The sequence below is a fragment of the Nonomuraea sp. SYSU D8015 genome, from assembly GCF_008065375.1.
Taxonomy (GTDB): Bacteria; Actinomycetota; Actinomycetes; order Streptosporangiales; family Streptosporangiaceae; genus Nonomuraea.
This window is the reverse complement of record NZ_VJYI01000007.1, coordinates 1-53,709: the sequence shown is the minus strand read 5'-3', so window position 1 is coordinate 53,709 and position 53,709 is coordinate 1. Positions and strand designations below refer to the sequence as shown.

The window sequence follows — 53,709 nt, the reverse complement described above, 5'->3', positions numbered from 1 at the left end:
TGGCGGTACGTCGAGCTGGTCATCGCGATGAGCCTCGGCGTGCTGCTGATCACTCTGGTGTGGGGCCTGGGCTTGCCCAAGGTCACCCGGTTCGACGTCGCCATGCTGGTCATGGCCGCTGAGATGTCCATCGGCGTGGCCGTCTGGCTTCGGCTCCGCCGTCACAGCTGGGCCGGCATCGCCGAGATGAGCCTGGCGATGGTGGCGCCCTTCCTCGTCCTGCTCGTCCCGTTCTGGTTCGGCGTGTTACCGGGCGATCTGGTGTCGTCGATCGGACACGGGCTGATGTTCGTGCTCATGGCGCTGGTCATGGTGCGGCGGCACGAGGAGTACGCCCACCCGCTCCGGTTCCGTGTCCGAGCGAACTGGGTCAGGAGAGGGTCCGTGGTGCGGCCGGAGTCATGAACCGCTCGACGCCTCGAAACTCCACGGCGTCCGGCCCGTCCGGCGATCCGCGCCGGAGGCCCGCCAACCGCAGCGAACGAAGGGACCTCCCCATGGCATCCGTGTCGACCGACCCCGGCCGGCGCGCCGGCCCCAGGCTCTGGCTCAGCCTGGCCGTGCTGGCGCTGCCCGCGATGTTGCTGTTCATGATGCTCACGATCTTGTTCCTGGCCATCCCGCAGCTGGCCGCGGACCTGCAACCGACCAGCACCCAAACCTTGTGGATCATCGACATCTACGGCTTCCTCATGGCCGGGCTCCTGGTCACCATGGGCACGTTGGGCGACCGGATCGGCCACCGCCGGCTGCTGATGGCGGGCGCGGCCGTCTTCGCCGTCGTCTCGGTCGTCGCCGCCACCACCTCCGACCCCGGCCTCATGATCCTCTGGCGCGCCGTCCTCGGCGTCGCGGCGGCCACCCAGATGCCCGCCACGCTCGGCCTGATCTTCGCCACGTTCACCGACCCGCGGCAGCGCGGCGTCGCCGTCGGCGTCTGGGCAGGCGGCATCTCCGTCGGGACCGCCGTCGGCCCGCTGATCGGCGGCGCGCTGCTGGAGGCGTTCTCCTGGCGGGCGGCCTTCCTGGTCGCGGTGCCGGTCATGGTGGTGGTGCTGATCGGCGCGCCGCTGCTGCTGCCCGACAACCGCAACCCGGCGGCGGGGCGGCTGGACCTGTTCAGCGTGCTGCTGTCACTGGCGACCCTGCTGCCCATCGTCTACGGCGTCAAAGAGCTGGCCAAGGAGGGCGGGCTCGCGATGGCGCTGGTGAGCATCGCGATCGGGCTGGCGTTCGGGGCGTGGTTCGCCCTCCGCCAGCTGCGCCTGGCCGAGCCGCTGCTGGACGTGCGGCTGTTCGCCAACCGGACCATCAGCGGCGCGCTGGGCGTCTTCCTGCTCGCCGCGATCGCGCTCGGCGGCGTCTACCTGCTGTTCACCCAGCACCTGCAACTGGTGGAAGGGCTCTCGCCGCTGCAGGCAGGGCTGTGGGTCCTGCCGGCGGCGGCCCTGCTGGTGGTCGTCTCGACGTTCTCGCCGGTCCTGGTACGCCGCATCCGCCCAGGCGTTCTGATCGCGATCGGGCTCGCCGTCCAGGTGATCGGCTATCTGATGCTCACCCAGGTCGGCAGCACCGGTGGACTGCCACTGCTGGTCGCCGGCTTCCTGGTGCTCTATCCAGCCGTGGCCCCGTCCATGGCGCTGACCACCGACCTGGTCGTCGGCTCCGCACCGCCGGAGAAGGCCGGTGCGGCCTCCGGGCTCGCCACGACCTGCAGCGACCTGGGCATCTCGCTCGGCATCGCGATCATCGGCAGCATCGGCGTCGCCGTCTACCGCGCCCAGGCCGGTGGGACGCTACCGTCCGGCCTGCCGCCCGAGGCCGCCGCGGCCGGCCGCGACAGCCTCGGTCGCGCCGTGTCGGCCGCGCAGGGGTTGCCGGCCGACCTGGGCTCCGCGCTGCTCACGTCCGCCCGCGAGGCCTTCACCAGCGGGCTGAACGTCGCCGCGATCACCGCCGCGGTGATCGCCGCCGCGGCCGCGATCCTGGCGGTGGCCAGGCTCCGGCACGTCCCTCCGACCGGACGGCCGGCGCCAGAAAGCGCGCAGTCCGCCTCATGACCGCACCGAACGTCACGACCGGGAGAGGAAGATCCGCCATGACGACGGCCATCCGCCGCGCGACGGCCGACGACGCGTCCACCCTGCGCGCGCTGATGCGCGAGCTGGCCGACTACCAGAGCCAGGCCGCGGAGGTGACGGTGAGCGCCGGCCGGCTCGAAGAGCTGCTCGCCCGCCCCGACATCGGTTACCTGATCGCCGAACGGGACGGAGCGCCGATCGGGTACGTGTCCTGGGTCGAGCGGGTCAGCCTGTGGACCGGCCAGGACTATCTCGCTCTGGACGACCTGTACGTGTGCTCCGGCGAACGCGGCGCGGGAGTCGGCGAGCGGCTGATGCGCGCGGTCTCCGAGGCGGCCAAGGGCCGGGTGATCCGCTGGGAGGTCGCCGAGGCCAACGTCGCCGCCCAGCGCTTCTACCAGCGCATCGGCGCCACCGTCTCCACCAAGAAGATCTGCCGCTGGCACGTGCCTTAGGCGGCCGTTCGCCGGAACCGGTCTGGTGCGCACGTGCCGGGCCATCGGGGCCCCGGCGCTCAGGGAGGCGTGGCGGGGGGCTCACGGGAGAGCAGCGGGACCCGGGCGGACAGCCGGAAACGACCGCCGCCCTCGAATTCCGCAGTGAGCACCCCGCCGAGCGCCGCGACCCGGTCGGACATGTTGCGGATGCCGCTGCCCCAGTGATCCTCCTCTGGAGACTCGGTCACCCCGTCGTTGACGATGTGCAGGCGTACCTCGTCCCCGTACGTGCGGACGGTGATCTCGCAGAACGTGCCCTTGCTGTGCCGCAGGACGTTGGTGACGCCCTCGCGCAGCACCGTCGCCAGCACAGTGGCGACCTCGGGGGGCAGGTCGCCGTAACGCAGATCCATCCGCACGTCCAGCTCGGCGGTGGCCAGCAGCGACTGCGCGGTTCCGCACTCCTCCTCGAGGGACATCTCGTGATAGCCGCTGGCCACCGACCGGACGTCGGCGAGGGCCCGCCGGGATACGTCCCGCACCTTCTCCAGCTCGGCGCGCGCCCTGGCCGCGTCCCGGAGGATCAACCGGTGGGCCAGGTCGCACTTCAACGCGATGGCCGACAGGCTCAGGCCGAGCAGGTCGTGCAGGTCGCGGACGAAGCGCAGCCGCGTCTCGGCCAGCGCCGCCTGCGCCAGCTCCTGCCGAACGGCCCGCAGCTGACGCACCGTCCGCGCCATCCAGGTCAGGCCGTAGACGATCAGGCCCATGTCCAGAGTGATCAGAATGTTCTGGCCCAGGTGCCGGGGACGGATGTGAGGGGGAAGAACGTCGCCGTATCCGATCTGCACCCAGGCGACACTGGCCACGACCGCGACGAACACGCTCCAGCCGAGGGCCGGCCGCAGGACCAGCAGCGCGCTTCCGGCCACGAACCCTTGTAATCCCGTCCACGGCAGCTGGAGCTGCAGCAACGGCACGTACACCAGGAGCGCTTGCAGACCCAGCAGCAGGTATCCCACCGGCGAGCGCAACCGGGCACCCGGCCGGCTGAAGTAGGCCAGTTGCAGCACCAGCACGGGAATCACGTACGCGGTGCCCAGCGCGATGTCCCCCACGTTTTGGGTCTCATACCCCAGGCGTCCGGCCGCCTGGAGGGACAACCCGCAGAGGACCGCCACGACGAGCGCGCCGGCGAGCCTGGTCGCGACGTGTGGGGTGAACGCCCTGGGCCCCTCAGCGGGCTCGGCCGGACCCTGCGGCGACCGCGCCGCCACCGGGAGGGTCACGTGCAGGCGTACGCGCCCGTCGGTCTCCGCCTCGACGGACACCTCGCCCGCCAGCCTCGACACCGTCGCCGAGAGCTCATCGAAGCCGCGGCCCTCGCCGGTCGGCGCGGCACCGGCCCTCCCGTCGGCCGCTTCCTTGATGATGTCGACCGAGACCGTGTCCCCCTCCCGCCCCAGAACGATCTCACAGTGCTCCATCGGCCGATGCCGCAGCAGGTAGGCGACACCCTCGCGCAGGACGGCGGCGAGCGCGCTCCTCGTGCGCGGTGGGAGCCCGCGGAGGTCGAGATCCATCCGCAGCTCCACGTTGGATTCGGCGAGCATCGAGGCGAGGGCGCCGGTCTCGTCGCCCAGGGGGTTCTCCTGATACAGGCGGACCATCGACCGCACGTCCGCGAGCGCCCGACGGGAGACCCGCAGGATCTCGGACAGCTCCTGCCTGGCCCGCTCGGGATCGCGCCGCAGCCGTTGGAGGATGAGCTCCACCTTCGGGGCGATCGCCGACAGGCTCGACCCGAGCAGGTCGTGCAAATCACGGGCTAACCGCAGCCGCTCGTGCGCGACCGCGGTCTTCGCCAGTTCGCCGCGCGCCTCGTGTAAGGCGGTGACCAGCCGGGCCAGCCGCGTCAGGCCGTACACGAACAGGCCGGCCGTCGCCGAGTTCACGACGATGTAGCCGACATTGAGCCACGAGAAGTCGACGATCGACTGCGTGAATCCCGTGCTCGCCACGACGCCGGCGTACATGGGCCAGGCCACCCGCGGCGGAAGCACCAGCAGCACGCTGCCGGCCAGGAACGGGGGCTGGCTCACCCAGGCCTGACCGAACAGGGGCAGCGGAAGGTAGGCCAGGCACGCCTGGACCGCGAGCATGGCGTAGGCCGGCGGCGAGCGCAGGTTCGTGGCCGGGTTGCCGAAGTAGAAGTACTGCAGGCTCAGCAGACCGCACAGGCAGGCGGCGGCCAGGACGACCTCGCCAGGCCTTTTCCCCGACTCCAGCACCCACAGCAGCGCGGTCCCGCCGAAGCCGCAGAACACCACGGCGACGATGACCCTGGCCATTCTCAACGCGAGCAGCGGCCCGCGACCGTTGGAGGTGTCGTCGCTCCCGTCCGCGCGACCGGGAACCGCGGTCAGGTCCATCCGGCGTCCTCGACGCAGATCACCATGGTGTCCTCCGGCGAGGCGGCATAGAGGTCCACGATCCGGCTCCTTTGATCCGCATTCAACCAGTGCCCGAGCTTCATTTCGGCTTCATCTCGTCTTCACGGCGGAATGCGGAATGCGGCCGTGATGACCTGGGCGACGGGGCGCGTCACGGGTGTGTCACTGGGCCGCATCGCCGTGGGGCGGGACGTTCCGCGGTGCTCCAGCGATCGCCGCCGGCCTGCTCGCCCGTGCCCATGCCACCGACAGGACGATCACCATGACCGTTCCGATCGCTCCGGAGGCCGCGAACACCGTGGACGACATCGCGTTCTCGGCGGTGAGCCCGAATATCAGGATGGCGAGGCCCTGGGTGACCCGCATGGTCGTCGTGAGCAGTCCCACGGCCTGCCCGCGCATGTCGTCGGGGACGGTCTGGGTGAACTCGGCGGCGAGCGGGATCCAGAAGTACAGGGCCATTCCGGAGACCACGATCAGCACGGTCGCGACCACCACCCCGGGCACGGCGACGAACAGCACCAGCGGTGCGCAGCTGATGGCCGACAGGACCACGACGTGTGGTGTGCGCTGGTCGGGGATCAGCAGGGGCAGGAGCCAGAGTCCGATGACGATGCCGGCGGGGCCGGCGGCCATCAGCAGGCCGGCGACGGCCGTCCCGTGGCCGATCTGGGCCGCGTAGGGCGCCGCGAGCGTCTCGCACACGAGGCAGGCGGCGATGGGGAGGGTGAAAAGCATGATCGCCCGCAGTCGCGGGTGGGCGGCGATGTAGCGGGTCGCGGTGCGGAAGGAACCGAACCAGGACGGCGAGGAATCGGCGCTGGCGGTCGCGGGGCGGGCACGCACGCCGAGCAGGATCGCCAGGCCGGACAGGACGAAGGTGGCGGCGTTGAACACCAGGACCACGGACAGTCCGGTAAGCGAGACGATCACGCCCCCGAAGGCGTAGCCGACCGTGTAGGAGACGTGGTTGACCAGCTGCGTGACCGCGGATCCTTTCACGAGCCGCTTTCCCGGCAGCACCACGGACATGGTGGAGAGATAGGAGCTGCTGAACGGTGAGTCCAGCAGCCGGATCACGAAGAGCAATGCCCACAGTGCGGCCAGCGGCAGCCCGGGGATCGCCATGACCAGCAGGAGGAATGCCCGTCCGAGGTCAGCGGCCACCATGACGGCGCGCCGGGGGAACCGATCCGCCAGACCGGCCAGCACCGGGCCGCCGATGAGGTCCGGCAGGGTCGTCAGGGCGAAGGTGATGCCCATGAGAGCCTCTGACCCGGTGTCGGCGAAGACCGCGATGACCAGTGCCGCGCGCGCGACGTAGTCGCCGATGGTGGACAGCACACGGCTGGTGAACAGCGCGCGGAACTCACGCACGCCGAAGATCTCCGCGTAGGTGACGCGGCTGGGTGTCCCGTCCTCCGGCAACTCAGCACCCCTCTGCGGCTACTTCGAGGGTTCGATCGAGCTCAGCCGCGGTGAAGGGTCACGCCGAGCTTCCCCGTCCCGGGAATAGGCTCGATCCCCTTCTCTTGTTGAAGAGAGTCGGCTGCCGGCCGTAACAAATCCAGGTCAGCGATCGGACATTTGCCGGGCATTACCGGCCGTCGGGGATGCGACAGTCCCAGCACCAGGTGCTCCTGCCTGACAGCGTCGACCGTTCCGCCGCGTCAGGGGATGCTTCGGCGGCGTTGATAGGAGAGTGTGACGGCGGCGAGCAGCGGTGCCCACGCCACCAGTGGCAGGTAGACGAATCCGACGAGCAGCCTTCCGGCCGCCGTCATGTCGACGTGCGGCAGCGTCCACCAGAACAGGAACGGCGTCCACAGCAGGGCGAGAACCGCGACGCCGAGCCAGGCGGGCACGGTGACGGCCGGACGCGGGATCATGCGGCCGCCGAGCAGCGGGATCCAGCGCGGCACCACCTCGCCCCAGGGGCGCACCAGGCCGAGCGTGAGCAGGGCCGCGACCTCGGTCAGCAGGGAGAGAGCCGCGAGGTACAGCGGCCCCCACATGGTCGTGCCGACCAGGTCGCGCAGGCCCTGCTCGGTGTAGCCGAGCGGAAGCCCCACGGCCAGGCCGATCCGCCACAGGCTCGACGGCAGCACGAGCAGGGGCACAGCGTGCGCCACCCCGACGGCCCAGCGCGGGACCGGCCGCCGGGTGCCGGTCGAAGGTGGGAGCGCCACCGATCCCTCGATCACCGCTGGCCTACTTTCGAGACCATAGTTCCGAAACCACAGTCTCGTATCATGGCGGAATGGAGAGCAGCAGGCAACAGGCGGGGCGGCCCCGCGACGCCCGAGTCGATGCGGCCATTGCCGCGGCCGTCGCCGAGCTCCTGGATGAGGTCGGATACGCGGGCATGACGGTGGCCGCCGTGGCCGAGCGTGCGGGGATCGGCAAGGCGTCGATCTACCGGCGGTACGCCACCAAACACGAGATGGCCTTCGCCACGATCATCCACGGAAAGACGCTGGAGGCACCGCCCGACACGGGATCACTGCTGGGCGACCTGACCGCACTGGCGCGGGTGATCGTCGGCCATCTGAGCACTCCGGGTGCCGCCACCGCACTGATGAGCCTGCTCAGCGAGGCCGCAGCCGATCCGGCACTCGCCGCACGGTTCACCACGACATTCGTTGAACCGGAACGGGCCGGCAACGCCGAACTGCTGGAGCGCGCGGTGCGGCGCGGCGAGCTGGCGCGGCTGCCCGACGTCGATCTGTTCCACGCGATGTTCGGCGGCACCGTGATGTCGTGGCTGTTCATCTGCCACCATGACCCGCACGACCTGCCCGAACGACTGGCCCGGTTCGCCTGCGCCGCGCTGCGGTCCGCCGCCCACGCGCCCTGAGCCCCCGGCTGACGAACGCGCGTCCGCCACGCCGTACCCGCGCCAGGAGCCACTTCTTCTCGGGCAAGGCCGACTGTGAGGGGCTCCCGGCGTACTGATTCACCAGGTCACGGGCAGTGACTCCACCCCGTAGACGGACGACTGCAGGCGGAAGCGGAGGCTCTCGAACGGCGCCGCGAGCTTCAGCCCGGGGAACCGCTGCAGCAGCGCGGGGAAGGCCACCTGCATCTCCACCCTGGCCAACGGCGCACCCAGGCAGTGGTGGACGCCGTGCCCGAAGGCGATGTGCCCGCCGGCGTCGCGGGTGACGTCGAGTTCGTCGGGCTCCTTGACGAACGCCTCGTCGCGGTTGGCCGCCAGCAGCGAGGGGATCACCAGGTCACCGGCCTTGATCTGGCGGCCGCCGAGCGTGATGTCCTCGGTCGCGTGCCGGGCGGCCCGGCACGGTGGGCCACGGACAGGTAACGCAGCAGCTCCTCCACGGCCGGAGTGACGGCGTCGGGCTCGTCGCGGATGACGGCGGCCTGGTCCGGCCGGTGCAACAGCAGCAACGTGCCCAGGCCGAGCATGTTGGCGGTCGTCTCGTGCCCGGCCACCAGCAGCGTGTTGCCGATGCCGAGCAGCTCGTGGTCGGTCAGCTCGTCGCCGTGCTCACGCACGAGCAGACCGAGCAGCTCCTCCCCCGGCTCTGCGCGCTCGCGGCGGATCAGCTCCGACATGTACGCGTTCATCTCGGCGGTGTTCGCGGCGTGCGCCTCCCGGTCCAGCGTCATGTCCAGGAGCCGGTTGCTGCGCCGCTGGAAGTCCTCCCGGTCGGCGTACGGCACGCCGAGCAGCTCGCAGATCACCAGCGAGGGGATCGGCAACGAGAACGCCTGCACCAGGTCGGCGGGCGGCCCGGCGGCCTCCATGGCGTCCAGGTGCTCGGTCACGATCTGCTCGATGCGCGGCCGCAGGTGCCGCATCCTGGCCACGGTGAACTGGCCGGTCAGCAGGCGGCGCAGGCGGGTGTGCTCCGGAGGGTCGTACATCAGCGGGTTGCCGATGATGAAACCCTTCAACGACTCGTCGGAGCGGTCGGCCAGCCGGCCGCTCGGCCCGCGGGCGGCGTTGCTGAAGTGCGCCGGGTCGCTGAGCACCTTGCGGACTTCGGCGTACTGGGTGACGAGCCACACGTCCGGGCCGCCCGTGGCGATGGGCACGCGGACGACGGGCCCTTCGGTGCGCAGCCGCCGGTAGTCCTCGGCGTGGTACGGGGTGGGGTCGCTGTGCAGCGGCGGCAGTGGGTGAGGAGCACCGACGCGCCTCGCCGCCGGCGCGCCGACGCCGCCCGCAACGCGGAGCGGATCATGCGCGCGGCCCGGGCGGCGTTCGCCGAGACCGGCGGCGGCATCACGCTGGAGGAGATCGCCCAGCGGGCCGGGGTGGGGCTGGCCACCCTCTACCGCCACTTCCCGAGCAAGGACAAGCTGGTCCGCGAGGTCGTCGAGGAGTTGATGCGCGAGGAGATCGAGCCGGCGATCACCCGTGCGCTCGCCGAGCAGGACGCGCTGCGCGGCATGTCGGTCATGATGGAGACGGTGCTGACCCTGGCGTCGGGGCAACCGGGCGTCCTCGCCACGGCGCGGGACGCCGGGGCGCTCACCGCCGACCTGGCCCCCCGGTTCATCCAGCCGCTCACCCAGCTCATGCGGAACGCTCAGGCCACCGGTCAGGTCCGCGCCGACCTGGAGCCGGACGACCTGAAGCGGATGCTCGTGATGCTGCTCAGCACGCTGCGGCCGGCCGAGGGCCCCGATGAGGGCTGGCGCCGCTCTCTGGTGCTCCTGCTGGACGCCCTCCGCCCGGACGGCGCCACTCCCCTGCCTCCGGCGGCGCCGCCCGACCGCTGCTGATCGGGCCGAGAACGGCACGGTCAGCCCCGCGTGCCTGGCCACGGTGAGGTTCGCTTACTTGCTCTCCAGCTTCCCCAGCGGGCTGGGGTCTTCCTGCAGTGCGGTGGCCGCCGCCCGCCAACTGGTGTCCCCCGGGTAGAGGGCGCTGCGCAAGAAGGCCACGCTGAGCTGCTGGATCAGGGCGACGCGCGCGGGATTCTCGTCCGTCGTCTCGGCGACCTCGTACCCGGGGATGCCGCCCAGCGAGTGCTCCGCCCCGAACAGCGTGAGCAGGCTCTTGTTTGCCGGGCTGTAGGTGTAGGGGTCGGTGAACCAGTCCGGTCCCCGGGTGGACAGTGCGGACTGGTCCTGATCCCCGGCGACGATGAGAGCCGGCGTGGTCATGGTGGCGAAGGACGGCTTCATGAAGGGGAGGTTCTCGGCGGCGAACGGGGTCAGGTCGTCGCCCAGGCCGGTCAGGGCGAGCAGCACACCCGCCGTGACGCGGGGGTCGGACATGTCCTCGCCGGGAACGCCGTCGGAGTCGAGGACGCGCGCGCCCAGCAGCGTGCTCGCCGTCTGGGCTCCCCAGGAGTGGCCGGCCACAGCGATGCGGCTGCGGTCGAGGCGCCCGCCGAGGCCCGGCACGGAGGCTTCCACGACGTCGAGTCCGTCCAGCACGCGCTTGAGGTCCTCGATACGGAAGCGCCATATCCGCGGCGTACGGGGGTCCTCGGCGGGGAGGCCGAGCGTCCTGGAGTCGAGGTGGGTGGGCTGCAGGACCACGAAGCCGTGAGCGGCCCAGAAGTCCGCCAGCGGGGCGTAGCCGTTCATCGACCAGCCGAAGCCGTGCGAGAAAACAATGATGGGCAAATCGCCGCCGGTCGCGGGGGCGGACACGCGGACCTGCAGATCCTCACCGCGGCCCGGGGCCGGCAGCACTACCGGCTTCATCGAGACGACCGAAGTGGGCGCACTCGTGACCACGTCCGTCGCCACCATGGCTGATTGGCTCATAGGAAGAACTTCCTTGCTGATTCGTGGTTGATGTGGTCGGCGTCAACGGGCATCGCGCGACGACAACGCGCGGCTTGGTTGACGGGCCCCGGCTCTGGCATCATGAGCAAACGGAACCTTGTCCCGTTTGACGATACGGGACACTGTCCCGTTTAGCAATCCCGGGAACGGAGGGAACGGCGCGATGAACGACAGCGACGAGGGCGCAGGGCACGCGGCCCGGCCCAAACGGGCGGACGCCCGGCGTAACGAGAAGACTCTGCTCGACGCGGCCGCCGCGATCTTCGTCACGTCGGGCGTGGAGGCGCCGGTACGCGACATCGCGGCCAAGGCCGGCGTCGGGACGGCCACGATCTACCGCCACTTCCCGACGCGAGCGGATCTCATCATCGCCGTCTACCGGCATCAGGTCGAGGCCTGCGCCGAGGCCGGTCCAGCCCTGCTGGCGAGCAGCGCGAGTCCTCACGCCGCACTCGGACGATGGATCAACCTGTTCGTCGACTTCCTGGTCACCAAGCACGGACTCGCCGCCGTGCTGCAGTCCGACAACGCCGGCTTCGACACGCTGCACGCCTACTTCCTCGACCGGCTCGTGCCCGTCTGCGCCCAGCTGCTCGAAGCCGCGGCCGCCGCCGGCGAGATCCGCTCCGACATGGACGCCTACGAGCTCATGCGCGGCGTCGGGAACCTCTGCATCGGCGCCGACCACGATCCCCGCTACGACGCCCGCCGCATGGTCGAACTCCTCATCGCAGGACTGCGCCTCCACTAGGGAGGGTCCGTCGGCTCGCGCTGCAGGGCGGGGAGCCCGCTCGGTCAGGCCGTGGTGCCGGTGACCGCGGTTCCCGACTTGGTGACGAAGTAGGTCACGGTCGCACCGCTCCAGAAATGGAAGGTGAGCGTGGCCCGTGAGCCGTCATTGACCTCGGCGAAGAAGGCCGGTCTCAGCGTGATGGTGTTGCTGCTGTAATTCGGCGCGAACGTGACGTCGAACTCCTTGAAGGACGTCCAGTTGTGAGGTCCGGCGTTGGTGCCGTCGGCGTACTTGGCCTCCATGGTGGCGAGCTGGTCGCCCTTGAATGCGGTGGGGATGGCGAAGGAACTCGTCGTTCCGCTCGCGTTCTGCATGGTCGGCGTGTCATAGGTGACGATGTCGATCCGCCACGGGACGCCCTGGGAGAACCGAGCCGACAGCGTCGCGTTGACGCCGTAAGCGCGAGAACCCGTCAGCCGGGTGAGCGCGGATGCCGTGAACGTGAGCTGGTCGCCCGAGACGGTGTAGTCGCTACCGCGTACCAGATCGGTGCTGCCGTGGCGGATCCCTGCGAACGAGGTGCCGTTCAGGTTGAGCGTGAGCGTCTTGCTCGTGATGGCGGACGACCTCGCGTTGAACACCTGATCCGACGATGCCGTGCCGGAGCGCGTCGTCCAGCTCGACTTGATCTGCGCGAACAGCTCGGGGTCGGCCCACTGGAACGAGGTCCGATTGAAGTGCTGGCCGTTGTCCCACAACATGGTGGTGATCTGCTTGGTACGCGCGTAGTAGCCGAGGAACTCGAAGAACTTGAGTTTCTCCCCCTGTTGGATCGTGCCGGTATGCCGGTCGAAGCCCAGAAGGCCGTACTCACCGATGATCACGGGTATGCCGCGGGCCGTGAAGGCGTTGTGCACCCGGTCGAAAGCGCCGGTCAGATCCTGCTGGACGGTGGCGTCGAAGCGCGTGCCGCCGGCGACGTTGACGCTGAACGGCCAGTACCCGTAGAAGTGGACCGTCGCGATGAGGTTGGGGTCGTTCATGGCGTTGAACGTGCTGACCAGCTCGTCGACTCTGGCCTGGTCGGCGGACGTGTGCAGGGTCGGCAGGACGAGCAGTCGTGTCGCGTTGTCACCGCCCGACTGCCGCACGATGGTGCGGAAGGACGTGTTGAGCTCATGGAGGAGCGTCGCGTTCTGGGCGTCTCCGGAGCTGCCGGTGAAAGTCGGCTCGTTGACGCTCTCGAACAACAGCTTGGGCGAGGAGTTCCGGAACGTGCCGGCGATCTGGGTCCAGATCGCGTTGTACCGGGCGAGTACGTTCGCCCGGTCGCCCGGCATGTTCTGGATCCACTGCCAGGAGTCGTGATGGATATTGATCATCACGTAGAAACCCTCGGCGAGAGCCCAGTCGACGACCTCTTTCACCCGGTTCATGTGCGTCGCGTTGATGGTGTAGCCGGGCGCTCCACCTTGGTGCTGACCCCATGTCACCGGGATCCGGATGCTGTTGAAACCCTGTGCCCTGATGTTGCGGAGCAGCGCCGCCGTGATCCGCGGGTTGCCCCATGAGGTCTCGTCCGCGCCGGTTGCGTCGAGAGAGTTGCCCAGGTTCCAGCCAGGCTGCATCGCGGCCACGACGGCCCGCGCGTCGCCGGGCGACGGAGTCGACGTCGGGGTGGGCGTGGGTGTCGGGGTGCCGCCGGTATCGCCGCAGGCCACGCCGTTGACGGTGAAAGCGGTGGGGCCGGTGTTGGTGCCGCCGTAGCTGCCGTTGAAGCCGATGGTGACGCTGGCTCCCGTTCCCAGGCCCTGGGCGTACGACGGGGCGGCCACGCTCACGCGGTTGCCCGACTGAGTCCAGGTTCCGCCCCAGCCCTGGGTGACCTGCTGATCGCCGGGCCAGGCGTAGCCCAGCGTCCACGGGCTGACCGGATCGCCAAGGTTGTTGATCGTGATGTTGGCGCCGAATGCGCTGCCGTTGTCCCAGGCCTTGGCGTAGGTCACGGAACAGGCGACGACCGCGTGGGCCGCGGGTGAGCTGACGGCCACCCCGATCGCCGCCAGAAGCGCGGCAACTGCGGACAGAGCCCACGAACGTAACGTCTTCATCTTCAAGCCTCCGTGGAAGGAGCGCCAGGCGGCAGCGCAGTGATCCATGTTTGGCTGGTTTGCCGAGCGTGTACAGGAGTGTTCCCCCGGGCCATACTGCTGACCTGGTCAGAGACCTGAAGATGTGCAGCAGAGGTGTGAAACTTTCACTCCTCCGCGCGGTGGCCTCAGATGGCCGCGTCGAGCAGGCATCGCGGAGCCCCGTGCAGCTCGTCCACGACCACCCGCCCGGCGACGCCGAACACCTCGGCCAGCAGCTCCGGTGTGATCACGTCCTCGGGCTCGCCATCGGCCCACACCCGGCCCTGGTGCAGCGCGACGATGCGTTCGGCGAAGCGGGCCGCGTGGTCCAGCTCGTGCAGGACGGTCACGACGGTGAGGCCGCGCGCCGCGCGCAGGGATCGCACCAGTTCAAGGACCTCCAGCTGGTGGCGGATGTCCAGGTGGGCGGTCGGCTCGTCGAGGAGCAGAATACGGGTGTTCTGGGCCACCGCCAGCGCCAGGCGTACCCGCTGGCGCTCGCCGCCGGACAGCGTGTCGAGGACGCGGTCGGCGAGATGGGCCACCCCGGCGAGTTCGAGCGCCTCGTCCATGGTGTCGGAGTCCCACAGCAGCCCCAGCGGTCCGCGGTGCGGGTAGCGGCCCTGGCGGACGAGCTGACGCACGGTCAGCCCGGGAACGGGCGGGAGGCTCTGGTGCAGGACGGCGAGCCTGCGGGCCACCTCTCTGCGCGACAGCGACGCCAGGTCCGCGCCGTCGAGGGCGATCCGTCCCGACGTCGGCTTGAGCAGGCCGGCGATGAGCCGCAGCAGCGTGCTCTTGCCACATCCGTTGACGCCGACCAGCGCGACGAACTCACCGGGCTCGACGGTCAGGTCGGCGCCGGCCAGGATGGGGCGCGGGCCGTACGAGAAGTGCAGGTCCTGGACCACGACGCTCATTGTGATCTTCCCAGTCTGATGAGGACGGCGGCACCGGCCAGGGCGGTGATCACCCCGGTCGGCACGCCGAGCCGATGCGTGCCGTTGAGCAGGTGCCCGGCGAGCTGCGCGAGGGTGTCCGCCCCCGCCAGCGCCACCGCTCCGGCGACGGCCGCGGTCATGACGCCGCCGCCCAGCCTGCGGGCGGCGTGCGGAGTGACCAGGCCGACGAAGGCGATCGCTCCCGAGAGGCTGGCCGCGCCCGCGGTCAGGGAGATCGCCACGGTGAGCGCGATGGCCCGGCCGAGCCCGGGGTGCAGGCCGAGCGAGGCGGCGTGATCGTCGCTGGGGGCCAGGACCGCCAGCAGCGCCGAGCACGCCCACGCCACGGCGATTCCGCCGAGGATCCACCAGGAGGCGAAGGCCAGGTGCTCCCAGACCCTGCCTTCCACCGAGCCGATGAGCCAGCGCAGCGCGTTGCCGAACCTGCTGGGCTGGTAGGCGAGCAGCATCGTGGTCATCCCGCCCAGCAGCGCGCTGCCGAGCAGGCCGTACACCACGAGGTGGGCGGGGTCGCGGCGGGCCGCGAACAGCCAGGTGATCCCACCGCCCACCGCACCGCCGGCGAGCGCGGCGGCCAGCGCCCCCGCCGCCGAGTCCGCGGGCACCACGCCGAGAGTGAACCCCGCCAGGATGCCGAGCACCGCGCCCGGGTTGACCCCCGAGAACTCCGGCGCGGCCAGCGGATTGCGCAGGGTGGCCTGCAGGACGTACCCGGCCACGGCCAGGGCCGCGCCGGTGAGCAGGGCGGTGAGCAGCCTCGGCAGGCCGAGCTGCCAGACGATCTGCTCGTGCAGGCCGCTCGCCGTGCCGTCGAGCAGCCCGGCGATCGCTCCGGCGGGCTGCCCGGACGCGAGGAGGTGGGCGACCGCGACGGACGCGAGCAGAGCGGCCATCGCGAGCACGCGGCCGGTGCGGGCGGGCGCGGCCACGCCGGTCCCCCCGGGTGCGGTCCTTCTCGTCGTGACCGTCATGCGGACGTCTGCCTTCTCAGGAGTACGGCTCCCGCCAGCACGCCGGCGAGGGCCGTCCACGCCCCCAGCGGCGTCTCCACCGGGGCGAACGCCAGCCGCGCCGCCAGGTCGGCCGCCAACGTCACGAGCGCGCCCAGCGCGGCCGACCACGGCAGCCAGACCCGGGCGTCCGCGCGCGGGCGCAGCCGCCTGGCCAGGACGGGGGCCAGGAAACCCACCCACGCGATCGGCCCGCACGGACCGGTCACGCAGCCGATCAGCAGCGCCGACACCGCCAGCACGCCCAGCCGGGCGCGATCCACCCGGCTGCCGAGCGCGGCGGCGGCATCGTCGCCCAGGCGCAGGAGCCCGAGCGCCGGCACGCACAGCGCGACGAGCGGCACCGCGGCGGCGAACCACGGCAGCACCCGGCCGGTCTGCTCCCACATCAGTCCGGACAGGCTTCCGACGAGGTAGCGGAAGAGCATGTCGTACTGGAGGCGGTCGGCCGTGGCCATCACGGCCAGCAGCAGCGCCTGGATCGCGGTGGACACCGCCGCGCCGACGAGCAGGACGCCGCCGGCCGTCCGTGCCGTCCTGGCCACGACCAGGGTGACGAACCCGCCGAACGCGGCGCCCAGCAGGCCGACCAGCGGGTACACCGCGAAGGGCACGGGCAGCGCCCACACCACGCAGACACTCACCGCCAGCGCGGCGCCGGTGGAGACCCCGATCATCTCGGGAACGGCGAGCGGGTTCCTGAGCGACTCCTGCAGGAGCAGCCCTGCCGTGCCGATCGCGGCCCCGCCCATCATGCCGATCAGCACGCGCGGGACGCGCAACTCCCAGACCACGACGTGGGCGATGGAATCGGGGGCGGCCAGCAGGTCCTGCGGGCCGACGAAGGGCGTGCCCAGACACAGCCCTGCCAGCGCCAGGAGGGCGAGGCCGAGCGTGACGGCCAACGGCGCGGCCCGGACGGCGGCGAGGCGTCCGGCGGCCGCCGGACGCCTCCCAAGGGCAGTGCTCACCCGGTGGCCTTGGCGAGCGCCTCGTCCAGGATGATGCCGAACGCCCTGGTGCCACGGCCGGACGCCCACAACTCGGTCTGCACCTCGAACGCCCTGCCCGACGCCACGGCGGGAACGCGCTTCCACACCGGGTTGTCCTTGTAGCTCTCGCTGACCGAGGTCCCGAAGGACTGGATGAAGATCACCTGAGGCGCCTTCGCCAGGATCTCCTCGATGCTGTACGCCTGGGCGGTCTCGAAGCCGCCGCCCTTGCTGGGCCAGGGATAGGCGAAGAACTGCGACATGAAGTGGCCGAGCACGTCATCGGTGGTGTTCACGCCCACCGAGGTGCCGCCGTACATCGCCAGGACCGGCTTGTCGGCCAGCCCCGCGGCCTTGGCCTTGGCGATGCCGTCGGCGACCTTGGCGCGGAACTTCTGCTCGGCCGCGGCCTGCTGCTGTCCGCGATCGGTGAGCTGGGCGAGCGCCCGCAGGTAGCCGATGGAGTCCTCGTACGACTTCACCTTCACCACCCACAGAGGGGCGAACTTCTCCACGGCGGTCCTGAGCTGGTCGTGCACCCCGGCGAGACCGATCACCAGATCGGGCTTCGCCTCAGCGATCTTGGAGACGTCCTCGCCGCCGAAGCTCCCCGGGACGACCGGCACCTCGGCGCCCTCGGCCCCCAGGTAGTCGGGGCGGGAGAGCAGCTTGGGCGTGGTCGTGGCCACCGGCGTCAGCCCCAGCTCGACCAGGGCGTCATCGCACAGGCCGGTGAGGCAGACGATGCGTTCGGGCTTCTTCGGGAGCGTGAACGTCTTGCCGTGCGGGTCGATGACGGTCAAGGCCGCGGTCACCGGGGTGACCTGCGACGCGGCCGGCTGCTGTGCCGCCTGGGCGGCCGGGCGTGGCGCCGGCTCGCTCTGGGCGCAGCCCGCCGCCAGGGCGAGGGCGGCCAGCGCGACGAAAAGCCTTCTCATCAGCGACCTGCCCTGTCGGCCGATGCGGGCTGGGCATGCGGGGCACGAGCCGGTACGGCCACCGCCCCGGCCGAGAGGGCACTGCGGCGCATGAAACCTCCAGAACATGGAAAATCTTCGCGGAGCTAGACAATGAAAACGATTACCATTTACCCTCTCTTTACCGCAAGGGGTGAATCGGGCCCTGTGTCCGAATCGAGAAGGTCGTCGCCGGCGCCGGGTGGTCGCAGCCGGCAGGGAAGGACAGTGAGTGATCCATCGCCGCCTGCTGCAGCTGGCCGGGAGCGTGAAGGGACCGATCGCGATCTGCGCCGCGCTGGGTCTGGCGGTCAGCGCCGCGTACGTCGCTCAGGCCGTCCTGCTCGCCGCCGCGCTGGCCACCCTGGTGCGCGGCGACCTCGCGACCGTGATCCAGCTGATGGCCTGGACTTTCACCGTGATCGCGGGGCGCGCGGCACTGCTGTGGGCCAGGGGGGCGGTGACCGTGTGGGCGGGCGCGCTGATCAAGGCGAGGCTGCGCGACCGGCTGATCAGTCACCTGGCGCGGCTGGGCCCGGCGCACCTGACCGGCGCCCGCACGGGACACGTGCAGACCACGCTGGTCGACGGGGTCGAGGGCCTCGACCCGTACTTCAGCCGCTACCTGCCCCAGGTGGCGGTCACCTTCTGCGTGCCGGTGGCGCTGGTCGGATGGCTGTTCACGGTGAACCCGACCGCCGCGGCGATCCTGGCCGTGGCCGTGGCGAGCGTGCTGATCATCCCCAGGTTCTGGGACGCCACGCTCCTCAGGCGAGGGCGCAGCCGCTGGATCGCCTTCGCCGAGCTGGCCTCGGACTACCTGGAGGCGATGCAGGGCATGGCCACGCTCCGCGCGTTCGGGGCCGTCGGCCGGGTGGGCGCCAGGCTCGCCGGGCGGGCGCACGATCTCTACCTGACCACCATGCGGCAGCTCAGGATCTCGCTGGTGGAGACCGGTGTGAGCGCCTTCTTCGTCCACGCGGGCACGGCCGGGGCCGTTCTCGCCGCCACCACGACCGGCAGCGCGTGGAGCGTGTTCACGGTCCTGCTGATCGCGGTGGAGTGCTTCCGCCCCGTACGGAACCTCTCTGATAGCTGGCATGCCGGATATCTCGGGATAACGGCGGTTGATGGCATCGAGGCGCTGCTGTCGGCTCCACCGGCGGTCGAGGACCGCGGGACGCGGCATGACTTCCCCGCCCCGCCTGCCATCGCGTTCGAGCGCGTCACCTTCAGCTATCCGGGCTCGGAACACCCCGCGGTCCGGGCGGTGAGCTTCACCGTGCCGGCCGGTCACACGGTCGCCCTGGTCGGCCCGTCCGGCGCGGGCAAGAGCACCCTCGCCGCCCTCCTGCAACGCCACTACGACCCGGACGGAGGAGCCATCAGCATCGGCGGGACGGACGTGCGCGACCTCACGCTGGACACGCTGCGCGCAGGCGTCGCGGTCGTGGCCCAGGACACCTACCTCTTCCACGGCACGGTGGCCGAGAACCTGCGCCTGGCCCGTCCGGACGCCACCGACGAGGAGCTGGTCGCCGCCGCCCGGCTGGCCGCCGCCCACGACTTCATCGCCGAGCTGCCCGACGGCTACGGCACACGGCTCGGCGAACGCGGGGCGACCCTCTCGGGAGGACAGCGGCAACGCCTGGCCATCGCCCGGGCGCTGCTGGCCGACGCCCCCGTGCTGGTGCTCGACGAGGCCACCTCGCACGTGGACGCGCGTGCCGAGCAGGCGCTGGCCGAGGTGCGGCGGGGCCGTACCTGCCTGATGATCGCCCATCGGCCCGACACGATCCGCCAGGCCGACCAGGTCGTGGTCCTGGAGAACGGCACCGTCATGGAGGCCGCGGCATGAACCCGTCCATCCGCTGGCTCGCCGGCGCGGTCGGCACGCATCGCGGAGCCTTCCTGTCGACCCTGGTCTCGAACCTGCTCGGACAGCTGGCCGTGCTCGGCACGGCGGTGACCGGTGCCTGGCTGGTGGGCCGCGCGATCAGCGGCCAGACCGCGCCGCTCGACGTGGCCGGCGCGGTACTCGGCGGGCTGGTCGCGGTCGCGACGCTGGCCGCCTGGTGGGAGACGTACGTCGCGCACGACCTCGCCTATCTGGTGCTGGCCAGGCTGAGAGGCCAGGTGTACGACGCCATCGCCAGGATCGCCCCGGCCCGGCTGCTGGGCCGCCGCAGCGGCGATCTGTCGGCCGCCGTGCTCTCGGACATCGAGACGCTGGAGTGGCTCTTCGCGCACACCCTGGCGCAGCTCATCACGGCCGGGACGGTGCTGGTGGCGGGAGGCGTGGCCGCCGCGCTGATCGACCCTCTCCTGCTGGCCGTCTCGCTGCCGCTGGCCGCCTGCGTGATCACCGTGCCGCTGTGGCTGCGCAAGATCTCGCACCGGCACGGCGAAGAGCTGCGCGCCGCCACCGCGGAGCTGACCTCCGACGTGGTGGACACCGTGCAGGGCTTGCGCGAGCTGGTGGCGTTCCGCGCCCTGGAGCGCCGCAGGGACCTGCTGGCCCGCAAGACCCTCAGGGTGGCGCGTGCCCAGGCGGCCAATGAGGCCCGCGGCGGGCTGGAGGCGGCCGTCACCGATGTGCTCGTCGCCCTCGCGGCCGCCGGGACGCTGTTGCTGGTCGCGACGGTGATCGGATCCCCCGGGGACGCGCCGGTGGCCATGGTGCTCGCCGCCAGCTCGCTCGGCCCGGCGGCGCAGGTGGCGCTGCTGCTCAAGGAGTACGGAACGCTGCGGGCGGCAGCCGACCGGGTCCACGCGCTGGTCACCGCGCCCGCCAACGTGCCCGCGCCACGAGACGTCCTCGAGGTGGCCGCCCAGCCGGACGTCGTCTTCGAGGACGTACGCTTCCGCTACACCCCGGACGGGCCCGAGGTGCTGCGCGGAGTGTCCTTCCGCATCCCCTACGGCAAGACCGTCGCCCTGGTCGGCGCCTCGGGCGCGGGCAAGTCCACCTGTGTGTCGTTGCTGCTGCGTTACTGGGACCCGGACGGCGGGCGCATCCTGGTCGGCGGAGTGCCGCTGCCGCGCATCGCCGATCTGCACCGGCACGTCACGGTGGTGCCCCAGGACGTGCACCTGTTCGCCGGGACGATCGAGGAGAACGTCCGGCTCGGCGCGCCGGACGCCGACTCCGCGGGCGCGCTTCGCGCCGCCCAGCTCCCCCTGGATCCGGCGATCCAGGTCGGCGAGCGGGGCGTCACGCTCTCCGGCGGCCAGCGCGCCCGGGTGGCCGTCGCCCGCGCGCTGGCGACGGGCGCGCCCGTTCTGGTGCTGGACGAGGCCGTGGCCAACCTCGACACCGACAACGAGACCCGCCTCGCCGAGGCTCTCCAGGAAGCCGCCGCCGGCCGGGCCACGCTCGTCATCGCCCACCGCCTGTCCACCATCCGCCGAGCGGACCACGTCGTGCTGCTGGAGGAGGGCCGGGTGGCCGCGGAGGGTTCGTACGACGAGCTGAGCGACCGCCTGTCGCGTTTGTTCGCGGTCTCACCAGCCCCGTCGTCCGATCATCGGACATGACCCGTGGCGTGGGGGACCTGCATTCGATCATCGGCCGGTCCCGCCGCCCGGCGTGACCCCGGCACCCGTGCCGTGGCGGATGGCCGGTGGCGTTGCGCTGGGGGCGGGGCGGTCGCGTACGGCCGACGGGCCATGTCCACCAGCGCGTCCAGGAGCGCGGGCGGGTCGTCCTTCCACCCGGCCGGCCGTACGTCGATGAGGGGCGCGATCGGTGACCGCGCGGTACGCGACGCCGGGACGGGTCCGCGCTGCGGGCGCCGGCCTTCGCGCACGGACCTGCCTGCGCCGGGCGGGCATCGCAAGCGGCGAGGGAGGACACGAGCATCAGCGCGGCAACGATCCGCATCGGCCCATTATGAGATCAACTCGGCAGCGTCCGCGCGAATGCACCGACACGGAGACATATCCGGTCCGGGCCGGATACGGTGGCCCGTGGACAATCGGCGAAGCCCGTAAGCCACCGGAGTGTTCTATGCGTACCGTCCCTTCCATCGGGACAGCGGCAATCCTCTCCTTCCTTCTCGCCCTCACCCTCCTCCCCGCCCGGCCGGCTGACGCCTCGCTCGCCGCCCTACCGGGAGGCAAGGCGACCTATGTCGTCTCGCAGGGCCATCTCAAGGCCGCCTCCCGGCAGAACTGGGTACGCCTGGGCAGCTACCGCTTCGCCCCCAACGGCACGGTCACCGCGGCCCTGTACCTGTGGTGGCAGCGTCACCCCAAGGCCAGACAGCGCACCGGCACCGTCCCCGACACGAGCTGCACCACCAAAGCCGGCGGTTCCCAATCGCGCCCCCGTACCTGCGAGGTGCTCACCGCCGGAGGTTTCACCGGCGCCCCCGACGAGAGCCGCACCGGGACGTACAAAGTGTCCGGGAACGTGGTGAGCATCCGGTGGAAGATCACCCAGACGTGGACGGAGCAGTGGTACGTACGGCCCTCCCCCGACGGGAAGCTGGCCCGCCTGGACCTCAAGCAGAGCACGCTGGCCACCAACGGGTACGGCTACGGCAGCAACGCCTCGATCAGCACGCGGCGCGCGATGAGCTCGGTGAAGGCCTTCCCCGGCTCACTCAGGCAGGACCTGACGAGCTGGGCGAGCGGCAAGCTCGTCACCTCCGGCAATCAGCCGTTCGGCCACTCCGCCTTCCGTGCCTGCTCTGCCACCACCTCGTGCCTGACCTACCTGCAGCCGTCCTCACGCGGCGCGTGCCAGAAGTCGGGCGGCTGCCCCAAGTACGGCGGCGGAACGCGCCCCAACATCAGCTCCATCCAGTACTACCTCACGATGATCTCCAAGTCGGACCGCCGCGACACGCTGTGGCACTGGTGCACCTGCCTGGCGATGGAGCGCGATCAGTTCTGCTACACCGGCAACTCCCACGTCAAACCACTCATGCAGATCATCGACGACACCGGGGCCTTCCGCGGCTGGGTCGGCGCGGAGGCGTCCTTCTCGACCAGTTCCCGGGCGACGGACATGCTGGCGGTGCTGCGCATCTCCGACTTCCGCTGACCGGCTCGAACCCGCGTCAGCTCGGGGAGAGCAAGCCGGGCCCGCGGGGAGAAGGCCTCAGAGACATGACGATGGCGACGTCCGAACATGATGGGGTACGCTCGAGCCGGCGTTTCGGGACGCGACCGGTCCGCGGAAAGGGCTCAGCCCACCCGATCCTCAACGTGTTTGGTCATGGTGCCGTTCCTCCTTTTCGGCCCGAAGATGCGGACGTCGGGCGCATCCGAAAGGGAGGTCTTCGTGGCGAATCGTCTGCCCGAAAACCCCAGCCTCGACCACCTGAAGAACGAAGCCAAGCAACTGCTGCGCGGTGTGCGCGCGGGCGAGATCCGCGCGCTCGCGACGGCGGGCGGGTGGTATCCGGGAGAGCTGTCAGACCTGCGGTTGGCCGGCGCGCAACTGGTGGTGGCCCGCAAGTACGGCTTCACGAGCTGGTCGCAGCTGCGGGCACATCTGACGATGGTGAGCGAGTTCGCGCGCCGACCGCACGAGGTGGGCCCCTCGTCCGACCCCGCAACCGAGTTCCTGCGGCTGGCCTGCCTGACCTACGGCGAACTCGCGCTCGCGAGCAGCGAGGCGGCGGCGCGGCTGTTGGCCGCCCGTCCCGAGGTGGCCGGCGCCTCGGTGTGGACGATGGCGGCGGTCGGCGACGCCGCCGGGGTGGCCCGCGCGGTCGCGGCCGACCCCGCATCGGCCCAGGCGTACGGGGGCCCCTTCAGCTGGGAGCCGCTGCTGTACCTGACCTATTCACGAGTGGCGCAGGCCGACGCCGTGGGGACGGCGCGGATCCTGCTCCGCGCGGGAGCCGATCCGAACGCCGGCTACCTTCCCGAGGGGCAGGGGCCGCCGTTCACCGCGTTGACCGGGGCGCTGGGCGGGGGCGAGCTGGGGCAACCACCGCACCCGCAGGACCTGGAGCTGGCCAGGGTGCTCCTGGAGGCCGGGGCGGACGCCAATGACGACCGGGCCCTGTACAACCGCGGCCTCCTGGGCGACGACACCGGCTACCTGAGGCTGCTGCTGAGGTTCGGCCTCGGCCGCGGGGACGGCGGGCCCTGGGCGGCCAGGCTGGGGCGCGTGCAGGACTCGCCGGCCCGCATGCTGGAGAACGCCGTGCTGGCAGTCGCGTTGCGTGGCCGGGCACGCCGGATGCGGTGCCTGCTGGCGCACGGCGCGCCCGCGGACGCCAGGGGCGACGGGCACCCGTCCTTCCTCGATCACACGGCGCTGGAACTGGCGCTGCTCGGCGGGCATGCGGAGGTCGCTCGGCTCTTGGCCGACGCGGGAGCCTCCGGCTCGCTACGCGGGCTGGACGTCGCGGAAGCGGCGATCATGCGAGGGGAACGGGGGCAGGTCGAGCAATTGCTGAGCGCCGATCACGAACTGGCCGAACGACTCCTGACGCGGCGGCGGGATCTGATCATCAAGGCCGCGGAGTACGGCCGGGTGCCGGCCGTACGGTTGGCCTGCGCGCTGGGCTTCGATGTGAACGCACGCCTCCCGTCGACGGCGTTGCACAAGGCGGCGCGGGCGGGCGACCTGCCGATGGTGCGAGCGCTGGTGGAGTTGGGAGCCGACCGGTCGCTACGGGATTTCGACTACGACGCCACGCCGCTGGAGTGGGCACAGTCCGCGGGCCAGGCGGAGGTGGTGAAGTTCTTGGGCCATCCCACTGAATGATGATCTGGCACGCCGATACCGGCCACCCTCGCCTGCGCGCTCCGCGGTACCCGCCGCTCGGGCGACTCATGCCACGCGCAGCAGCTGATCCGACGTCCGGACCAGATCCACGATGGAGTCGTGGATCCTGTGCTGGTACGGCCGGCGCGAGCCGTACCCGATGGAGGCCGCGACGTTGCCGCCAGCCAGCCTGCCTTGGCGCAGGGCATGCTGCCCGCTCATCGGGGTGATCTTGCCGGGCCTGGTGAGGTCGGGGACGGCGGCCACGTCGCCGCAGGCGTGGATCTCGGGATGGCCGGGCGCGGCCAGGTACTCGTCCACCCTGATCCTGCCCTGCTCGGCCGCCAGTCCGAGGTTGGTCACGAGCGGATCGGGGCGGACCCCGAAGGTCCACACGATCGTGCGGGTGGGGATGAACTCACCGTCGGTGAGCCGCAGCCCCCGGGAGGTGATCTGCCCCAGCGAGGTCTGCGTCCGGACCTCCACGCCCCGCGACCGCAGCATCCGTGCCGTGGTCCTGGACAGGCGGTGCCGCATGTCAGGCAGCAGCCACTCTGCGGGATCGGCCAGGATCCAGCGGATCGGCTGCCCGCGCAGCCGCGGGTCGCGGCAGGCGATCGACTGTGACAGCGACTGCCCGGCCGAGGCCGCCGCCGTACCGGCGTATCCCGCGCCGAGCACGACGAACGTGCAGTGCGCCGCGCGTTCGAAGGGATCGGTGCTCGCGGCGGCCAGGGAGAGCTGCCGGCGGATGTGATCGCGCAGATGGAGGGCCTGGCCGACGTTGTGGAAGCCGACGCTGTGCGCCGAGACCGCGGAGACCTGGGCGACTTCGCTCACGCCTCCCGCCGCGACGATCAGCCGGTCGTAGCCGAGCACGCCGCCGTCGTACAGCACGCGCCGGGCGTGGGCGTCGATGTGGGTGACCGTGCCGAGCACCACCCGCACACCCGGCAGCGTCTCGGCCAGCGGCACGCTCACCCGATCCGGGCTGAGGACGCCCATCATCACCTGCGGGAGCAGCTGCGGGTGCAACGCGACGCCGGTCGGGTTGACCAGCACGATCTCCGCGCCGTCTCCCACCGTGCGCGACAGGGTGCGCGCCGCCTGGTATCCGGCGACCCCGGCTCCGACGATCACGACCTGTGGCCTGTTCGGTCTCACTGTCATCTCCCCGCGGTGATCGCCGGCTCCGGGTCCTCCCGCCGCACCGGCGCCAACCGTTCGTGGAATCCGCCGTCCGGGGACCGCGTGATGATCCCGGTCTCCACTCCGTGGTCGGCCTCGTGGCGATCCGTCTGCTGAAGCGCGAGGCAGATCCACCGGGCGATGACGAAGGCGACGACGGGGCCGATGACCACGGCGTACCTGAAGAAGATCGTCACAGCGTCGACGGTGAGGTGGAACTGGTGGGCGATCTGGTCGTTGGCCGCGGCCGCCCACAGCAGGCCGTAGAACGTGACGCCGGCGACCGCGATGGCCGTCTTCACCGGTGTCTCGCGTGGCCGATCGAGCCGGTCACGCGCGAGCGTCTCGCGGGCCATGCGGCTCGTGGTCTTGGGCCGGCCCAGCGCGTCGCGCCGGTTGCGTCGTGAGAGGAGGAAGCGCTCGGCCATCGGGTAGGCGGCCAGGGCGGTGAAGAAGACCCCGGGGATCACCAGTGTGGGGACGAGGACCGCGAGGCTCAGCGTGTAGTCCCCGATGGTGAGCTCCCACCCGGGCATGATCCGGAGGGCGCCGTCGAGGAACCCCATGTACCAGTCGGGAACCGAGCCGGCCGAGATATGCGTCGGCTTGGCGGGGCCGTACAGCCATATAGGGGCGATCTGGAACCCGAACCCGAGAATGATCAGCATGCCGAACGTCGCCAGCGCCATCATCGGGCGTGCGCTCCGCCGCGCCGGCACCGAGGCGATGAACCGGGAGTGGCCGTGCCGCCGCACCAGCAGTTCACGGGCGATCAGCAGCGCGGCCATGACGACCGCGATCAGCAGGTGCCCCCCGTACATGACCGGAATGACCCTGTCACCGGGAAAATCCGGGCCGAACAGCAGCGACATCGCCCAGGTCCCCACCACGGGGATGGACTGCACAACCGACATGATCAACCACAGGCTCCCCCCGGACAGCATGTCGTCGGGCAGTGCGTTGCCGGTCTCCCCCGCGGCCATGCCCAACGCCAGCAGCGTCACCCAGATCAGCCACTGCCCCGTGCGCGGGCGGCGGAACGCGCCGGTGAGGAACATACGCAGCAGCTGCAACACCACGGCCGCCACGAAGACGAGCGCCGCCCAGTGGTGGACCTGGCGGATGAGCAGTCCGCCGCGCACCTCCAGGCTCAGATGCATGGTCGAGTCGAAGGCCTTGCTGACGAAGAGCCCGCGCAGCGGGCCGTACGAGCCGTCATAGGTCACCTGGGACATGCTGGGGTCGTAGAACACCATCAGCACCGCCCCGCTCACCAGCAGGACGACGAATGACCAGACGGCGATTTCCGCGAACATGAACGACCAGTGGGAGAACTGAAACGAGCGGCGCTTGGCCAACAACGAACGCATTTCGGGCCCCCTAACGTTGCCTACTCACAAGACGCCGTCGGGCCGGGGAGTGTGACAACGTTGCGGGTGTCGATGACGGTGATTCCCGTCACTGCCATCCGGTCCTTCGCCGGGGGCCGACGTGACCGCGCCTGCCCCCGGACGCCTGTTGATCGGCCGACGTCCACGGTGTATGCGTGCGCCACGCGGCAGCAGTTCCCGCCCTCCAGGGAGGACGCCCGCCGCACGTGCCGCGTCCGCGATCAGGCAGGTGTTGTTGAACGCGTCGGAGGTCGCCGCCTGCACCGAGAAATCCCGCGCGATGAGCTTGGGGATCTTCACGCGCGTGACATCGCACGCCATCGGGCCGGAATCGATCGCGGCCTGGAACGTGCTGAGCTCCAAGCCGTGCCGGCCGGCGAAATGCACGGCTTCGGCCAGGCCGGCAAGAAGCGGACGGATCTCCGCGACGGTCTCGGGGTCGCCACCCAGCAGGGAGACCAACTGGCCGGCGCGTTCGACCCCATCGCCACGAGGACGTGGCCGGACACCAGTCTGGCGAAGCCGGGCGAGTAGAACATGAGTCCCTCTTGCGTTTTCTTCCTCCAGGACGGATCATTTCGATCACCGGTCGGGGATCCGTCTCCGCCCGGACCTTCTCCACGGTCCCGTCCGGCTCCTACGGCCCCCTCCGTCTGCCCGCTCCCCGGGAGACCGCACAAGGCTGCCCGCCGTCTCACAGGGCTCGGGTCACCTGCTGTTCCGCGTTCGGGAAAGGACTGTTGATGATCCGTCGTGCACTCGTCGCCGCGGCCCTGACCGCGACGGCCCTCGTCGCCCTCCCCGCCGGTTCCGCGCAGGCCAGGATCTGCGCGCTCGGTCACCAATGCGTCACCACGTACTACTCCGACAGCACCGGCACCCAGGTCGTCGGCGGCCGCTTCGAGGGTTGCGACGGCTCCTTCTACGAGTGGGGCGTGCGCACCGTACACAAGGACTGGTCCGAAACGCCCTGTAGCTGATTCCCGCCGTTCCCCCGCGATCAGGAAGGACAATTCATGATCCGTCGCGTACTGGCCGTCGCCGCCTTGGCCACCGCAGCGCTCGCCACCGTGCCGGCCGGCGCGCAGGCCGCCCCCGCCTGCCGGGCCGGCTACATGTGCAACACCCAGTACTTCTCCGACTCCGCGCGTACCAACTTGGTCGGGGTCAAGACGGAATTCTGCAATGGTGAGGTTTCGACCTGGGGCAGGGTCACCGGCTACATCACTTGGTCCACGAGCCCCTGCACCTGAGGGAAGGCATCCGGCAGGGCACGCGCCGGCGGCCCTGCCGGGCCAGGGTAGCTCCAAGAACGGCAAGTACGCAGCTATTTGGATCAAGTAGCACCTTTCCGGCATTCTGGGCCGGTGCGAGTTGAGGTTCTCGGCCCCGTCAACGCCTATCTGGACAGCGGCGACTCCGTGGAGATCAGCGGAGTACGGCTCCGCATGCTGCTGTCCCGGCTCGCACTCGAGCCGGGCCGCCCAGTCTCCGCCGAGACGCTGATCGACGACCTGTGGGGCGAGGAGGCGCCCGCGGGAGCCACCGCCGCCCTGCACAGCCTCGTCGCACGGCTGCGCAAGGCCCTGAGCGGAGCCGCGGCTCTGGAGCTGGTCGCCGGTGGCTACCGGCTGTCCGTGCGCCCTCAGGACGTCGACGCCTGCCAGTTCGAGGAGCTGGTCGCCCGGGGACGGCGCGAGCTGGTCGCGGGCACGGCGCCGAAGGGCCTGAACAGCAAGTCCACGGCCGCACTCGCCGACCAGGTGCTGCCGGCCCTGACGGCGGCCATGACCCTGCTCAAGGAGCAGGCTCCGGCAGAGGCCGGCAGCTTCCGCCGCACCGTCCTCGTCGCCATCGAAGCGGCCACCCGGCCCCAGAAGGGGGAAGCCCAGCCCCACCATGGCGGAGATGGCCCGCAAGATCACTGAGGCCCTCGACGCCGCTTGATGGATGCCGGCCTGCGCAGCTACACCTGGTCACGGGGTCCTCTCCGGACCCCGTGACACGGCGGCGTGGCGGTGTCAGGGCGGATGCGCCATCACCACCCCTCGAAGCAGTACGGCCGCTGGTGGTCTTTGCGGCCGCCGCCCACGACCGGTCGTTCGGCGACATCTCCGCCCTGCTCCACCGATGAGAGCGGGGTTGCGGGGGTCATGGGCCGCCGAGCCGAGTTGTGAAGCTCGCCGAACATGTCCCTGGGATCACGCGCGGGAGTGTGACACAGAATGCGAATGAACCCGCGCATGAGCCTCTTCGAGAGAACATCCCGCCAGGAGCGCCGCGACCCCGCCGGTGAAGTTGGAGCACTCGAAGATGTCCTCGTGCGGGCAGGCCAGGCCATGGGCGATGGCGGTGCGTGCCACCTGAGCCTGGGCAATCCGTTGATCCAGCTCGGTGAGCTTGCGTTGGTACAGCTCCCGCCAGCCGTCGCCAGGCAGCGAACGAGAGGCGACCAACGCTTTGACCTCCCGCAGCGTGAAACCGACGTCTCGCAGCAGCAAGACCACGCCGACCAGCCCGACCGCCGATGGCGGATAACGCCGTTGGCCTGAGACCCGGGCAGGCGCCGGTAGCAGGCCGAGTTCCTCCCAGTAGCGCAGAGCGGAGGTGGCGACACCCGTGCGGCTCGCCAGCTCACCGATCGTCAGCTGCTCACTCATTTGACTTCAAGCGTACTTGAAGCCGTTGACTGGCGATCATGCAGACAGCAGGTACGTCTCTCAAGCAACGCGCGCTCAGAAAATTGGTGCGCCAGGCCCATCACCCCCGGGGCATCGCCGGGTGGGCGATCGGCTGGATGTTCGCTCATCGCCCCTCCAACCGGAAACGCAACATCTGGGCGGTGTCGTTGCTGGACGTGCAGCCCACCGACCGGGTGCTCGAGATCGGCTTCGGTCCCGGCGTCGCCATCGCCGAGCTCGCCCGCCGCGCCACCCGGGGCCACGTCTTCGGCATCGACCACTCGCAGGCCATGGTCCGGCAGGCCGCCCGTCGCAACGCCGCCGCCGTCCGCGTCCACCTCACGCACGCCTCCGTGGAGCAGTTGCCGAGCTTCGGCGATCCGCTCGACGCCATCCTCGCCGTCAACTCCGTGGGGTTCTGGCCCGACCCGGTGGAGCGGCTTCGCGAGCTGCGCCGCCTGCTCCGCCCCGCAGGACGCATCGCGCTCGTCAGCCAGCCCCGCTGCCCCGGTGCCACCCGGGACACCACGACCCGAGCCGCCCAAGAGCTCCAGGACATGCTCACCGAGGCCGGCTTCACCCGTCTCCGGGTCGAGACGCTCGAGCTCGACCCGCCCGTCGCCTGTGTGCTTGCCACCAATCCGACCGGCCTGCCGTCATGACCCCGGCCAGATTCCCCGCCGGCATCCGACTCATCGGGCCCCGCGAACGGCGGCACTCGCGGCCCGCGACTCGCACACCGCGCGACCAGGCTCCCTTCTGAACGTCTTACGACATCACAGAAGCTTGTCCAGGGTGATGGGGAGATCGCGGATGCGCTTGCCGGTCGCGTTGTGAACGGCGTTCGCCACGGCCGCCGCCGCCCCGACGATGCCGAGCTCGCCGATGCCGCGGGCGCCGAGGTCGCTCAGCAGCGTGTCCGGATAATTCAGAAACTCCACATCTATCGGGGGAATGTCGGCGTTGACGGGGACCAGGTAGTCGGCCATCGTGGCGTTGCCGAACCGGCCCGTCTCCGGCTCGATCCGCAGCTCCTCCAGCAGCGCCTGGCCGATCCCCATGACGATGCCGCCGACGATCTGGCTGCGGGCCGTCCTGGCGTTGACGATCGTGCCCGCGTCCACGACGCACAGCCATCGCGTGATACGTGGCTCTCCGGTCCACCGGTTGACCCGCACCTCGCAGAAGTGAGCGCCGAACGACCTGAAGGCGTGATCCCGGCCGGGGTTTCGCGGCGAGGTCGCCATGGCCTCGACGGCCGGCACATCAAGCAAGGTCAGCAGCTCGCCGAAGGGCATCATGCGCCCCGGGCCGCCGACTTCTCCGGCCGAGAACGTGACCTCCTGGCCGTGGAACGGGGACTTCTCGTGCTCGGCCGCCAGCTTGACCATCGCCTCCTTCGCGGCGCCGGCGGCCAGCAGGACGGCGGGCCCATTGGTGGAGGTCGACCCGGAGCCGCCCGCGTTGGCCGCCGGAGGTGTGGCCGAGTCGCCGAGCTCGGGCACCACCCGGCCGACCGGGATGCCGAGGCTGTCGGCGGCGAGGAGCGCGCAGACGGTGGACTGCCCGGTGCCGAGGTCCGCCCCGGTGCCCGACACGACCGCCCGGCCGTCGGCGCACAGCCGTACCCTGATCGACGCCTGGCCTCGCCCGGCGCCGTAGGTCGCGGTCGCCATGCCCAGGCCGACCTGCCAATCGCCATCGGTGACCGCGCCGGGCCGGGAACTGCGCCGCGACCAGCCGAACCGCTCGGCGCCCAGCGTGTAGCACTCCGCCAGATGCTTGCCCGACCAAGGCAGCCCGCCGGCCGGGTGGACCGGCGTGTCGTTCTTCCTGCGCAGGTCGAGCGGGTCCATGCCGAGCTCGGCGGCCAGCTCGTCCATGGCGCTCTCCAACGCGAAGGAGCCGTTGGACTCCCCGGGCGCGCGCATGCACAGCCTGGCCGTCACCATGGGGCCGGGCGGGCGCGCGGTCGCGGTGCGGCTGGGCAGCCTGACCGACGCCATGCACGTGATCTCCTGCTCGGACCCGGCCTGTGAGGAGGTACGGGTGACGCGGCCGGTCGCCCCGATCTGGCGGGACATCCGCGACGCGGAGGCCTCGGGCGACATCAATGAGCGCTTCGACGAGTCCGGGGAGTACGGCGATCAGGTCGGCGTGTCGCTGGCCGTACGGGCGGACGGCCGGCCGCTGATCGCCTACCGCAGCGCCGTCGGCGGCGCGGTACGGCTGCTGGACTGCCGCACTCCGGACTGCGGGGCGGCCGACTCGCTCACGCTCGCCCCCGCCGGAGTCGAGCACGCCGCCCCGGCGCTGGTCCTGGACCGGTCCGGCCGGGCGCTGGTGGCCTACCAGGACCTCGAACGCCGCCGGCTCATGCTCGCCACCTGCACCGGACTCGACTGCACGACCACCGCGGTGCGGAACATGCGCCACGGGCCCGGCCCCAACGTGGCGATGACGCTGGACGTCGGAGGGCGGCCGGTGATCGTGTGGACCGACGTGGGCAGCGATCTCGGCTCGGAAGTGGTCATCACCGTGCCGCTCAACCTGCCGTGGCCCCATCGGTCCCGGCCATCGCGGACCGCGCAGTGACCGCAGCAGGAGCACGGGCTTGAGCTGCCGCGCCAACTCCGCCGCGTCCCGTCCCGCCTTCAGGGCTTGACTCACGAGTATCCTGCCGACGAGGACGACGGCGAGGAGACCTGACGCGCCTCGCCGACGGGCAGGGCGATGACTTCGACGAGGTCGGCGCGGTCCATCCGCCCCCTGCGCCACGCCGTCGACGGCGGCCGCGTAGGCGAGGAAATGCCGGCGCCGATGGGCGACCTGGTGACCTTGTAGAGGGGCGCGGTGCGGAGCACGGTCACCCGGACCGTGATGCCGTCGGGGCCACACAAGTCATCACACGGCAAATCTATACAGAACGGATATTTGGTCGTAACCTAGCAGAGCTCCAGCGGGGAACCTGGAGCGCAAACGTCAACGCCCCGGCCGCCGTCACGGCGGCCGGGGCGATATGTGAAAACACCCGAATCGGGTGCGGGATCAGAGCCCTCCGCAAGGACATGACCTAGCGGTCAGCTGCCCCATCGGCAGTCGACGTCCGTCTGGATCGGCTGCTCGCCCCCACGGTCGAGCAGGTGTTCACCCGCATTGACGAGCGGAACGAGCAGATCGTCGCCGACCGGCCGTGAACCGTCCGGCATTGACGAAGGCTCCGATGCGCCCCGAGTTCGGTGCGACTCCATGAAACCCAGGGCACATCATTCCCACCAAGCCCAGTGAGATGGGACGGGAACGCATCCAGCGGGAACGAGCTTGACTCCACTTGTCGATCTTGGAGCGAGGGTGGGTCGCATGTGGAGAACGGTGCGCCGCCGCGCAGTGGAAGCGGTTGCAGGTCTTCAAGTCCGCTCCCCGCAGGTCGCGGGGGGCGGACGCCCGCCGAACTGGTGCTGGCTGATCGTCCGACGAGCGGGCTAAGGAGGGCTTATCACGGTGAACATGCGGGTGAGCTTCCATGGCCGACGACCCCAAACGGCGAGCTTCCCTCCAAGAAGCGGTTTCCCTATTCCGTGCCGGCCGATGAACACCAGCATGAGGGCCGAAGGGTCGGCGGAGATGTGGGCGTCAACGTCACGTGCGCCCGCCGCGTCGAGCGTCAACGAACCGCCGTCGAAGACAAGCGCCGTGCGTCCACCTCCACGCAGGCGCAGTTCGAAGCGAGCCCGGAAGGAGCCGGCCTTCTCCTGGTTCAAGAAAGCACTGGGCGGCAGAGCCGCGATAAGCGGAAATGCGGCGCCCTCGATCGCGAGCAGAGCGTGGTGACGCTGTATTGGCCACGGGCGCCCAAGGGCTCTGGCGATGTCATGGCCGTGGATCAGGCATTCTTCGAGCAGGTGACAAGCCACCGCCGAAGTCGGCAGACGGGTGCCCTGCAGCCAGTCGACGGTGGCCGCTCGCGAACGCGACGCGACGTCGTCGAACTCGTTTGCAAGCGTGCCGATGCGATCGGCGAGTACGGCTGGGTCCCGTTCGCCGTCCTCGGCCAGCATCTTCGCGTTGACCTCGGCCATTCCCGCTGTCGTGACTATGGCTTGCGGGACCGGTCTTCCGGCGACGGCGTCGGTGTCGAAGCGAAATACATGAGATAGGTGGGCCGCGACATCGCCCACCGTCCAAGTACCGACCGAAGCGGAGCCGGCATCAGGGACGCTCCGCACAAGTGCGACGAGGCTGGGGACAACGTCCCGCAACGCCGCACGAGCGTGGGCCATGGTGTCGGGTGCGCCACTGTGCGTCGTAGCCGGGATCATGTCGGCACCTTCCTGGGCATCAGAATTGGGCCTCGCCTGGGGTATGGGTGTCCGAAGCCGGGATAGTCGGGGGCGACGCAGCGGCTCTCGAACGGGAACAGCTCGTCGTCTATCCACGCAGGCCTTCCCGCGCCGGCCATGGCCGCCCTTCTTTCGATGACTATGCTAGATATAGTCAGGCAAGCTTGAGATTATCAAGTAGGTGGAATGAGTCGAAGCTACGGCCAGTACTGCGGTCTCGCCAGGGCGCTCGATGTCGTGGGCGACCGGTGGAATCTGCTCATTGTCCGCCAACTCCTCATAGCTCCCGCCCGCTACCGCGAGCTGATCGAGGGCCTCCCTGGCGTAGCCACCAACCTGCTCGCCGACCGCCTCCGCGAGCTTGAGACCGCCGGAGTGGTCGAGCGGCGGCTGGCCGAAGAGGGCAACGCCATCGTGTACGCCCTCACCCCGTGGGGCGCCGAGCTCCGGGAGCCGGTCGAGAGCCTCATCCGCTGGTCCACGCCACTAATGGCGCGCGGACCGGGCGGCGACCACTTCTGTGCCGACTGGCTCGTCCTAGCTCTCTCAGCCCTGCTCGCCGGCAAGACGGCCGCACGCCGGTCATCGACGGTGGGGATCGCGGTCGACGACCGCCTGCTCCAGCTGAGGACGACGCGCTCGGGCATGGATGTGAGCCTGCATGATGGTCGCGAGCTCGATGCCGTCGTGCGCGCTGACGCCTCGATCGTTCTCGGGCTGGCAGCGGGTGTGCTCACCCTCGACGACACCCTTGGGCTCGTCGACATCGAAGGCGATGAAGCTGCCGTACGAACCGTCTTCAACCCCCAAGGCCCCCGTCCCGGAGGCTCTGTGCGCCGATGACCGCTCGCCCCATCACGCCCCCTGACCGTGCGAGCGAGTGCTGGCGTGTTGGAGATCCGCTCGATGGCGTTTCGGTGCTGATGACGTTCACGGTCTTCGCCGTGTACGGACTGTTCGCCGCGGCCGTCAGGAACCACGCGCCCCGGACGGCACCCGAGCTCGGGAGTCAGGATCGTCGAGCAGACCGAACACCTCCATGGACACCAGGCCGTGTAGGTGCACGAACAGGTCGAGCCAGATGGCGAGGACCTCGGTCGGCACCCGCTGCTCGTGCCGTTCGGCCCAGGTCTCGAGCTGTTCGGCGGTGCCCGGTGATAGGCGGGCGGCGCGCCGGTGAAGCGTGTCGGGGTCGAGGCGGCCTTCGGCGTGGGCGCGGGCGAGTAGCCCGAGGGCGAACCGGCCGATGCGGGTGCCGGCCCGCACGGTGTGTTCCGGCGGCGCGACGTAGCCGGGGACCGGCGCCCCGTACGCGAGCCCGAACTCGGCCGGGTGTGCCACGGCCCAGTCCCGGTACGCCTGCATGGCCCCGTGGAGCGCCTCTCCCACGTCGTCGTGCGCGCCGCCGGCCTCGACGGAGTCGGCGTGCTGGTCGAACGCGGCGACGATAAGGTCGGTCAGCAGCTCGTCGCGGCTCGGGAAGTACCGGTAGAGGGCGGAGACGGCGATCCCCACGTCGCGGGCGACGGCGCGCAGGGACAGGCCGGCGGCCCCGGACCGGCGCAGTTCCTCGAGGGCGGCGGTGCGGATGGCGGCGAGCAGCTCCTGGCGGCGGCGGGCCCGGAGGCCGGTGGAGGCGGTCGTCTTCTCTGAGAGGTCCTCCATGACGACCACCCTGACCTGGGCGATCTTCAACTTCGTCACCCTCGCGGTGCTGCCGTACTGGTTCTTCCGCTACCGGCTGGGCTACCGCCCAGACAGCATGCTGCTGCGGTTCTACCGGCCGAAAGTGTGGGTGCCGTACTTCATCCTCGTCGGACTCTCGCCGATCTTCTTCGTCGCCACCCCGGAGTACTACACGACGTCCGTCACCGGGCACGCGCTCACCCTCGTGCTGTTCACTCTCGGGTCGTTCCTGCCCATCATGATCACGACTCAGTCGCTGCTGACCCCGCGGCTGTCGGTCCTGGCGCGATCGTGGGTGACCGGATCGGTCCTGTCCGCCCTCGCGTACGGCGCCCTCAACATCACCGAGGCGTTCCTCGCCTGGGGCTCGCTCGCGCAGGTCGCCCTGTCCCTCGCATGGTTCACGCAAGTCGCGTTCTGGGGTCTTGCGAAGGCCGTCACCACGCTGCGGACCGGCAACGCCTGGCTGCACATCGCGACCACCCACACCATCCACCTCGCCGAGGCCCCGGCCGTCGCGACCACCTTCCACCTGCGATGACGGCAACCCTGCTGGCCCACACCGGGCACGTCGCACCCCACGGCGGCACCGAGGGGTTCATCGGGGTCGCGCTGCTGCTCCTGGGCGCCGCGACGGTCCTGTGGTGGACCCGCCGACGAGACAGCTGAAGGAGAGAGCGGGCGCCTCTTGTCGCTTGCGCTGGTTAGGGGCGAGACGCCCTCTCCACCGGCCCGCCGTCGAGACCCGCGGTCAGGCGAGCGTGGCCAGGCCGGAGGAGTGCGCGAGTGCGGCGGCCTCCGTGCGGGTGTCCACGCCGAGCTTGTCCAGAATGTTGGCCACGTGGTACTTCACAGTGTGCTCGCTGATCAGCAGGTCTTCGGCGATCTGCCGGTTGCGCAGACCGCGCGCCACCCGTTCGAGCACTTCGACCTCTCGCGGCTTGAGCGCGGCCAGCGCGGCGTCCGGAGGCTGGGACGCGGGCGGTGCGAGCGGCAGCGCGGCGCTCATCGTGGTGCCCCAGCCGGGCACGGCGTCGAGGGACCATCGGCCCCCCGCGGCGGCCGCCAGCTCGGCCAGACGGCGCATGGGCAGGGCGTCGGCCGCCAGCGTGCCCGGCCCGTCGTCGCGGACGACCAGGTGGAGCTCAGACTCCGCCGGCTCCCAGGCCACGCGGATCCTGGTCAGGCCGTCCTGATCGAGCAGGGTCACGACGGCTCCCCGTACCAGTGCCTGGGCGGTGTTGGCGATGTCCGCGGGGAGGGCGTGGTCACGGTCGCGCGGGCCGGCCAATTCCAGGGACACGTGGCTGTGGCGGATCAGCGGCGCGAGCTTGCCGGCCAACCGGTCGAAGGCCGCTCCAGCCGGCTCCTCGCTCAGCGAGGAATCCAGGTCGGCCGCGGTGCGCAGCTCGATCAGCGCCGCGACCGCCAGGTCGGTGGCGGTGCGCCGGGCGGCGGCGTCGTCGAGCGTACGGCTGCGCAACGTGCCGAGCAGGGATTGGAGCGTGGCGGCGTGGGTGTTGGTGAGCTCGGCGACGGCACGGGCGCGTTCTCCGGCGGCCAGCCGGTTGCCGTGGAGATCGGCGGGCGGAAGGTTCTCCGCCCGGTGCATCAGCTGCAGGGCGACGAGATCCCACAGCCGCTGCACGAGCTCGCGTACTGGGCCTGTGGGCTCGGTTCCGCCGCGGGTCACCACGACGAGCAGGGCGCCGGAGGCCCCGGGCGGGCGGGACGCGACGGCGAGCAGGGGGAGGTCCTGGCCGGCGAGGCGCGCCCGGCCGGACCACGGCTCACCCACGCCGACCGTGCCGCCCACGCGGGCCAGCTCAGTGCTGGTGATCTTCTGGGTGATCGCCGTCTCGCCATGGGTTTTCATGGGATGCCGGGCGCAGTCGCCAGTGAGCATGGCCACCGCCCTGTGCGGCTGGAACTCCGCCAGCGCCTGTGACAGGGGTTCCAGCATGGCGCCGATCGGTGCCTGCATCACGGACGCGGCGGCCGCCAGCACGGTACGCGGGTCGGGCAGCTCCATGAGCCAGATGCTAGGCGATCGCCCTCAGGCGGGGCGCCGGCCGTCCGGGTAGCGAATACCGCCCGAACGGGCGGTGAGCGGTGTGGCGGGCGGCGAGCAGGCTTTCACCCGTCCGGTTTCCGCCACCTCAGGAGTCGCTCATCATGGAAGCCCTTGTCGCTCCCGCCTACGGTCCCGTGGACCAGCTGCGCATCGGCCACGTGTCCGACCGGTCGCCGGGGCCGGGTCAGGTACTGGTACGCGTGCAGGCCGCGGCGCTCAATCCCTTCGATGTCAAGATGGTCACGGGCGAGTTGCGCGAGATGTACCCGGTGACCCATCCGTTCGTGCCGGGCATGGACGCCACCGGCGTGGTGTCCGCGGTGGGGCGGGGCGTGTCGCGGTTCGCCGTCGGTGACGAGGTGATCGCCTACGCCGGCGCCGTCTCGGGGACGATCGCCGAGTACGTGCTGGTCGCCGAGGGCCCTCAGCTCGTCCACCGGCCGCGCGCCCTGCCCCCGGTCCAGGCCGCCGCGCTGCCCACGGTGGCGATGACAGCGCACTGCGTCCTGAAGGCCGCCGCGCTCAAGCCCGGCGACGGCGTGCTGGTCATCGGTGCGACCGGCGGCGTGGGCGCGCTCGTGGTCCAGCAGGCCGCCGAGGCCGGCGTACGCGTCCTGGCCACCGCCGCCCGGGCCGACACTGCCTACATCCGCCGGCTCGGCGCGCACGAGACGATCGATCACACCAGTGGCGACACCATGGCCCAGGCCCGGCGGCTCCACCCCGATGGCCTGAACGTGGTCATCGACCTGATCAACGCCGGTCCGGCGCTCGTCCCCACGGCCGGGATCGTGGCGCCCGGCGGCCGGTTGATCTCCACCCTGTACGGCCCCGCGGAGCTGGACGGGCTCGTACCCGTCTATGTCCGGATGGAGGCGTCGACCGGCGACCTGGCCCGGCAAGTGGAGCGGGTCACGGCGAACCGGATGAGCGTCGAGGTGGCCGCGACCTATCCCTTCGGCCGGTCCCCGCAGGCCATGCAGGACCTGGCCACCGGCAAGCACACCCGGGGCAAGATCGTCATCACTTTTTGAATATCGAGGAGTCCATCATGCTGTCGCTTCCCACCCGCGCCGGTGACCGTCCCCGTACCGGCCCGTCCGTTCCACACGTCCAGCTCAGCCAGAACAGCCCCGATGAGATCCGCGGGCAGCTGACACAGTGGATGAGCACCGAGCTTCCCGCCACCGAGATCAGGGCCAGCGAGATCTCCGAGCCTGGCTCGGTCGCCTTCTTCCTGGGAAACGACGTGACGCCGCCGCAGGGAGCGGTGCTCCTGCCGCCCCGCCTGGTCGCCGAGTTCGCCCACGTCCACATCGACGGCAGCCTGCACCTGGCCCTGTCCCTGGAGGACCAGCGAGAGCTCATCGACAAGGGCTGGGGCGAGCGCCATCCCCTGTATTCGCCCACGATCAACGTGGTGATGCTCTACGGTCCTCGCGACGCACAAGAGCTCGAGGTGGCCAGGAGCGTCGTCACCGCCTCATACCGATACGCCACCGGCAGAGCCCTGTAGCCGTCAGGGCCCCGCAATGAGACCGGCTTCGCCTGAGCCCCTGCATGCGGCTCGGCGAGGCGGCCTTCGCCCGCATCACCGCCGAAGCGAACCCGCCCCACGGCGCCGTGCGCGCCAGGCGGGTTCGCCCCAGCCGATGACCCCACCTCACGGCGAACGGCCCCCACTTAAAGGGGGGCCGTGATCGGTCAATGTGACACTAAATAGGGATTCCGAGTCACTGCGGGATGCGGACAGATACCACGATCGGTATGGAATTCCACCCTGCGGTCAAGGGTCTTGCGGCCCTAAGTGGAGGTACGGCCATCCGCGACCAGTGGTGAACGGGTGCGGCTACGTCCTGTCCCCCGTGTCATCGCGCGAGTGCTTGACGACGGTGTGGCTGCGGAACCTCGATCGCGTGCGTGGTGAAGATCAGGCGTTCAGCGATCTTTGTACGGCGGCGTCCACCAGCTCGTGTATCTCCTGCTCGGTGAAGATGCCGGGCAGCGTCAGCCGCTCCACGATGAGCCAGTTCAGCGCGAGGTAGAGGAGCACCACCGAGGTCGGATCGCCGGGCAGGCCCGACGCGGCGTGGTAGCCGATATTGGCGTCGATGTCCTCGCGGATGCGCTTGGTCAGCACGGCGCGCAGCTCCGGGCGCCGGGTGGACTCCAGCCGAAGCTCCAGAAGGGCCAGGTAGCCGGAGTTGAAGGCGGAGACCCGATCGACCAGCTCGTGCATGAGCTGGGCGTAGCGGGCTTGGTCCTGCACGCCCTCCCGATTGCGGGTGATCGTGGCCTCGTCGGGCAGCAACCGCTCGTAGATGCGCCCGCCGACCTGAGTGAACAGATCGTCGCGGTTGGCAAAGTAGTTCGAGGCCGCAGAGTACTACATCAGGAGTGGTGATTTGAGAAAGCTCGTCTACTATGTCGGCGTCTCCCTCGACGGCTACATCGCAGGCCCCAACGTCGAGTTGGACTTCTACCCCGTGTCGGACCAGATGTCCGCCTGGATCAACGCCCGCTACCCCGAGACGCTCCCCACCCACGTCCGCAAGCTCGTCGGTCTCGACGGCGCGCCCAACAAGGTCTTCGACACGCTGGTGATGGGCCGCGGCACCTACGAGCCGGCCCTGGACGTCCCCACCACCAGCCCCTACTCCACCTGCGCCAGTACGTCGTCTCCAGCACCTTGAAGATCGACGACCCCACGGTACGAGTGGAGACCGGCAACCCCATCGAGCTCGTCCAGCGGCTGAAGGCCGAGGACACCGGCATGGACATCTACCTCTGCGGCGGCGGCAAGCTCGCCGCCTCCCTGCTCCCCGAGATCGACGAGATCATCCTCAAGAGCTACCCCGTGGTGGCGGGCACGGGCATCCCCATGTTCTCCGGACAGTTCCGCCTCACCCTGTTCACCCCCACCCGGCGCGAGTCCTTCGACAACGGCGCCCAGGTCAGCTGGCTCACCAGGGCCTAGAACCGCAGGAGGAACCATGCATGTCAAACTTCCCGCCTCGATCACTCAGGCCAAGGCCGGTCACCAGGCTCAGTCGCCGGACCGGCACGAGCGCCCGTCGCGCGATGTCAAGCCCACGGTCCGGACCAACCTCTCCCGCCGCCCGACCGCTGCCCCCCGCCGCAGCGGTTACTGAATCTTTGCCGGTACGGCCGGCTGCGTTGAGTGATCTCCATCGTGCGGTTGTTCTCGTGGTGGAGCAGGCCGCACATCGAGCGGCGTTGGGCGGCCCCGGCCTCCTTGACGCATTTGCGGGGCCGAGGCCCAGGCCAGCGCCCGAGCGGCCACCGGACAGGATCAGGTTGCCGAACTCCCCGCTGTGGGAGCACGACCTCGACGGCGGACTGCGCATGCTCGGGCTCGCCGTCGAGACTCACGTCATCACCAGCCACTACGCCCTCCCGCTGCTGATCAAGCGGCCGGGCGGGCTGGTGGTGGAGATGACCGACGGCACCAAGGAGTACAACGACCAGAACTACCGCGTCTCCTTGCTGTACGACCACGCCAAGAACGGCAATTCGACGCCAACATCGCCGAGGTCGCCCGCCAGAGCGCGGACACCCGTGGCCGCTCGACTCCGGCCGGAGCCCGGATGGAGGCCATGAGCGAATTCTTTGGGCAGGTGGGGCGCGCTGCGGAAGTCCTCACGCCAATCGCGATCATGATCTCAGCGTGCCGTCACGGCCCGCCCCCCTCCCCATGCATCCGCCACGGCATCTCGAAATTCAGGGGAAGGCGACGGCGGCCTTCGGACAACAACGAGGTGACCGCTGTACCGCCGACGATGAGGTTTGTGTATGAAGGAGCCACGCATGGAAGCTCCCCCGAGCGTCGTACCGCCGTGGCAGGACGACGCCACGGTGATCAAGCGGTCCTGGGACGAGCCCGAGTGTTTCGGCGCGGTCTTCGACTCCCACTACACGGAGATCCACCGGTACGCGTCCCGGCGACTCGGCCCGCACGCGGCTGACGACGTCTGCGCCGAGACGTTCGCCCTCGCCTTCCGTCAGCGTCGCCGCTACGACCTGAGCCGCAGCAGCGCACGACCGTGGCTCTACGGCATCGCGACCAACGTCATCAGTCGCCACCGGCGCGACGAGGTACGCCTCTTACGCGCCGTGGACCGGCTGCGCCCGGTAACGGAGTCCGCCGGCGGTCATGAGGACGAGGTGACCGCGAAAGTGAGTGCTGAAGGCGTCAAAGGAACGCTGGCCAGGGCCGTTGCCGCTCTGCCCGTCGATCAGCGTGACGTGTTGTTGCTGGTTGTGCTGTCGGGGCTGAGCTACGAGGAGGTGGCGCAGGCTCTCGACGTGCCCTTCGGCACGGTGTCCTCGCGGCTGAACCGGGCTCGCAAGAGGCTACGCAAGGCGCTGGGTGGGACGAACCCCCTGCTGGACGAGGAAGAGATGCATCGATGAACGACCTGGATCTCGTACGCGGACTGTACGACGAGGACCCGCCCCCGCCCGACAACAAGGCCATGGCTCAAGCCCGGGCACGGATGCTGAGCCAGGCCGACACCGTACGCTCCCGCCCTCGCCGAGCTTGGCGCCTGCCGCTCGGCCTGGTGGCCGCCGCGATGGTCACGTCCGTGGTCGCGGGCATGACGCTCATGGCCAACGACCCCGGAGACTCGAGAAGGCCCGGTGAAACCAAAGGGGGCGTGGATCCCAGCACTCAAACCCTTTCGCCGCGCGGCATGATGCTGGCCGCCGCCTCCCAGGCCGAACGGCAGCCGCAGGGTCGCTATTGGTTCACGCACCAGCGGACCGGCCTGCCGCTGCTCGCACTCGGTCAGACGGGCGGGTACGTCGTGGAGGAGCGCAGCGAGGCCTTCGAGTGGACGGGACGCACCCGCGGCGACGGCCAGGCGTTCTACGGCCGCGACTTCGCCGGCAGGCCGCAGACCGACGCCGACGTCAAAGCCTGGCGGGACGCGGGCTCGCCACGAACCTGGCAGGTGCGCTCGTCCGGAGTGACCCGGACGATTAGCACCGAGTCGGGCACCTGGCGGGCAGACCAGAACAAGCACGCAGGCGGCGCCTTCAACATTCCAGGCGTCGGCTCGTTCACTTACGCGGAGCTCCAGGACCTCCCCACCGAACCCGAGGAACTGCGCAAACTGCTGTGCGAGGGCAGGGTAAGGCACACGCCGGAAGTGGCCGAACAACTGGGCCGCGGCGGCATCGCCGGGGCGCGCAAGCGCTGCGATGGCGCATTCGGCGTACTCAACAAGGTCTTCTTCACCCTCGGCAACACTCCCGTCCCTCCCAAAGTGCGGGCCGGTCTCATGCGCCTGCTCACCGACTACCCCGGCGTGCGCCGACTCGGCACCGTTACCGACCCGCTCGGCCGCACCGGGGTCGCCCTCGCGACCTCGTACGAGAGTCGCGACGGCCGGGGGACGATCCAACGGGACCTGCTGTTCGACCAGCGGACCGGCAAGGTTCTGGGCAGCAGGGACATCCTCCAGAAACCCGGTCCTGACAGCCAGGCTTGGCAAGTCCCCGGCAGGATCCTCGGCTACTGGCTGATCCTGGACTCGGGCTGGACCGACGCCAACCCCCACCTGCCCGACTAGATGATTGATCCTGAACCGCGCTGGCTTTGACGAAGACCTAGGTGTGCCCCGGAGTTCAGCCGGGACCATCGGTGAATGGCAGGTAGATGCCCGCCTCCTGCCCTGTCGCCCTGGACTTTCCACCGGGAAGAATGCGAGTCGGTTCGACGCCGGGAGGCGCCGGGGAGGCCGGGAGCAGCGCGCTGTCATCTCGCGGAGCGGGCGCGATGACCGATGAGTTCGGTGCGGCGGTCTGGTCTTACCGAATGACGGCCGAACTGACGAGAAGGAAACCACGATCATGAAGCTGACGACCATCACGATGGTCACCGTCGACGGCGTGATGCAAGGACTCGGCGCGCCGGACGAGGACCGCCGCGGCGGATTCGAGCGCGGCGGATGGGTCACGCCGCTGTGGGACAACGAGGCCGGGACCTTCCTGAACCAGGTCTACCAGCGCGCCGACGCGTTCCTGTTCGGCCGGCGGACCTATGAGATCTTCGCCGGCTCCTGGGGAGTAATGCCAGATCCGGGCAGCAACCCCATCGCGGCGGCGTTGAACACGCGACCCAAGTACGTCGCATCGACCACGCTCACAGACCCGCGGTGGACGGACACGACCGTCCTCTCCGGTGACCTCGCAACCGCCGTCGGCGACCTGAAAGCCAAGCCGGGAGGCGAGCTGCAGGTGCACGGCAGCGGCGCCCTGATCCGCTGGCTGCTCGACAACCAGCTGGTCGACGAGATCACCCTGCTCGTCTGCCCCGTGATCCTCGGCCAGGGCACGCGGCTGTTCCCCGACGCCGGCCCTGACGCAGCGCTCGACCTGGTGGAATCGCGGTCCACCTCGAAGGGGGTAACGATCCAGGTCTACCGGCCCACCGGCCGCCCGCAGTACGAAACGGCCACCCCCGACGCGAACACGTGACAGAGGTGCCGCAGTCAGTGAGAGTCGGTCACGGGTGGGTGCGGGCCGCAGCGTACACCTGCGGCGCGGGGGATTCAGCAGGAGGCGTCGCCCGGCGGAGGGTCCTGTGCCGCGATGTCCAAGCGGCGTGGCGGCGCAGCAGCCGGTGGCCCGGCACGGTCGAACGACGACCGCCCCAGGGTGATGATCTGCTCAGCGCCGCTGCCGTCCATCGCCTGGAGCCTTTCCAGATCGGCGATCGACACCAAGGCGACCACCGGCTTGCCATGGCGGCTGAGCACGATCCGCTCGCCACCGTAGGCCACCCGCCCCATCAACTCGGCCAGCTGAGCGCGCGCCTCGGTGAAGGGCACTGCCTCGGCATCCATGTCTGCACAGTACTGCAGTTCCGTACAACCTCGAAGTTGTACATTTTTTTAAAACTGTACATAATCGCGATCATGAGTGAGCCACTGCGCCGCAACCGCGACTTCGTCCTGCTCTGGAGCGCCACCTTGGCCTCGACGCTGGGCTCCCAGGTCGCCTCCGTCGCCTACCCCCTGCTGACGCTGGAACTGACCGGAGCAGCCGCCTACGCCGGACTGATCGCCTCGACCGCGACAGCCGCCGGCATCGCGCTGCGCCTACCCGCGGGCGCCCTGGTCGACCGGTGGGATCGGCGGCGCACGATGCTCACCTGCACTCTCATGCGAGCCGCTCTTGTCGCCGCCACCGTCACCGGTTCGCTGCTCGGGCTGCTCGACTGGCGGATGCTGCTGGCTGCGGCCGTGATCAGCAGCGCCTGCGAGGTGTTCTTCCACCCGACGGAGACGGCGATGCTACGGCGCGTGGTTCCTTCCGAACACCTGCCTCAGGCCCTCGCGCACAACGAGGCCCGCCAGTACGGAGCCTCGATCGCCGGTCCACCACTGGGCGGCCTGCTGTTCAACCTGGGCAGAACGGTCCCTCTCGCCGGAGAGCTCCTGGCCTACCTGCTCTCCTTCGCCGCGGTCCTCGCCATCAAAGACCCGACGCCCGCAGTCCCGGCCGCGGAACCGTCACGCACGCTCCTGCGCGACATCGCCGAGGGCCTGCGCTGGACCTGGCGGCAGCGGTTCCTGCGCATCCTGCTGGCGACGGCAGCAGGCTTCAGCCTGGTGTTCTCCGCGCTGACCCTCACCGCGATCGTCGCCGCCCGGCAGAGCGGCGCCACACCGGCCGATGTCGGCCTGATGATGGCGATCTCCGGCGCCGGAGGACTGCTGGGCGCACTGGCCGCCCCCCGGCTGCAGCGACGCAAACCGGCGACGGTCGTCCTGGCGATGTTCTGGGCCGCCGCCGCGGCCATCCCCGCGATGGCCGTCCATCCCACCGCGTGGGCCATCGGGCCGCTACTGGCCACGGCGTTCTTCCTGGCCCCGGCGGCCAATGCGATCCTGTACACGTACCAGATGACCATCACGCCCGAACACTTGCAGGGCCGCGTGATCAGCAGCCTCGCCCTCATCGGCAGCGCGGTGACCCCGATCGGGCCGCTGGCCTCGGGACTGATCCTGGACCGCTGGGGTGTGACGGCCGCCCTGTTGTCGATCGCGTCCGTCATGGCGATCGTGGCTCTGGGCGCCACGTTGAGCCGCACCATCCGGCATCTGCCCCCGCTGGCCGAGGCCGTGGCCGCGCGTTGAGCGACGCCCTACGCACCATCTGGATCATGGGGCGGTCCTCGATGAGGAGGCGACTTCGACAGCAGTTCCCTTCTTCTCACCGACAGGAAGACCTGAACAGCTCCACCCGAGATCGTCCAGACCAAGGTATAGGGACACGTGGCTCACGATCCCAAAGGATGTTCAGGTCGCGGACTGGCGGATAGCTGCCGGATGCCCTCGATGATCCTGCGTTGCTCAGTCCGCGCGATCGTCCTCGACCCGGACGACCGCATCCTGTCGTGCGATTTCGACCCGCCCCATGTGTGGACCACCAGGTTGTCGCCCCCGGGCACGTTCTCACCGCGCGACCTCGCGACACCACTGACAGCACTGAACGCCGACGGGGCTCCGGCCAGACCGGTGCAGCTCGGTCTGTAGGCCGACGTCCAGCTGCTCGGCAGTGCACCCTACTGATCCGTTCGACGGCTATCACTCGGCGCGCCGGAGCACCTGCCGCGTCATCGACCGGATCAACGAGACCAGGCGCGTCGTAGAGATCCACTCGGTCAGTCACCGCCGCAACGCCTCACGTGCTCGGCGTGCGCGCCGGCCTCCTAGGAGGCGGCGGGGTGATGGTCGGTGAGGCGGTCGAGGGCGGCGGCGGTGGCCTCGTCGGAGGCGAGGTAGACGACCAGCCGCTGCTCATCGGGGTCGGGCAGCTCCAGGCTCTCGTACGCCAGCCGCAGCTCCCCCACCTCCGGGTGCGCCCACCGCTCGACGCCGGTGCGCGCGGGCAGTGCGGCGGAGCCCTCGAACCGATCACGGAAGCGGGCGTCGGCAATGATCGTCAGCTCCTCGGCGAGCAGCGACGCGTGCGGGTCGCCGAGCGCGGCCGCGGCCCGCAACGCGGCGGCCCGCTCGCCGGCGACCGCGTCCCAGTCCGGGTGGGCATCGTGCGCCCGGGGGTCGGTGAACACGTACCGGACCAGGTTCGGCGGCTCGGCCTCCAGCAGCCCGACCGGGCCGGCGAGCCACCCGAACCCGGCCGTCCACGCGAGCAGGTCGCCGGGCCGGTTGGCGACCAGCGCCGGCGCGGGCTCGAGCCGGTCCAGCAGCGCCTGCACGGTCGGGCGCACCGTCCGGGCCCGCATCGTGGCGACCCCGTCGCACGCGCCGCCGCCGGTGGCCTTCGCCAGCCGGTGCAGGTGGATCCGCTCGTCACGGGACAGACCCAACGTCTCCGCGAGCGCGGCCAGCACCTGGACGGACGGGCTGCGGTCGCGCCCCTGCTCCAGCCGGGTGAGGTAATCCACGCTGACGCCGGCGAGCGTGGCCAGCTCGGCCCGGCGCAGCCCGGGTGTGCGACGCCGCTTCCCGTCGTTCGGGAGCCCGACCGCGGCCGGCGGGACCGCCTCCCGGTGCGCACGGAGAAACGCGCCCAGCTCTGTCGTCCCCATCAACCGCGATTGTACTCAGCGAGCCTGGCCCTGCCAGGGCTAGGAAAACCGCAGCCTGGCCGGCCACGCCCAGCGCCGGGACGCTGGCAGGCATGAGCACCTCCACCGACGGTGAAAGCGCATTCCTGAACCGGAGCCGCTGCGCGGGCTGCTCGGGCGTCCGGCCGCGGCCGGCCCGGACGACGCGCCGCACGTCACCCCGTTGGGGTCCTTCACGACCCCGATCACGAGGCGCTCCTGATCGGCGGCCACGCCGGCACCAACCTGACGGCGAGCAACAAGTTCATACCCCCGGCCGAGACAGAACCTAAGGAGGAGGCTCATGATCCAGATCGCGATCATTCTGGGCAGCACCCGCCCGGGGCGCCGCGTAGAGGACGTGGCCCGGTGGGTCGCCGAGGCCGCCGGCCGGCACCCCGCGGTCAAGGCCGGGGAGACCGGCCTCGAACTCGTCGACATAGCCGACTACGAGCGGCCGTTGCTGGATGAGCCCGCGCCCGCGGTCATCGGTGCCTACCAGAAGGCACACACCAAGCGGTGGGCGGCCACGACCGACAGGTTCGACGGGTTCGTGTTCGTCACCCCCGAGTACAACGGCGCCATCCCCGCCGCGCTGAAAAACGCCATCGACTACCTGTACGCGGAATGGAACGACAAGGCGCCCCCGGCGAACGCCAAGAAACCGCCCTGATCACCATGCTGGACGAAGTCCTCGCATGGTCCCATGCCCTGCGAGTGCTGCGGGCCCCCACCGCGAGCGTCGATCCCCGGCCCGGGCCGACCTGATCCACACGCTCTACTCCGCCGACACCTCAAGTGGACACCTTCCACACCGAGGCCATGGCCACATCACCCGCATCCCCGACGCACCAGCTGCCTCCACACGAGAAAGGACCCAGGATGAAGGTAGAGGTATACGCCGATATCGCGTGCCCATGGTGCCGCCTCGGCACGCACCAGTTCCACCGCGCGGTGGCCGCGGCCGGTGCGGAACCGGACGTCGAACTCGTCCACCGTCCCTACCAGCTCCTTCCCGACGCGCCCGAGGAGCCCCGGCCGCTGATGGACACGGTGGTCGAGATGTTCGGTCCGGAACAAGCGGAGGCGATGCTCGCGGAGATGACACGGCTTGGCGCCAAGGAAGGGATCGAGTACCGATTCGAGCGTGCCATCGCAGTCAACACCTTCATCGCCCACCGGCTTCTGTGGCTCGCCCTGCACGAACACGGTGCCGAGGTGCAGGCCGCACTGGCGACCGCCCTCTTCGACGCGTACTTCCGCGACGGCGTGAACGTCGCCGACCACACCCGACTCACCGAGCTGGCCGAGCGGGCCGGCCTTGATAGCGGCCGGGTGCGGGACTTTCTCGCCTCCGAGGAGGGGGACGCCGAGGTACGTGAGCAAGTTGCCGCAGCGCGGCGTGAGGGCGTCACCACCGTGCCGAGATTCGTCTTCGAGAACGGCGAGCTGATCGTCGGCGTGACCAGCACCGAGGCGCTCCGCGACGCGCTCCGGAAGGCCGGCGGCCGGTGACGCGCCCCGTCCGCGACGAGGAACGACTCCACCGGCAGCCCTGTCCCCGAGCCGGCGCGGCCCCGAATTACCGCGGGTCAGAGCCGCAAGGAAAGCGTGCCATGCGCGCCCTGCAGTGTGCTGGCTCAGGACATAGGAAACCCATGTCGCAAGACAAGAGGAAACTCCAGCAGGGCGTGTGCCGTCCGCGACCGGAGGCGTCCTCGCCTATGAGACCCGTCCGGTCTGGTCCGGTCGGACTCCCGAGAGCGGAGAACCGTTCAGACAGGCGCGCCGTTCAGGATCTCGACCTCGCCTGTATCCAGGGAGTAATACGCGCCGACCACGGCCAGAACTCCCTTGCTCACCAACGGCGCCAGGTCTCGATTGCCACGCAGGGCGCGCGCGGTCAGCTTCACCTGGGCCTTGGCCATCGTCTCGGCGGGGTCGGCGCGGTTCTCCCGTACGGCCTGCTCATATGCCGGACGCAGAGCCTCCGTGATCGCCTGGAGATTGCCCGGCAGCGGCTCCCCTTCCCGCAGGGATTTGTACGCGGCCGAGACCGCGCCGCACCGCTGGTGACCAAGAACGACGATCAACGGGGTCCCGCTCGTCATCGGTCCGTACTCGACGGAGCCGGTGATCACTGGCCCCAGAGCCGCCCCGCCGCTACGCATGACGAACAGATCACCCAGGCCGGTGTCGAAGACAAGCTCGGGTGGCACGCGGGAATCGATGCATGACAGCACCGCTCCGTAGGGCTCCTGGCTGGTGGCGAGCAGCTGTCGCCGCGTGGGATCGCGATCCGGATGCCGGAGCGCGTTGGTCACCCAGCGTTCGTTGCCCTCCATCAGTCGTTCGTAAGCAGACTTCGGTGTACGTGGAGACGGCTCCGCCTCGCGCGTCTCGTTGTTCAGCGCCTCGCCCGACGAGCAGCCGACCAAGCAGGCCGCTGTCAGGGACGCCGTTCCTGTGAGCAGCGTTCGCCGCCCCGGACCATCAGCTCGAATGCTCATGACCTGCCGTCTCAAAGGTCGCGCTGACGGCGCGTGAGCCGCCAATGGACTGGAAGAGCAACGCCGCCACCCACAGGCCATCAGATCTGTGGGTGGGCGAGGTTCAGCACACGATGAAGATGCTCTTCCAGCCCACCGGCGTCCGCTGCTCGGCGTTCCTGTTGGAGGCCAGCGTGAAGTGAGCCACGCCCTCGGCGTTGGGCTGGTTGTACATGCGCCCGCTCTGACCGTCGCCGTACCACTTGTAGGAGCCGTTGAAGGGGATGTTGGACACGCCGCACCGGTCGATGACGACGCTTCTGCCGGTGAAACCGGGGCCTTCGTAGGCGACGTACTGCGAGGCGTAGGCGGCGCCTGCGGTGCCGACGACGATGGCGGCGGTGAACGCGGAGGTGAGGATGAACTTCTTCACGATGATCCTTCCAAGGCCCCACTCGATGGATACGCAAGGTGATAGTAACGCTACAGCATGTAATCGTCCAAGCAGCTTCCGCGCCATAGGCCGTAGCTGGGTAGCCAGGGTGTCCGATTGATCACGTTGCGGGCAGTTCCCGGTGGGGACGACGCTTACGATGGGGGCGACGACCGTCATCCCGGCCGCCTGCAACACCCGCAGCACCGTCGATTCCGAGGCGTAGAACGCCTCCAGCCGCGAGCCGCGGTGGGCGTGCTTGCGCTGGGAACGGTCGATCTCCAGCCACTCCTCGCGATCTTGACGATCGCCTCGCGCTCCCACGGCGCGGGCCTGCCAGCGCAGCACGGCACCTGCGCTCGGTGCTGACCGAGTATGCCGACCACTACAACGGGCATCGGCCGCACCAGTCCCGCTCTCAGCGACCACCCGATCATGATGATCGGAAAGGGTTGGACGGGATGATGCTCGGGCTTGTAGCTTGCAGTTGACCGTGACACTGCCCGAGGAGGTGAGACCCATGAACGCTGTATCGATGTGGGTGCTCCCCCTTCCCGTCGCGGTCGGGCGATTGACGTAGGTGTCGCCGGGAGCGCCTCGCCAACAAGGCACTCCCGAAAGACAACACCTATGCACTCTCAGCAGGTCACCGCCGAGCCGCCGTCGAACGACAGGGTCGAGCGTGACTCCGCGGTGGGCGACGTTCCCGGAGTTCTCTGGTCGCCGGCCTCCAGCGCCGATCACGCGCCCCTCATGTTCGACGTGATCATTGCCGGGTGCGGGCCGACCGGTGCGATGCTGGCCGCCGAACTGCGGCTGCACGATGTGCGGGTACTCGTTCTGGAGAAGGAAACGGAGCCCAAGTCGTTCGTCCGCATAGTCGGTCTGCATATCCGCAGTCTCGAGCTGATGGCGATGCGCGGACTGCTGGATCGCATTCTCCAGCATGGAAGACATCGTCCGGCCGGCGGTTTCTTCGCCGCCATCCCCAAACCCGCGCCCGCCAACTGATTTCGCCTGAGAAGTGATCATCCCACATATACGTGGCGATATGGCGAGCAGATCTGCGGCGCTGTCGGCCAGGAGCTGGGAGTGGTCGGCGTTCTCGTCGGACCTCCACCGCCCGCTGGCATGGCGGAAAATGGCCATGCCGGCGTCGGTAGCCGTCGTGCTCGCCGGGTCTCGATCAGAGCCCCGGCGAGTCTGATGTTCGTGTCGGCCTGACGCGGTGAAGGTCTGTGTGGCGGGGTGTCTGGTGTGAGGTGTCTGGTTCGGCAAGCGAGCACGGCCGACAACCTATGCGCCCATTACCAAGCGGAACGGCACAGGGGATGACCGTTTTCAGGACGCCGCGGCGCTCCTGATGTGATCGGCCAGTGGCGACAGCGACCACAGCGGCAGTTCCCGATGCGTCCATGCTTGCCTGAGATCCTCGGGGGTGTAGCGGGGCAACAGGTGAAGGTGGAAGTGGAACACGGTCTGCCAGGCCGTGGGGCCGGTGGCGTGCCAGATGTTCATCCCGCCCGGTTCCAGCGCGCGCCGCAACAGGGCGGCGGTGTGCACCGCGGCCCGCATCAGCAGGCTCGCACGGTCCGGGCCGATGTCGGTCAGGTCGCGACAGTGCTCTCGGGGCACGACCAGGGTGTGACCGCGAGTCGCCTGCGCGATATCGAGGAAGGCGACCACGTGCTCGTCGGAGTAGACGATCTCCGCGGGGATCTCTCCAGCAACGATGCCGCAGAATGTACAGGTTTCGGTCATGGAGGACATCCTTCTTGATGGAGGCGCTGTCCGAGCTCAACCTCACACCTTCCGACGGCACGCTCACCGGGACGCTACGGCTTGCGACGCCGGGGGCTGACCGGCTGCCGGCCGAACACGCCACCAGGCCGCTGACCCTGACACCCGTTCGAGACGAGCTCTACGTCAGCCGTTTCCCCGGCGAACAGCGACTCACCCCCGCGGTGTTCTTCTCCATCGACGAGCAGGACTACCCGCACATCGGCGGACGTGCTTTCCTCCGCACCAGTCAGGCGCTCGCATGGCCCCCTTGCCTACGTGCGGCGACGTGCCGGCGGCCGCCGCACGGATCCAGTCGCACGCACATCGCACGCCGGTACTGCGTTCGCGCGCCCTGAGCGAGGATCTCGGCGTAGACGTGGTGTTCAAATGCGAAAACAACTTGCGCGGCGCCCTCAACGCGCTATCCCTGCTCCCCCCGATCAGCGGCGCCGGGGAGTCGTCACGTACTCCTCCGGCAACCACGCGCAGGCAGTCGCTCTGGCCGCCCAGATTTTGAACATTCCAGCCACAAGCGCCATGCCGCACGATGCGCCGGCAACGAAGCTGACAGCCACCCGGAGCCGTGGGGCACACATCGTCCTCTACGACCGCTACGCCGAAGACCGAGAGACGTATGCCGGACCTTGGCCGACGGCCAGGGTCTGACGCTCATTCCCCCGTACGACCTTGATCCTTGGACAAGACTTACTTCCACCAGGGGCTTCACGCCGTTCCACGACAGGATCCGTAGATCGCCCCGATCAGGGACCTGTCTCGTTCGAGCCGCCACAGCCACTCGCGCACGACGGCTTCAGCGGCGGACGATGATTTCCATGAGCCGTTCCGGCGCACGCAGCGGCAGATAGTGATCAGCCGCAGCCACGATCTCCAGGTGCGCACCGGGAATGCCCTCGGCGAGTCGGCGAGCGATCACGCCGATCTCCGGGTGATCGTGATCGCCGACGACGACGGTAGTGGGCACCGTGACCCGATCAAGCAGCTCAACGGCGCCTACCTCCGAGAAGCGGACGTGGCCCTTCTCGGCGGCCGCCCGCACCTTGGCGTTCTCGGTGACCATGCCCGCGATTGCCGCGTATCCCGGCGCCCGGTCACCCAGCGAGGCCCATACTTCGAGCTCCATCTCGGCCAGGCGGTCGGCGTCGTTCCCGCGGTCCGCCGCCGTGTAGGCGTCCATCTCGGGAGACTGCGGCCAGTCGTGGCCACTGGCCGACGCCGCGACGAGGATCAGAGATCGCACCCGTTCCGGATGCTCCAAGGTGAAATCGAGCGCGACCTCGCCGCCCATGCTCAGCCCAACCAGTGCAGCGCGCTCGATGCCAAAGTGGTCGAGGACCGCGAGCAGGTCGTCCTCGTAGCGGAACGGCGCGGTCGGCAGCGTCGAGCGGCCCAGGCCTCGCGCGTCGTACCGGATCGCGGTGCGGTGGAGCGCGAGTTCGGGGAAGACGCCGTCCCACAGGCGGCTGTCATGCACGGAGCCGTGAAGCAGGACCACGGGTGCTTCGTTGCCGGCCTTCTCCGCCCACAGGCGACCGTCACCGGAGACGGGGATGTACTCGATCGTCATGGGACCGATTCGATCACACGCGTCCTGCTCCACCTCGAACGGCCGTCCTCTACCAGCCCGTCACACAACGTGATGGTTGCGTCCACGGGAGTGGTGTACGAGTTTGACCTGGTCACAGGCGTGGCGTCGTGAAATGGAGACGGCCATCGCGTGATCCTTTCGAGTAGCAAGATCAAGATTCGAAGGGAACCAGGCGATGGC

General features: G+C 69.9%; 60 protein-coding genes and 1 pseudogene (1 of these 61 only partly in view). 33 read left to right on the top strand and 28 right to left on the bottom strand.

The features are described 5' to 3' along the window. The 3 genes from ID574_RS28205 to ID574_RS28195 form a co-directional block, all read left to right on the top strand. Positions 1-405, top strand: the 3' portion of a protein-coding gene (locus tag ID574_RS28205; protein ID WP_188192011.1) for a hypothetical protein. It extends 54 nt beyond the left edge of the window; 405 of the gene's 459 nt are visible here — the last part of the coding sequence; the start codon falls outside the window, past its left edge; its stop codon occupies positions 403-405. Between the two features lie 92 nt (positions 406-497). Next, entirely contained in the window at positions 498-2,060 is a 1,563-nt protein-coding gene (locus ID574_RS28200) for an MFS transporter (protein WP_188192010.1), read from the top strand. Between the two features lie 38 nt (positions 2,061-2,098). Next, the gene (locus ID574_RS28195; protein ID WP_188192009.1) at positions 2,099-2,536 is read left to right on the top strand and encodes a GNAT family N-acetyltransferase; all 438 of its coding nucleotides are present in this window, start codon (positions 2,099-2,101) and stop codon (positions 2,534-2,536) included. 59 nt (positions 2,537-2,595) lie between these two features. Here the strand turns inward: ID574_RS28195 and ID574_RS28190 are convergent, their stop codons facing one another. From ID574_RS28190 to ID574_RS28180, 3 genes are all read right to left on the bottom strand, one after another. Then, complete coding sequence (locus ID574_RS28190; RefSeq protein WP_188192008.1) at positions 2,596-4,950, bottom strand: sensor histidine kinase; 2,355 nt, start codon at positions 4,948-4,950, stop codon at positions 2,596-2,598. A gap of 183 nt (positions 4,951-5,133) precedes the next feature. Next, positions 5,134-6,399, bottom strand: coding sequence for an MFS transporter (locus ID574_RS28185; protein WP_188192007.1), 1,266 nt, complete (start codon positions 6,397-6,399; stop codon positions 5,134-5,136). Positions 6,400-6,641: 242 nt separating this feature from the next. Continuing rightward, positions 6,642-7,175 carry a hypothetical protein gene (locus tag ID574_RS28180; RefSeq protein WP_223167146.1) on the bottom strand — a complete coding sequence of 178 codons (534 nt, stop codon included), beginning with the start codon at positions 7,173-7,175 and terminating at the stop codon, positions 6,642-6,644. Positions 7,176-7,231: 56 nt separating this feature from the next. Here ID574_RS28180 and ID574_RS28175 point away from each other — a divergent pair, with 56 nt between their 5' ends. Then, complete coding sequence (locus ID574_RS28175) at positions 7,232-7,828, top strand: TetR/AcrR family transcriptional regulator (RefSeq protein WP_188192006.1); 597 nt, start codon at positions 7,232-7,234, stop codon at positions 7,826-7,828. A 99-nt stretch (positions 7,829-7,927) separates the two neighbouring features. On the opposite strand, the gene ID574_RS60185 is transcribed toward ID574_RS28175, so the two are convergent. Together ID574_RS60185 and ID574_RS28170 are read right to left on the bottom strand one after the other, a co-directional pair. Next, positions 7,928-8,221 (bottom strand): cytochrome P450, encoded by a 294-nt coding sequence (locus tag ID574_RS60185; protein WP_223167207.1) that lies wholly within the window; start codon positions 8,219-8,221, stop codon positions 7,928-7,930. Further along, positions 8,200-9,030, bottom strand: coding sequence for a cytochrome P450 (locus tag ID574_RS28170; protein ID WP_223167145.1), 831 nt, complete (start codon positions 9,028-9,030; stop codon positions 8,200-8,202). The genes ID574_RS60185 and ID574_RS28170 overlap by 22 nt, the downstream gene beginning before the upstream one ends. 66 nt (positions 9,031-9,096) lie before the next feature. On the opposite strand from ID574_RS28170, the gene ID574_RS28165 reads away from it, so the two are divergent. Beyond that, positions 9,097-9,723, top strand: a complete 627-nt coding sequence (locus tag ID574_RS28165) for a TetR/AcrR family transcriptional regulator (protein WP_223167144.1) — start codon at positions 9,097-9,099, stop codon at positions 9,721-9,723. A 54-nt stretch (positions 9,724-9,777) separates the two neighbouring features. On the opposite strand, the gene ID574_RS28160 is transcribed toward ID574_RS28165, so the two are convergent. Further along, positions 9,778-10,719 (bottom strand): alpha/beta hydrolase family protein, encoded by a 942-nt coding sequence (locus tag ID574_RS28160; RefSeq protein WP_188192004.1) that lies wholly within the window; start codon positions 10,717-10,719, stop codon positions 9,778-9,780. Positions 10,720-10,903: 184 nt separating this feature from the next. Here ID574_RS28160 and ID574_RS28155 point away from each other — a divergent pair, with 184 nt between their 5' ends. Next, positions 10,904-11,491, top strand: a complete 588-nt coding sequence (locus tag ID574_RS28155; RefSeq protein WP_188192003.1) for a TetR/AcrR family transcriptional regulator — start codon at positions 10,904-10,906, stop codon at positions 11,489-11,491. A 44-nt stretch (positions 11,492-11,535) separates the two neighbouring features. Here ID574_RS28155 and ID574_RS28150 read toward each other — a convergent pair whose 3' ends face one another. The 5 genes from ID574_RS28150 to ID574_RS28130 form a co-directional block, all read right to left on the bottom strand. Beyond that, positions 11,536-13,584: a cellulase family glycosylhydrolase gene (locus ID574_RS28150; protein ID WP_188192002.1), complete on the bottom strand. Its 2,049-nt coding sequence runs from the start codon at positions 13,582-13,584 to the stop codon at positions 11,536-11,538. A gap of 167 nt (positions 13,585-13,751) precedes the next feature. Next, on the bottom strand, positions 13,752-14,525 hold the full coding sequence (locus tag ID574_RS28145; protein ID WP_188192001.1) for an ABC transporter ATP-binding protein: 774 nt from the start codon (positions 14,523-14,525) through the stop codon (positions 13,752-13,754). Continuing rightward, the gene (locus ID574_RS28140) at positions 14,522-15,538 is read right to left on the bottom strand and encodes a FecCD family ABC transporter permease (protein ID WP_188192000.1); all 1,017 of its coding nucleotides are present in this window, start codon (positions 15,536-15,538) and stop codon (positions 14,522-14,524) included. The genes ID574_RS28145 and ID574_RS28140 overlap by 4 nt, the downstream gene beginning before the upstream one ends. Then, positions 15,535-16,548, bottom strand: coding sequence for a FecCD family ABC transporter permease (locus tag ID574_RS28135; protein WP_223167143.1), 1,014 nt, complete (start codon positions 16,546-16,548; stop codon positions 15,535-15,537). Before ID574_RS28135 ends, ID574_RS28140 begins: the two co-directional genes overlap by 4 nt. Next, entirely contained in the window at positions 16,545-17,507 is a 963-nt protein-coding gene (locus ID574_RS28130; RefSeq protein WP_223167142.1) for an ABC transporter substrate-binding protein, read from the bottom strand. The genes ID574_RS28135 and ID574_RS28130 overlap by 4 nt, the downstream gene beginning before the upstream one ends. A 250-nt stretch (positions 17,508-17,757) precedes the next feature. On the opposite strand from ID574_RS28130, the gene ID574_RS28125 reads away from it, so the two are divergent. From ID574_RS28125 to ID574_RS28110, 4 genes are all read left to right on the top strand, one after another. Then, entirely contained in the window at positions 17,758-19,383 is a 1,626-nt protein-coding gene (locus tag ID574_RS28125) for an ABC transporter ATP-binding protein/permease (RefSeq protein ID WP_188191999.1), read from the top strand. Beyond that, positions 19,380-21,062, top strand: a complete 1,683-nt coding sequence (locus ID574_RS28120; RefSeq protein ID WP_188191998.1) for an ABC transporter ATP-binding protein — start codon at positions 19,380-19,382, stop codon at positions 21,060-21,062. Before ID574_RS28125 ends, ID574_RS28120 begins: the two co-directional genes overlap by 4 nt. 472 nt (positions 21,063-21,534) lie before the next feature. Then, the gene (locus tag ID574_RS28115) at positions 21,535-22,575 is read left to right on the top strand and encodes a hypothetical protein (protein ID WP_188191997.1); all 1,041 of its coding nucleotides are present in this window, start codon (positions 21,535-21,537) and stop codon (positions 22,573-22,575) included. Between the two features lie 240 nt (positions 22,576-22,815). Next, positions 22,816-24,255 carry an ankyrin repeat domain-containing protein gene (locus tag ID574_RS28110; RefSeq protein ID WP_188191996.1) on the top strand — a complete coding sequence of 480 codons (1,440 nt, stop codon included), beginning with the start codon at positions 22,816-22,818 and terminating at the stop codon, positions 24,253-24,255. Positions 24,256-24,321: 66 nt separating this feature from the next. Here the strand turns inward: ID574_RS28110 and ID574_RS28105 are convergent, their stop codons facing one another. Genes ID574_RS28105 through ID574_RS60180 form a run of 3 tightly spaced genes read right to left on the bottom strand, consistent with a single transcriptional unit; the run spans position 24,322 to position 27,296 of the window. Beyond that, the gene (locus tag ID574_RS28105; RefSeq protein WP_188191995.1) at positions 24,322-25,419 is read right to left on the bottom strand and encodes an NAD(P)/FAD-dependent oxidoreductase; all 1,098 of its coding nucleotides are present in this window, start codon (positions 25,417-25,419) and stop codon (positions 24,322-24,324) included. 2 nt (positions 25,420-25,421) lie between these two features. Then, positions 25,422-26,813 (bottom strand): cytochrome b, encoded by a 1,392-nt coding sequence (locus ID574_RS28100; protein ID WP_188191994.1) that lies wholly within the window; start codon positions 26,811-26,813, stop codon positions 25,422-25,424. Positions 26,814-26,837: 24 nt separating this feature from the next. Then, a complete protein-coding gene (locus ID574_RS60180) occupies positions 26,838-27,296 on the bottom strand; it encodes an NAD(P)-binding domain-containing protein (RefSeq protein ID WP_223167141.1) in 459 nt (152 codons plus the stop codon). Between the two features lie 281 nt (positions 27,297-27,577). Here ID574_RS60180 and ID574_RS28090 point away from each other — a divergent pair, with 281 nt between their 5' ends. The 3 genes from ID574_RS28090 to ID574_RS28080 all read left to right on the top strand — a co-directional run bounded on the left by ID574_RS28090 (position 27,578) and on the right by ID574_RS28080 (position 28,762). Then, entirely contained in the window at positions 27,578-27,814 is a 237-nt protein-coding gene (locus ID574_RS28090; protein WP_188191993.1) for a DUF6289 family protein, read from the top strand. 36 nt (positions 27,815-27,850) lie between these two features. After that, complete coding sequence (locus tag ID574_RS28085) at positions 27,851-28,087, top strand: DUF6289 family protein (RefSeq protein ID WP_188191992.1); 237 nt, start codon at positions 27,851-27,853, stop codon at positions 28,085-28,087. Positions 28,088-28,201: 114 nt separating this feature from the next. Beyond that, on the top strand, positions 28,202-28,762 hold the full coding sequence (locus ID574_RS28080) for an AfsR/SARP family transcriptional regulator (RefSeq protein WP_188191991.1): 561 nt from the start codon (positions 28,202-28,204) through the stop codon (positions 28,760-28,762). 273 nt (positions 28,763-29,035) lie between these two features. On the opposite strand, the gene ID574_RS28075 is transcribed toward ID574_RS28080, so the two are convergent. Next, positions 29,036-29,494, bottom strand: a complete 459-nt coding sequence (locus ID574_RS28075; protein ID WP_188191990.1) for a MerR family transcriptional regulator — start codon at positions 29,492-29,494, stop codon at positions 29,036-29,038. Positions 29,495-29,532: 38 nt separating this feature from the next. On the opposite strand from ID574_RS28075, the gene ID574_RS28070 reads away from it, so the two are divergent. Beyond that, positions 29,533-30,177, top strand: coding sequence for a class I SAM-dependent methyltransferase (locus ID574_RS28070; protein WP_188191989.1), 645 nt, complete (start codon positions 29,533-29,535; stop codon positions 30,175-30,177). A gap of 114 nt (positions 30,178-30,291) precedes the next feature. Here the strand turns inward: ID574_RS28070 and ID574_RS28065 are convergent, their stop codons facing one another. After that, entirely contained in the window at positions 30,292-31,446 is a 1,155-nt protein-coding gene (locus tag ID574_RS28065) for a xanthine dehydrogenase family protein molybdopterin-binding subunit (protein WP_188191988.1), read from the bottom strand. Here ID574_RS28065 and ID574_RS28060 point away from each other — a divergent pair. Further along, positions 31,424-32,110, top strand: coding sequence for a hypothetical protein (locus tag ID574_RS28060; RefSeq protein ID WP_188191987.1), 687 nt, complete (start codon positions 31,424-31,426; stop codon positions 32,108-32,110). The genes ID574_RS28065 and ID574_RS28060 overlap by 23 nt on opposite strands. A 71-nt stretch (positions 32,111-32,181) precedes the next feature. Here the strand turns inward: ID574_RS28060 and ID574_RS28055 are convergent, their stop codons facing one another. The 3 genes from ID574_RS28055 to ID574_RS28050 all read right to left on the bottom strand — a co-directional run bounded on the left by ID574_RS28055 (position 32,182) and on the right by ID574_RS28050 (position 33,795). After that, entirely contained in the window at positions 32,182-32,385 is a 204-nt protein-coding gene (locus ID574_RS28055) for a hypothetical protein (protein WP_188191986.1), read from the bottom strand. A gap of 210 nt (positions 32,386-32,595) precedes the next feature. Next, positions 32,596-32,724 (bottom strand): hypothetical protein, encoded by a 129-nt coding sequence (locus tag ID574_RS61750; protein WP_262496052.1) that lies wholly within the window; start codon positions 32,722-32,724, stop codon positions 32,596-32,598. Between the two features lie 273 nt (positions 32,725-32,997). Further along, positions 32,998-33,795, bottom strand: coding sequence for a maleylpyruvate isomerase N-terminal domain-containing protein (locus ID574_RS28050; RefSeq protein ID WP_223167206.1), 798 nt, complete (start codon positions 33,793-33,795; stop codon positions 32,998-33,000). A gap of 246 nt (positions 33,796-34,041) precedes the next feature. Here ID574_RS28050 and ID574_RS28045 point away from each other — a divergent pair, with 246 nt between their 5' ends. Continuing rightward, entirely contained in the window at positions 34,042-34,698 is a 657-nt protein-coding gene (locus ID574_RS28045; RefSeq protein WP_188191984.1) for a winged helix-turn-helix transcriptional regulator, read from the top strand. A 126-nt stretch (positions 34,699-34,824) separates the two neighbouring features. Here the strand turns inward: ID574_RS28045 and ID574_RS28040 are convergent, their stop codons facing one another. Next, complete coding sequence (locus ID574_RS28040; protein WP_188191983.1) at positions 34,825-35,520, bottom strand: TetR/AcrR family transcriptional regulator; 696 nt, start codon at positions 35,518-35,520, stop codon at positions 34,825-34,827. Here ID574_RS28040 and ID574_RS28035 point away from each other — a divergent pair. Together ID574_RS28035 and ID574_RS61745 are read left to right on the top strand one after the other, a co-directional pair. Further along, positions 35,519-36,082: a hypothetical protein gene (locus ID574_RS28035; protein ID WP_188191982.1), complete on the top strand. Its 564-nt coding sequence runs from the start codon at positions 35,519-35,521 to the stop codon at positions 36,080-36,082. The two genes, ID574_RS28040 and ID574_RS28035, sit on opposite strands and share 2 nt — an antisense overlap. Then, positions 36,079-36,210 (top strand): hypothetical protein, encoded by a 132-nt coding sequence (locus ID574_RS61745; RefSeq protein ID WP_262496051.1) that lies wholly within the window; start codon positions 36,079-36,081, stop codon positions 36,208-36,210. The genes ID574_RS28035 and ID574_RS61745 overlap by 4 nt, the downstream gene beginning before the upstream one ends. An 82-nt stretch (positions 36,211-36,292) precedes the next feature. On the opposite strand, the gene ID574_RS62280 is transcribed toward ID574_RS61745, so the two are convergent. Beyond that, entirely contained in the window at positions 36,293-37,573 is a 1,281-nt protein-coding gene (locus ID574_RS62280) for a helix-turn-helix transcriptional regulator (protein WP_270094306.1), read from the bottom strand. A gap of 143 nt (positions 37,574-37,716) precedes the next feature. Here ID574_RS62280 and ID574_RS28025 point away from each other — a divergent pair, with 143 nt between their 5' ends. Next, entirely contained in the window at positions 37,717-38,649 is a 933-nt protein-coding gene (locus ID574_RS28025; RefSeq protein ID WP_188191981.1) for an NADP-dependent oxidoreductase, read from the top strand. A gap of 17 nt (positions 38,650-38,666) precedes the next feature. Next, positions 38,667-39,131: a luciferase domain-containing protein gene (locus ID574_RS28020; protein WP_188191980.1), complete on the top strand. Its 465-nt coding sequence runs from the start codon at positions 38,667-38,669 to the stop codon at positions 39,129-39,131. A 414-nt stretch (positions 39,132-39,545) separates the two neighbouring features. Here the strand turns inward: ID574_RS28020 and ID574_RS28015 are convergent, their stop codons facing one another. Beyond that, a complete protein-coding gene (locus ID574_RS28015) occupies positions 39,546-39,926 on the bottom strand; it encodes a TetR/AcrR family transcriptional regulator (protein ID WP_223167140.1) in 381 nt (126 codons plus the stop codon). Positions 39,927-40,020: 94 nt separating this feature from the next. Between ID574_RS28015 and ID574_RS62905 the strand changes: the two are divergent. From ID574_RS62905 to ID574_RS27985, 6 genes and pseudogenes are all read left to right on the top strand, one after another. Then, positions 40,021-40,592, top strand: a pseudogene (locus ID574_RS62905) (dihydrofolate reductase family protein). Between the two features lie 16 nt (positions 40,593-40,608). Further along, a complete protein-coding gene (locus ID574_RS28005) occupies positions 40,609-40,767 on the top strand; it encodes a hypothetical protein (protein ID WP_188191979.1) in 159 nt (52 codons plus the stop codon). A gap of 166 nt (positions 40,768-40,933) precedes the next feature. Beyond that, the gene (locus ID574_RS62900) at positions 40,934-41,236 is read left to right on the top strand and encodes an SDR family oxidoreductase (protein WP_442939332.1); all 303 of its coding nucleotides are present in this window, start codon (positions 40,934-40,936) and stop codon (positions 41,234-41,236) included. 207 nt (positions 41,237-41,443) lie between these two features. Beyond that, a complete protein-coding gene (locus ID574_RS27995; protein WP_188191978.1) occupies positions 41,444-42,049 on the top strand; it encodes an RNA polymerase sigma factor in 606 nt (201 codons plus the stop codon). After that, a complete protein-coding gene (locus ID574_RS27990; protein WP_188191977.1) occupies positions 42,046-43,212 on the top strand; it encodes a CU044_5270 family protein in 1,167 nt (388 codons plus the stop codon). The genes ID574_RS27995 and ID574_RS27990 overlap by 4 nt, the downstream gene beginning before the upstream one ends. 280 nt (positions 43,213-43,492) lie before the next feature. Continuing rightward, positions 43,493-44,119 (top strand): dihydrofolate reductase family protein, encoded by a 627-nt coding sequence (locus ID574_RS27985; RefSeq protein WP_188191976.1) that lies wholly within the window; start codon positions 43,493-43,495, stop codon positions 44,117-44,119. 74 nt (positions 44,120-44,193) lie between these two features. Here the strand turns inward: ID574_RS27985 and ID574_RS27980 are convergent, their stop codons facing one another. Beyond that, complete coding sequence (locus ID574_RS27980) at positions 44,194-44,487, bottom strand: type II toxin-antitoxin system Phd/YefM family antitoxin (RefSeq protein ID WP_188191975.1); 294 nt, start codon at positions 44,485-44,487, stop codon at positions 44,194-44,196. 72 nt (positions 44,488-44,559) lie between these two features. Between ID574_RS27980 and ID574_RS27975 the strand changes: the two genes are divergently transcribed. Both ID574_RS27975 and ID574_RS27970 read left to right on the top strand, forming a co-directional pair. Beyond that, positions 44,560-45,783, top strand: coding sequence for an MFS transporter (locus tag ID574_RS27975; protein WP_188191974.1), 1,224 nt, complete (start codon positions 44,560-44,562; stop codon positions 45,781-45,783). Positions 45,784-45,975: 192 nt separating this feature from the next. Further along, a complete protein-coding gene (locus tag ID574_RS27970) occupies positions 45,976-46,182 on the top strand; it encodes a hypothetical protein (RefSeq protein ID WP_188191973.1) in 207 nt (68 codons plus the stop codon). A 176-nt stretch (positions 46,183-46,358) separates the two neighbouring features. On the opposite strand, the gene ID574_RS27965 is transcribed toward ID574_RS27970, so the two are convergent. Then, a complete protein-coding gene (locus ID574_RS27965; protein WP_188191972.1) occupies positions 46,359-47,201 on the bottom strand; it encodes a helix-turn-helix transcriptional regulator in 843 nt (280 codons plus the stop codon). 322 nt (positions 47,202-47,523) lie between these two features. On the opposite strand from ID574_RS27965, the gene ID574_RS27960 reads away from it, so the two are divergent. Both ID574_RS27960 and ID574_RS27955 read left to right on the top strand, forming a co-directional pair. Next, positions 47,524-47,892, top strand: a complete 369-nt coding sequence (locus tag ID574_RS27960) for an NADPH-dependent FMN reductase (protein ID WP_223167139.1) — start codon at positions 47,524-47,526, stop codon at positions 47,890-47,892. Between the two features lie 209 nt (positions 47,893-48,101). Next, complete coding sequence (locus tag ID574_RS27955) at positions 48,102-48,734, top strand: DsbA family oxidoreductase (RefSeq protein WP_188191971.1); 633 nt, start codon at positions 48,102-48,104, stop codon at positions 48,732-48,734. A gap of 260 nt (positions 48,735-48,994) precedes the next feature. Here ID574_RS27955 and ID574_RS27950 read toward each other — a convergent pair whose 3' ends face one another. Beyond that, positions 48,995-49,564, bottom strand: a complete 570-nt coding sequence (locus ID574_RS27950) for a carbonic anhydrase (RefSeq protein ID WP_223167138.1) — start codon at positions 49,562-49,564, stop codon at positions 48,995-48,997. Between the two features lie 268 nt (positions 49,565-49,832). Next, positions 49,833-50,489, bottom strand: a complete 657-nt coding sequence (locus tag ID574_RS27945; RefSeq protein WP_188191969.1) for a MiAMP1 family antimicrobial peptide — start codon at positions 50,487-50,489, stop codon at positions 49,833-49,835. Positions 50,490-50,771: 282 nt separating this feature from the next. Between ID574_RS27945 and ID574_RS27940 the strand changes: the two genes are divergently transcribed. Further along, positions 50,772-51,152 carry an FAD-dependent monooxygenase gene (locus tag ID574_RS27940; protein WP_442939331.1) on the top strand — a complete coding sequence of 127 codons (381 nt, stop codon included), beginning with the start codon at positions 50,772-50,774 and terminating at the stop codon, positions 51,150-51,152. Positions 51,153-51,482: 330 nt separating this feature from the next. Here the strand turns inward: ID574_RS27940 and ID574_RS27935 are convergent, their stop codons facing one another. Further along, the gene (locus tag ID574_RS27935; RefSeq protein WP_223167137.1) at positions 51,483-51,902 is read right to left on the bottom strand and encodes an HIT family protein; all 420 of its coding nucleotides are present in this window, start codon (positions 51,900-51,902) and stop codon (positions 51,483-51,485) included. 14 nt (positions 51,903-51,916) lie between these two features. Here ID574_RS27935 and ID574_RS27930 point away from each other — a divergent pair, with 14 nt between their 5' ends. Together ID574_RS27930 and ID574_RS60170 are read left to right on the top strand one after the other, a co-directional pair. After that, positions 51,917-52,279 (top strand): hypothetical protein, encoded by a 363-nt coding sequence (locus ID574_RS27930; RefSeq protein ID WP_188192378.1) that lies wholly within the window; start codon positions 51,917-51,919, stop codon positions 52,277-52,279. A 31-nt stretch (positions 52,280-52,310) separates the two neighbouring features. Then, positions 52,311-52,589, top strand: coding sequence for a pyridoxal-phosphate dependent enzyme (locus ID574_RS60170; protein ID WP_223167136.1), 279 nt, complete (start codon positions 52,311-52,313; stop codon positions 52,587-52,589). A 145-nt stretch (positions 52,590-52,734) separates the two neighbouring features. Here ID574_RS60170 and ID574_RS27920 read toward each other — a convergent pair whose 3' ends face one another. Beyond that, on the bottom strand, positions 52,735-53,508 hold the full coding sequence (locus ID574_RS27920; RefSeq protein WP_188191967.1) for an alpha/beta fold hydrolase: 774 nt from the start codon (positions 53,506-53,508) through the stop codon (positions 52,735-52,737). Between the last annotated feature and the right edge of the window lie 201 nt (positions 53,509-53,709).

What these genes read in the sequence shown, in the direction of transcription:
- ID574_RS28200 (WP_188192010.1), top strand. Translation starts at nt 498, where the DNA reads ATGGCATCCGTGTCGACCGACCCCGGCCGGCGCGCCGGCCCCAGGCTC.
- ID574_RS28195 (WP_188192009.1), top strand. Translation starts at nt 2,099, where the DNA reads ATGACGACGGCCATCCGCCGCGCGACGGCCGACGACGCGTCCACCCTG.
- ID574_RS28190 (WP_188192008.1), bottom strand. Translation starts at nt 4,950, where the DNA reads ATGGACCTGACCGCGGTTCCCGGTCGCGCGGACGGGAGCGACGACACC.
- ID574_RS28175 (WP_188192006.1), top strand. Translation starts at nt 7,232, where the DNA reads ATGGAGAGCAGCAGGCAACAGGCGGGGCGGCCCCGCGACGCCCGAGTC.
- ID574_RS28160 (WP_188192004.1), bottom strand. Translation starts at nt 10,719, where the DNA reads ATGAGCCAATCAGCCATGGTGGCGACGGACGTGGTCACGAGTGCGCCC.
- ID574_RS28155 (WP_188192003.1), top strand. Translation starts at nt 10,904, where the DNA reads ATGAACGACAGCGACGAGGGCGCAGGGCACGCGGCCCGGCCCAAACGG.
- ID574_RS28150 (WP_188192002.1), bottom strand. Translation starts at nt 13,584, where the DNA reads ATGAAGACGTTACGTTCGTGGGCTCTGTCCGCAGTTGCCGCGCTTCTG.
- ID574_RS28145 (WP_188192001.1), bottom strand. Translation starts at nt 14,525, where the DNA reads ATGAGCGTCGTGGTCCAGGACCTGCACTTCTCGTACGGCCCGCGCCCC.
- ID574_RS28140 (WP_188192000.1), bottom strand. Translation starts at nt 15,538, where the DNA reads ATGACGGTCACGACGAGAAGGACCGCACCCGGGGGGACCGGCGTGGCC.
- ID574_RS28130 (WP_223167142.1), bottom strand. Translation starts at nt 17,507, where the DNA reads ATGAGAAGGCTTTTCGTCGCGCTGGCCGCCCTCGCCCTGGCGGCGGGC.
- ID574_RS28120 (WP_188191998.1), top strand. Translation starts at nt 19,380, where the DNA reads ATGAACCCGTCCATCCGCTGGCTCGCCGGCGCGGTCGGCACGCATCGC.
- ID574_RS28115 (WP_188191997.1), top strand. Translation starts at nt 21,535, where the DNA reads ATGCGTACCGTCCCTTCCATCGGGACAGCGGCAATCCTCTCCTTCCTT.
- ID574_RS28100 (WP_188191994.1), bottom strand. Translation starts at nt 26,813, where the DNA reads ATGCGTTCGTTGTTGGCCAAGCGCCGCTCGTTTCAGTTCTCCCACTGG.
- ID574_RS28090 (WP_188191993.1), top strand. Translation starts at nt 27,578, where the DNA reads ATGATCCGTCGTGCACTCGTCGCCGCGGCCCTGACCGCGACGGCCCTC.
- ID574_RS28085 (WP_188191992.1), top strand. Translation starts at nt 27,851, where the DNA reads ATGATCCGTCGCGTACTGGCCGTCGCCGCCTTGGCCACCGCAGCGCTC.
- ID574_RS28075 (WP_188191990.1), bottom strand. Translation starts at nt 29,494, where the DNA reads ATGAGTGAGCAGCTGACGATCGGTGAGCTGGCGAGCCGCACGGGTGTC.
- ID574_RS28070 (WP_188191989.1), top strand. Translation starts at nt 29,533, where the DNA reads ATGCAGACAGCAGGTACGTCTCTCAAGCAACGCGCGCTCAGAAAATTG.
- ID574_RS28065 (WP_188191988.1), bottom strand. Translation starts at nt 31,446, where the DNA reads ATGCGCGCGCCCGGGGAGTCCAACGGCTCCTTCGCGTTGGAGAGCGCC.
- ID574_RS61750 (WP_262496052.1), bottom strand. Translation starts at nt 32,724, where the DNA reads ATGCCGGACGGTTCACGGCCGGTCGGCGACGATCTGCTCGTTCCGCTC.
- ID574_RS28050 (WP_223167206.1), bottom strand. Translation starts at nt 33,795, where the DNA reads ATGGCCCACGCTCGTGCGGCGTTGCGGGACGTTGTCCCCAGCCTCGTC.
- ID574_RS28045 (WP_188191984.1), top strand. Translation starts at nt 34,042, where the DNA reads ATGAGTCGAAGCTACGGCCAGTACTGCGGTCTCGCCAGGGCGCTCGAT.
- ID574_RS28035 (WP_188191982.1), top strand. Translation starts at nt 35,519, where the DNA reads ATGACGACCACCCTGACCTGGGCGATCTTCAACTTCGTCACCCTCGCG.
- ID574_RS28040 (WP_188191983.1), bottom strand. Translation starts at nt 35,520, where the DNA reads ATGGAGGACCTCTCAGAGAAGACGACCGCCTCCACCGGCCTCCGGGCC.
- ID574_RS61745 (WP_262496051.1), top strand. Translation starts at nt 36,079, where the DNA reads ATGACGGCAACCCTGCTGGCCCACACCGGGCACGTCGCACCCCACGGC.
- ID574_RS62280 (WP_270094306.1), bottom strand. Translation starts at nt 37,573, where the DNA reads ATGGAGCTGCCCGACCCGCGTACCGTGCTGGCGGCCGCCGCGTCCGTG.
- ID574_RS28025 (WP_188191981.1), top strand. Translation starts at nt 37,717, where the DNA reads ATGGAAGCCCTTGTCGCTCCCGCCTACGGTCCCGTGGACCAGCTGCGC.
- ID574_RS28020 (WP_188191980.1), top strand. Translation starts at nt 38,667, where the DNA reads ATGCTGTCGCTTCCCACCCGCGCCGGTGACCGTCCCCGTACCGGCCCG.
- ID574_RS28005 (WP_188191979.1), top strand. Translation starts at nt 40,609, where the DNA reads ATGCATGTCAAACTTCCCGCCTCGATCACTCAGGCCAAGGCCGGTCAC.
- ID574_RS27995 (WP_188191978.1), top strand. Translation starts at nt 41,444, where the DNA reads ATGGAAGCTCCCCCGAGCGTCGTACCGCCGTGGCAGGACGACGCCACG.
- ID574_RS27990 (WP_188191977.1), top strand. Translation starts at nt 42,046, where the DNA reads ATGAACGACCTGGATCTCGTACGCGGACTGTACGACGAGGACCCGCCC.
- ID574_RS27985 (WP_188191976.1), top strand. Translation starts at nt 43,493, where the DNA reads ATGAAGCTGACGACCATCACGATGGTCACCGTCGACGGCGTGATGCAA.
- ID574_RS27980 (WP_188191975.1), bottom strand. Translation starts at nt 44,487, where the DNA reads ATGGATGCCGAGGCAGTGCCCTTCACCGAGGCGCGCGCTCAGCTGGCC.
- ID574_RS27975 (WP_188191974.1), top strand. Translation starts at nt 44,560, where the DNA reads ATGAGTGAGCCACTGCGCCGCAACCGCGACTTCGTCCTGCTCTGGAGC.
- ID574_RS27970 (WP_188191973.1), top strand. Translation starts at nt 45,976, where the DNA reads ATGCCCTCGATGATCCTGCGTTGCTCAGTCCGCGCGATCGTCCTCGAC.
- ID574_RS27965 (WP_188191972.1), bottom strand. Translation starts at nt 47,201, where the DNA reads ATGGGGACGACAGAGCTGGGCGCGTTTCTCCGTGCGCACCGGGAGGCG.
- ID574_RS27960 (WP_223167139.1), top strand. Translation starts at nt 47,524, where the DNA reads ATGATCCAGATCGCGATCATTCTGGGCAGCACCCGCCCGGGGCGCCGC.
- ID574_RS27955 (WP_188191971.1), top strand. Translation starts at nt 48,102, where the DNA reads ATGAAGGTAGAGGTATACGCCGATATCGCGTGCCCATGGTGCCGCCTC.
- ID574_RS27950 (WP_223167138.1), bottom strand. Translation starts at nt 49,564, where the DNA reads ATGGAGGGCAACGAACGCTGGGTGACCAACGCGCTCCGGCATCCGGAT.
- ID574_RS27940 (WP_442939331.1), top strand. Translation starts at nt 50,772, where the DNA reads ATGCACTCTCAGCAGGTCACCGCCGAGCCGCCGTCGAACGACAGGGTC.
- ID574_RS27935 (WP_223167137.1), bottom strand. Translation starts at nt 51,902, where the DNA reads ATGACCGAAACCTGTACATTCTGCGGCATCGTTGCTGGAGAGATCCCC.
- ID574_RS60170 (WP_223167136.1), top strand. Translation starts at nt 52,311, where the DNA reads ATGCGAAAACAACTTGCGCGGCGCCCTCAACGCGCTATCCCTGCTCCC.
- ID574_RS27920 (WP_188191967.1), bottom strand. Translation starts at nt 53,508, where the DNA reads ATGACGATCGAGTACATCCCCGTCTCCGGTGACGGTCGCCTGTGGGCG.